Source organism: Vibrio sp. D431a, assembly GCF_030248655.1.
In the GTDB taxonomy this organism is placed as follows: domain Bacteria; phylum Pseudomonadota; class Gammaproteobacteria; order Enterobacterales; family Vibrionaceae; genus Vibrio; species Vibrio alginolyticus.
Window position 1 is genome coordinate 173,015 of sequence record NZ_JAHGAP010000019.1, and the last position, 57,671, is coordinate 230,685.

52 protein-coding genes and 1 pseudogene (2 of these 53 running past the window's edge) are annotated in these 57,671 nt (G+C 44.7%); 31 read left to right on the forward strand and 22 right to left on the reverse strand.

Annotated elements, in window-relative coordinates:
• Positions 1-384, reverse strand: partial view of a hybrid-cluster NAD(P)-dependent oxidoreductase gene (locus KJB35_RS17155; RefSeq protein WP_042521571.1) — the start only. It extends 1,434 nt beyond the left edge of the window; only the first 384 of its 1,818 coding nucleotides appear in the window; it begins with the start codon at positions 382-384; its stop codon lies off the left edge, out of view.
• 267 nt (positions 385-651) lie between these two features.
• Between KJB35_RS17155 and KJB35_RS17160 the strand changes: the two genes are divergently transcribed.
• The gene (locus tag KJB35_RS17160) at positions 652-816 is read left to right on the forward strand and encodes a YqaE/Pmp3 family membrane protein (RefSeq protein ID WP_005375297.1); all 165 of its coding nucleotides are present in this window, start codon (positions 652-654) and stop codon (positions 814-816) included.
• Positions 817-971: 155 nt separating this feature from the next.
• A complete protein-coding gene (gene pyrC / locus KJB35_RS17165) occupies positions 972-2,000 on the forward strand; it encodes a dihydroorotase (protein WP_042521573.1) in 1,029 nt (342 codons plus the stop codon).
• A 95-nt stretch (positions 2,001-2,095) separates the two neighbouring features.
• Here the strand turns inward: pyrC and KJB35_RS17170 are convergent, their stop codons facing one another.
• Positions 2,096-3,001 (reverse strand): DUF808 domain-containing protein, encoded by a 906-nt coding sequence (locus KJB35_RS17170; protein ID WP_005375293.1) that lies wholly within the window; start codon positions 2,999-3,001, stop codon positions 2,096-2,098.
• A 172-nt stretch (positions 3,002-3,173) separates the two neighbouring features.
• Between KJB35_RS17170 and KJB35_RS17175 the strand changes: the two genes are divergently transcribed.
• Positions 3,174-4,091, forward strand: a complete 918-nt coding sequence (locus KJB35_RS17175) for a M14 family metallocarboxypeptidase (protein ID WP_042521574.1) — start codon at positions 3,174-3,176, stop codon at positions 4,089-4,091.
• On the opposite strand, the gene KJB35_RS17180 is transcribed toward KJB35_RS17175, so the two are convergent.
• Positions 4,086-4,874, reverse strand: a complete 789-nt coding sequence (locus tag KJB35_RS17180; protein WP_005385013.1) for a helix-turn-helix domain-containing protein — start codon at positions 4,872-4,874, stop codon at positions 4,086-4,088. The two genes, KJB35_RS17175 and KJB35_RS17180, sit on opposite strands and share 6 nt — an antisense overlap.
• Before the next feature lie 98 nt (positions 4,875-4,972).
• Between KJB35_RS17180 and KJB35_RS17185 the strand changes: the two genes are divergently transcribed.
• The 3 genes from KJB35_RS17185 to KJB35_RS17195 all read left to right on the forward strand — a co-directional run bounded on the left by KJB35_RS17185 (position 4,973) and on the right by KJB35_RS17195 (position 6,926).
• On the forward strand, positions 4,973-5,878 hold the full coding sequence (locus KJB35_RS17185; RefSeq protein ID WP_042521576.1) for a DMT family transporter: 906 nt from the start codon (positions 4,973-4,975) through the stop codon (positions 5,876-5,878).
• 145 nt (positions 5,879-6,023) lie between these two features.
• The gene (locus tag KJB35_RS17190) at positions 6,024-6,509 is read left to right on the forward strand and encodes an acyl-CoA thioesterase (protein ID WP_005375279.1); all 486 of its coding nucleotides are present in this window, start codon (positions 6,024-6,026) and stop codon (positions 6,507-6,509) included.
• A gap of 171 nt (positions 6,510-6,680) precedes the next feature.
• Entirely contained in the window at positions 6,681-6,926 is a 246-nt protein-coding gene (locus tag KJB35_RS17195) for a hypothetical protein (RefSeq protein WP_005375277.1), read from the forward strand.
• A 367-nt stretch (positions 6,927-7,293) separates the two neighbouring features.
• On the opposite strand, the gene malG is transcribed toward KJB35_RS17195, so the two are convergent.
• From malG to malE, 3 genes are all read right to left on the reverse strand, one after another.
• A complete protein-coding gene (gene malG, locus KJB35_RS17200; protein WP_005375275.1) occupies positions 7,294-8,184 on the reverse strand; it encodes a maltose ABC transporter permease MalG in 891 nt (296 codons plus the stop codon).
• 12 nt (positions 8,185-8,196) lie between these two features.
• Complete coding sequence (gene malF / locus KJB35_RS17205) at positions 8,197-9,771, reverse strand: maltose ABC transporter permease MalF (protein WP_191116396.1); 1,575 nt, start codon at positions 9,769-9,771, stop codon at positions 8,197-8,199.
• 79 nt (positions 9,772-9,850) lie between these two features.
• Positions 9,851-11,029 carry a maltose/maltodextrin ABC transporter substrate-binding protein MalE gene (gene malE / locus KJB35_RS17210; RefSeq protein ID WP_005375272.1) on the reverse strand — a complete coding sequence of 393 codons (1,179 nt, stop codon included), beginning with the start codon at positions 11,027-11,029 and terminating at the stop codon, positions 9,851-9,853.
• Between the two features lie 672 nt (positions 11,030-11,701).
• Here malE and malK point away from each other — a divergent pair.
• The 17 genes from malK to KJB35_RS17295 all read left to right on the forward strand — a co-directional run bounded on the left by malK (position 11,702) and on the right by KJB35_RS17295 (position 29,832).
• Positions 11,702-12,820, forward strand: a complete 1,119-nt coding sequence (gene malK, locus KJB35_RS17215) for a maltose/maltodextrin ABC transporter ATP-binding protein MalK (RefSeq protein WP_005375271.1) — start codon at positions 11,702-11,704, stop codon at positions 12,818-12,820.
• A gap of 422 nt (positions 12,821-13,242) precedes the next feature.
• Positions 13,243-14,643: an undecaprenyl-phosphate glucose phosphotransferase gene (locus tag KJB35_RS17220; RefSeq protein WP_213907579.1), complete on the forward strand. Its 1,401-nt coding sequence runs from the start codon at positions 13,243-13,245 to the stop codon at positions 14,641-14,643.
• 10 nt (positions 14,644-14,653) lie between these two features.
• Positions 14,654-15,859, forward strand: a complete 1,206-nt coding sequence (locus KJB35_RS17225) for an outer membrane beta-barrel protein (protein ID WP_017635284.1) — start codon at positions 14,654-14,656, stop codon at positions 15,857-15,859.
• A gap of 12 nt (positions 15,860-15,871) precedes the next feature.
• On the forward strand, positions 15,872-16,405 hold the full coding sequence (locus tag KJB35_RS17230) for a polysaccharide biosynthesis/export family protein (RefSeq protein ID WP_005375265.1): 534 nt from the start codon (positions 15,872-15,874) through the stop codon (positions 16,403-16,405).
• A gap of 15 nt (positions 16,406-16,420) precedes the next feature.
• Positions 16,421-18,601, forward strand: a complete 2,181-nt coding sequence (locus KJB35_RS17235) for a polysaccharide biosynthesis tyrosine autokinase (protein ID WP_005385847.1) — start codon at positions 16,421-16,423, stop codon at positions 18,599-18,601.
• Entirely contained in the window at positions 18,579-19,388 is an 810-nt protein-coding gene (locus KJB35_RS17240; protein WP_005385848.1) for a putative capsular polysaccharide synthesis family protein, read from the forward strand. Before KJB35_RS17235 ends, KJB35_RS17240 begins: the two co-directional genes overlap by 23 nt.
• Positions 19,389-19,390: 2 nt before the next feature.
• Positions 19,391-20,443 carry a glycosyltransferase gene (locus KJB35_RS17245; protein ID WP_005385849.1) on the forward strand — a complete coding sequence of 351 codons (1,053 nt, stop codon included), beginning with the start codon at positions 19,391-19,393 and terminating at the stop codon, positions 20,441-20,443.
• Complete coding sequence (locus tag KJB35_RS17250; RefSeq protein WP_104980115.1) at positions 20,409-21,656, forward strand: O-antigen ligase family protein; 1,248 nt, start codon at positions 20,409-20,411, stop codon at positions 21,654-21,656. Before KJB35_RS17245 ends, KJB35_RS17250 begins: the two co-directional genes overlap by 35 nt.
• A gap of 15 nt (positions 21,657-21,671) precedes the next feature.
• Positions 21,672-22,505, forward strand: a complete 834-nt coding sequence (locus tag KJB35_RS17255) for a putative capsular polysaccharide synthesis family protein (RefSeq protein ID WP_017821256.1) — start codon at positions 21,672-21,674, stop codon at positions 22,503-22,505.
• Positions 22,502-23,533 carry a glycosyltransferase family 4 protein gene (locus KJB35_RS17260; RefSeq protein WP_053307886.1) on the forward strand — a complete coding sequence of 344 codons (1,032 nt, stop codon included), beginning with the start codon at positions 22,502-22,504 and terminating at the stop codon, positions 23,531-23,533. Before KJB35_RS17255 ends, KJB35_RS17260 begins: the two co-directional genes overlap by 4 nt.
• 8 nt (positions 23,534-23,541) lie before the next feature.
• Complete coding sequence (locus KJB35_RS17265; RefSeq protein ID WP_053307887.1) at positions 23,542-24,849, forward strand: oligosaccharide flippase family protein; 1,308 nt, start codon at positions 23,542-23,544, stop codon at positions 24,847-24,849.
• 2 nt (positions 24,850-24,851) lie between these two features.
• On the forward strand, positions 24,852-25,247 hold the full coding sequence (locus KJB35_RS17270) for a VanZ family protein (RefSeq protein ID WP_053307888.1): 396 nt from the start codon (positions 24,852-24,854) through the stop codon (positions 25,245-25,247).
• Positions 25,248-25,314: 67 nt separating this feature from the next.
• Positions 25,315-25,635, forward strand: a complete 321-nt coding sequence (gene yqfB, locus KJB35_RS17275) for a N(4)-acetylcytidine aminohydrolase (protein WP_053307889.1) — start codon at positions 25,315-25,317, stop codon at positions 25,633-25,635.
• Positions 25,636-25,685: 50 nt separating this feature from the next.
• On the forward strand, positions 25,686-26,285 hold the full coding sequence (locus KJB35_RS17280; RefSeq protein ID WP_005385858.1) for a TetR/AcrR family transcriptional regulator: 600 nt from the start codon (positions 25,686-25,688) through the stop codon (positions 26,283-26,285).
• Positions 26,286-26,436: 151 nt separating this feature from the next.
• Positions 26,437-27,471, forward strand: coding sequence for an NADP-dependent oxidoreductase (locus KJB35_RS17285; protein WP_053307890.1), 1,035 nt, complete (start codon positions 26,437-26,439; stop codon positions 27,469-27,471).
• A 14-nt stretch (positions 27,472-27,485) separates the two neighbouring features.
• Positions 27,486-28,103 carry a glutathione S-transferase family protein gene (locus KJB35_RS17290; RefSeq protein WP_005375238.1) on the forward strand — a complete coding sequence of 206 codons (618 nt, stop codon included), beginning with the start codon at positions 27,486-27,488 and terminating at the stop codon, positions 28,101-28,103.
• A gap of 289 nt (positions 28,104-28,392) precedes the next feature.
• Positions 28,393-29,832: a catalase gene (locus KJB35_RS17295; RefSeq protein ID WP_033906756.1), complete on the forward strand. Its 1,440-nt coding sequence runs from the start codon at positions 28,393-28,395 to the stop codon at positions 29,830-29,832.
• A gap of 195 nt (positions 29,833-30,027) precedes the next feature.
• Here KJB35_RS17295 and KJB35_RS17300 read toward each other — a convergent pair whose 3' ends face one another.
• The 4 genes from KJB35_RS17300 to norV all read right to left on the reverse strand — a co-directional run bounded on the left by KJB35_RS17300 (position 30,028) and on the right by norV (position 34,133).
• Positions 30,028-30,906 (reverse strand): NAD(P)-dependent oxidoreductase, encoded by an 879-nt coding sequence (locus tag KJB35_RS17300; protein WP_285358321.1) that lies wholly within the window; start codon positions 30,904-30,906, stop codon positions 30,028-30,030.
• Positions 30,907-31,090: 184 nt separating this feature from the next.
• The gene (locus KJB35_RS17305; protein WP_005375231.1) at positions 31,091-31,429 is read right to left on the reverse strand and encodes a DUF1971 domain-containing protein; all 339 of its coding nucleotides are present in this window, start codon (positions 31,427-31,429) and stop codon (positions 31,091-31,093) included.
• A gap of 42 nt (positions 31,430-31,471) precedes the next feature.
• Positions 31,472-32,620 carry an NADH:flavorubredoxin reductase NorW gene (gene norW, locus KJB35_RS17310; protein WP_172563910.1) on the reverse strand — a complete coding sequence of 383 codons (1,149 nt, stop codon included), beginning with the start codon at positions 32,618-32,620 and terminating at the stop codon, positions 31,472-31,474.
• Positions 32,621-32,630: 10 nt separating this feature from the next.
• Positions 32,631-34,133 carry an anaerobic nitric oxide reductase flavorubredoxin gene (gene norV / locus KJB35_RS17315; RefSeq protein ID WP_172563911.1) on the reverse strand — a complete coding sequence of 501 codons (1,503 nt, stop codon included), beginning with the start codon at positions 34,131-34,133 and terminating at the stop codon, positions 32,631-32,633.
• Between the two features lie 190 nt (positions 34,134-34,323).
• Between norV and norR the strand changes: the two genes are divergently transcribed.
• The 4 genes from norR to azu all read left to right on the forward strand — a co-directional run bounded on the left by norR (position 34,324) and on the right by azu (position 38,480).
• The gene (gene norR, locus KJB35_RS17320) at positions 34,324-35,856 is read left to right on the forward strand and encodes a nitric oxide reductase transcriptional regulator NorR (RefSeq protein WP_138939658.1); all 1,533 of its coding nucleotides are present in this window, start codon (positions 34,324-34,326) and stop codon (positions 35,854-35,856) included.
• A 397-nt stretch (positions 35,857-36,253) separates the two neighbouring features.
• Positions 36,254-36,772, forward strand: a complete 519-nt coding sequence (locus tag KJB35_RS17325; RefSeq protein WP_005375218.1) for a hypothetical protein — start codon at positions 36,254-36,256, stop codon at positions 36,770-36,772.
• Between the two features lie 269 nt (positions 36,773-37,041).
• The gene (locus KJB35_RS17330) at positions 37,042-37,692 is read left to right on the forward strand and encodes an HAD family phosphatase (protein WP_053307895.1); all 651 of its coding nucleotides are present in this window, start codon (positions 37,042-37,044) and stop codon (positions 37,690-37,692) included.
• A 335-nt stretch (positions 37,693-38,027) separates the two neighbouring features.
• Positions 38,028-38,480, forward strand: coding sequence for an azurin (gene azu / locus KJB35_RS17335; protein ID WP_005375211.1), 453 nt, complete (start codon positions 38,028-38,030; stop codon positions 38,478-38,480).
• A 226-nt stretch (positions 38,481-38,706) separates the two neighbouring features.
• Here azu and KJB35_RS17340 read toward each other — a convergent pair whose 3' ends face one another.
• The 6 genes and pseudogenes from KJB35_RS17340 to KJB35_RS17365 form a co-directional block, all read right to left on the reverse strand.
• Positions 38,707-39,057, reverse strand: coding sequence for an ethanolamine utilization protein EutQ (locus KJB35_RS17340; RefSeq protein WP_005375208.1), 351 nt, complete (start codon positions 39,055-39,057; stop codon positions 38,707-38,709).
• Positions 39,054-40,370, reverse strand: coding sequence for an FAD-binding oxidoreductase (locus KJB35_RS17345; RefSeq protein WP_053307896.1), 1,317 nt, complete (start codon positions 40,368-40,370; stop codon positions 39,054-39,056). The genes KJB35_RS17340 and KJB35_RS17345 overlap by 4 nt, the downstream gene beginning before the upstream one ends.
• Before the next feature lie 12 nt (positions 40,371-40,382).
• Entirely contained in the window at positions 40,383-41,666 is a 1,284-nt protein-coding gene (locus tag KJB35_RS17350; protein ID WP_230818686.1) for an NAD(P)/FAD-dependent oxidoreductase, read from the reverse strand.
• Positions 41,655-41,816 (reverse strand): annotated as a pseudogene (locus KJB35_RS17355) (rubredoxin); the annotation flags it as partial. The gene KJB35_RS17350 and the pseudogene KJB35_RS17355, both read right to left, overlap by 12 nt.
• A gap of 142 nt (positions 41,817-41,958) precedes the next feature.
• Positions 41,959-43,395: an aldehyde dehydrogenase family protein gene (locus KJB35_RS17360; protein ID WP_172563912.1), complete on the reverse strand. Its 1,437-nt coding sequence runs from the start codon at positions 43,393-43,395 to the stop codon at positions 41,959-41,961.
• A 1-nt stretch (position 43,396) separates the two neighbouring features.
• Complete coding sequence (locus tag KJB35_RS17365) at positions 43,397-44,584, reverse strand: aromatic ring-hydroxylating dioxygenase subunit alpha (protein WP_053307899.1); 1,188 nt, start codon at positions 44,582-44,584, stop codon at positions 43,397-43,399.
• A gap of 319 nt (positions 44,585-44,903) precedes the next feature.
• Between KJB35_RS17365 and KJB35_RS17370 the strand changes: the two genes are divergently transcribed.
• Complete coding sequence (locus KJB35_RS17370) at positions 44,904-46,640, forward strand: BCCT family transporter (RefSeq protein ID WP_044129598.1); 1,737 nt, start codon at positions 44,904-44,906, stop codon at positions 46,638-46,640.
• A 93-nt stretch (positions 46,641-46,733) separates the two neighbouring features.
• On the opposite strand, the gene gcvA is transcribed toward KJB35_RS17370, so the two are convergent.
• From gcvA to KJB35_RS17400, 6 genes are all read right to left on the reverse strand, one after another.
• Positions 46,734-47,660: a transcriptional regulator GcvA gene (gene gcvA / locus KJB35_RS17375; protein WP_017635307.1), complete on the reverse strand. Its 927-nt coding sequence runs from the start codon at positions 47,658-47,660 to the stop codon at positions 46,734-46,736.
• Between the two features lie 247 nt (positions 47,661-47,907).
• Positions 47,908-49,272, reverse strand: a complete 1,365-nt coding sequence (locus tag KJB35_RS17380) for a TrkH family potassium uptake protein (RefSeq protein ID WP_054730158.1) — start codon at positions 49,270-49,272, stop codon at positions 47,908-47,910.
• Position 49,273: 1 nt separating this feature from the next.
• On the reverse strand, positions 49,274-49,927 hold the full coding sequence (locus KJB35_RS17385) for a TrkA family potassium uptake protein (RefSeq protein ID WP_005375180.1): 654 nt from the start codon (positions 49,925-49,927) through the stop codon (positions 49,274-49,276).
• Between the two features lie 151 nt (positions 49,928-50,078).
• The gene (locus KJB35_RS17390; RefSeq protein WP_053307901.1) at positions 50,079-50,777 is read right to left on the reverse strand and encodes a response regulator transcription factor; all 699 of its coding nucleotides are present in this window, start codon (positions 50,775-50,777) and stop codon (positions 50,079-50,081) included.
• On the reverse strand, positions 50,774-51,808 hold the full coding sequence (locus KJB35_RS17395; RefSeq protein WP_171344188.1) for a DUF4118 domain-containing protein: 1,035 nt from the start codon (positions 51,806-51,808) through the stop codon (positions 50,774-50,776). Before KJB35_RS17395 ends, KJB35_RS17390 begins: the two co-directional genes overlap by 4 nt.
• A 237-nt stretch (positions 51,809-52,045) precedes the next feature.
• The gene (locus KJB35_RS17400; RefSeq protein ID WP_285358308.1) at positions 52,046-53,899 is read right to left on the reverse strand and encodes an ABC transporter ATP-binding protein; all 1,854 of its coding nucleotides are present in this window, start codon (positions 53,897-53,899) and stop codon (positions 52,046-52,048) included.
• A gap of 145 nt (positions 53,900-54,044) precedes the next feature.
• Here KJB35_RS17400 and KJB35_RS17405 point away from each other — a divergent pair, with 145 nt between their 5' ends.
• The 3 genes in view from KJB35_RS17405 to KJB35_RS17415 are tightly spaced (at most 51 nt apart) and all read left to right on the forward strand, a layout consistent with a single transcriptional unit that may run on beyond the window.
• Entirely contained in the window at positions 54,045-56,147 is a 2,103-nt protein-coding gene (locus KJB35_RS17405) for a TonB-dependent siderophore receptor (protein WP_132936302.1), read from the forward strand.
• Positions 56,148-56,198: 51 nt separating this feature from the next.
• Positions 56,199-56,984: an ABC transporter ATP-binding protein gene (locus tag KJB35_RS17410; RefSeq protein WP_017635311.1), complete on the forward strand. Its 786-nt coding sequence runs from the start codon at positions 56,199-56,201 to the stop codon at positions 56,982-56,984.
• Positions 56,975-57,671, forward strand: partial view of an iron-siderophore ABC transporter substrate-binding protein gene (locus KJB35_RS17415; protein WP_213907572.1) — the 5' portion only. The gene runs 233 nt beyond the window's last position; only the first 697 of its 930 coding nucleotides appear in the window; it begins with the start codon at positions 56,975-56,977; the stop codon falls past the right edge of the window. The genes KJB35_RS17410 and KJB35_RS17415 overlap by 10 nt, the downstream gene beginning before the upstream one ends.

The window sequence follows — 57,671 nt, forward strand, 5'->3', positions numbered from 1 at the left end:
TTGCTCACCACTAAACAACAACTCAACGCGCTGCCCCAACACACGACTAAACCAGTCATCTGCATCATCTGTCGTGGTATAGGCAGTAAACGTATCTTTCCAAACCGTTGCAGGTGTCTCCTGCATTTTGAAATCTTGGTAACGGATTTTAAGTGGCTCCATACCCAAACTACTAAACACCACTCCATCGGACAATAAGGCAGACTTAATGGTTACCATTTGCGGATACTTTCGCGCAGTGATCATCGAGCCATCAGCTTTCGCAATCATAAAGCGACGATCGAAGCTCAATCCTTGCTTCTCAACCCATACGGACGACAGCGATAATCCGCCAACTGACTTAACCGGAAAAACATTAATTTGGGATAAAACGGGTTGCGACATAGCCTTCTTCCTACGGGTGTTTTTTATTTGTTGCGGTATTGTATACTCAAATCACATTAAGTTGCAGAGTCTGCTGCCTCTTCATCCATTTCAACTTTCTCGAAACCATATTCTTATAAATTTGGTTTTAGTGACAAGTATTTACTACACTCAATATTCGCGTTTTTTAACACCGTTCTGACCAAATACCGTTTGATAAAGTGTGATACGACACACATAATTCACCCAAGTTATCACTACTCCCATTTATCGATTTGGAGCTTAATTATGGATACAAGAAAACTGGTTCTGATTTTGTTATGTATCTTTCTTCCGCCTGTCGCGGTGTTTATGGAGAAAGGTCTAAATAAAGACTTTTTGATTAATCTAATATTGACGTGTTTCTTCTTTCTACCAGGTACGATCCACGCGCTTTGGTTAACAATGAAGTAACCACTTACACTCTCACTCTTTATAAAATTGAAAAATGGGATGAAATATGAGGGCAATTCCTCTATCATCCTGTCGCCTAAGCGCAAGCGTTTGCTCAAAAGCAAATACGGCGCTTAGGCTCCAATCAGACAACTTTTCAATGGTGGGAGCAATTAATGACAACACTGACTATCACTCGTCCTGACGACTGGCACGTTCACTTACGCGATGGGGAAGTTCTTAAAGACACCGTTCGCGACATCAGCCGCTACAATGGCCGTGCGCTGATTATGCCAAATACCGTCCCACCTGTTACTACAACTGAGCTCGCCCTAGCCTACCGTGACCGAATTCTCAAAGAGCAACATGGCGAACAGTTTAAGCCTTTAATGGCGCTTTACCTTACAGATAACACGACACCAGACGAAATACGTAAGGCTAAAGCAACCGGACACATTGTTGCTGCCAAGCTCTATCCTGCTGGCGCCACAACAAACTCAGATTCCGGTGTGACCAATGCGAAGAACATTTATCACGTTTTAGAAGCGATGGAAGAAGTCGGAATGTTACTTCTGGTTCATGGCGAAGTAACACATCACGATGTTGATATCTTCGACCGAGAAAAAGAATTCCTTGATACCGTCCTCGCTCCTATCGTCAATGATTTCCCTAATCTTAAAATCGTACTAGAACATATCACCACCGCCGACGCAGCAAACTTCGTTAACAACGCCTCAGACAACGTAGCGGCTACCATCACTGCCCACCACCTTCTTTTCAACCGTAACCACATGCTTGTGGGTGGTATTAAACCTCATTTCTACTGTTTGCCAATTCTTAAGCGCGGAACCCACCAGCAAGCGCTGATCGAAGCAGCAACTAGTGGTAGCAAGAAGTTTTTCCTAGGTACAGACTCAGCGCCACATGCGAAAGGGGCAAAAGAATCGGCTTGCGGTTGTGCTGGTTCTTACACTGCACACGCTGCGCTAGAGCTTTATGCAGAAGTCTTCGAAAAAGAAGGCAAGTTGGAAAACTTGGAAGCTTTCGCAAGCTTCAACGGTCCTGATTTTTACGGCATTGCACGTAACACAGATACAGTAACGTTAGAAAAATCCGCTTGGGATGTGCCAGAAACGATGCCATTTGGCAATGATATCGTTGTGCCTATTCGAGCAAATGAACAGATCGAGTGGAAAGTGAAGTAAGTACTTTACTGACATTTCACATATAAAACAGGGTCATGCTTTTTGTAAAAAGAAGTCATGACCCTTGTTATTATCGTCTCATGTTTTAGATGTGATTATTGACCACGAAGCTTTTCAACCATCGTCCATACCGCCACCACAACCAACCCCGCCACAAAGCCGATAATACCGTTCAATAAAATAGGCAAAATGGCTGTAGCAACCGAATGACCACTAAAATTCATAATAATCGGCTCTACAAAGTGATGAATGGCGGGCACGTTGTGCACCACAATTCCCCCACCCACCAAAAACATCGCTGCAGTTCCTACAATGGTTAATAACTTCATCAACTTTGGTGCAAAAGCGACCAAGGCCCCTCCGACTTTCGCCACCCAACCTTTACCGTTTGAGCGACTTTCAAGGTAAAGGCCTAAATCATCTAGCTTCACAATCCCAGCGACTAGTCCATAAACTCCAACCGTCATAATCACTGCAATTAAACTGACAACTAAAATTTGCGTAACAAGACTGGCTCCTGTCACGGTACCTAACGCAATCACGATGATCTCTGCTGAAAGGATAAAGTCTGTTCGAATCGCACCAGAAACTTTACGCTTTTCATACTCTTCTATCGACTCGCCAGTATTAACTAGCTCCTCTTTTTCTTCGTGCGGATGCGGGTGAGGAAACACTTTCTCAAGTACTTTCTCTGCCCCTTCAAAGCAGAGAAATAAGCCGCCAATTAGCAATAATGGCATGATAAGCCATGGAATAATCGCGCTAATAAGTAAAGCTGAAGGAACTAAAATCAATTTATTTTTGAATGAGCCTTTTGCAACCGCCCAAACCACTGGAATCTCTCGCTCAGATGCAACACCAGACACTTGTTGAGCGTTTAACGCTAGATCATCTCCCAACACACCTGCGGTTTTCTTTGCCGCCATTTTTGACATTAAGGCGACATCATCAAGCACCGTGGCAATATCGTCCAGCAGTGTGAGTAAACTTGCTCCAGCCATTTTTGGTCTCTTATATGAAATTGAGTAAGTAACAAAATGTAACACCAATGAATCACTCATCAAAGTGATGATTTTGCAAAGAATACCACCCCAAATGGTGTTTTATATTGCCGTAAAGATAAGACAGGTCTAGTCTTGTGATACCTTTCAGCAGTCAAAAGAAAAAGTATAGATGAAAAGTGGATACATTTACCCGATCGGTACTCCTGGCCAACCTTGGAACGAAGAAGAACGTAAAGCTTGGTTAGCAACGCAAGAAGTAAAACGTAGCTACCAAGATGAAGTCGTCAGTAAAATCGATGCCCTACGCGAGCGTTTTGATGTTGAACAATATGGGGCGCTCTCATACAACGAGGCACGCTTCCCTCTGTTTTGTATCAAAACACGCAATTGGGATTCAACTAAACCTGTTGTGTTGGTCACAGGCGGCGTGCACGGTTACGAAACCAGCGGTGTACATGGCGCATTAAAGTTTGTAGAAACAGAAGCAGAGCGCTATGCAGAGCATTTCAATATTGTCGTTGTACCCTGCGTAAGCCCTTGGGGTTACGAGGTGATCAACCGCTGGAATCCAAACGCGATTGATCCAAACCGCTCTTTCTATAAGGATAGCCCTGCCGAAGAGTCCGCTAACCTCATGAAGCTCGTTGCAACTTTAGGCGATGTGTTAATGCACATTGATTTGCACGAGACGACAGACTCCGATGAAACAGAGTTCCGTCCTGCGCTTGCCGCTCGTGATGGCATTGAGTACATCGAGGGCATGATCCCAGACGGTTTTTACACAGTTGGAGATAGTGAAAACCCTCAGCCTGACTTCCAAAAAGCGGTCATTGAGTCAGTTGCAAAAGTGACTCACATTGCACCAGCAGATGAAAACGGCGAAATCATTGGTTCACCCGTCGTACAGTTTGGCGTTATCAACTACCCAATGGTGAAGCTGGGTCTGTGTGGCGGCGTAACAAATTGCGTTTACGGCACGACAACGGAAGTGTACCCAGACAGCCCAACGGTGACCGACGAAGAGTGCAACGATGCGCAAGTTGCAGCCGTGGTCGGTGGTCTGAATTACGTTCTGGCTCAGTTATAATAAGCGGTTCTTATATTGCTCCGGTGTCATGCCGGAGTATTTCTTGAACATTGCGATAAAAGGGCTAGCTTGGTTATAACCTAACGTCAACGCGACTTCCTTTACGGTCTGCCCTTTACGCAGCAACTCCATAGAATGTAAATATCGCACACGTAAGCGCCACTCAGTAAAGCTCATTCCTAATTCACTCTGGCAATGTCTCGCTAACGTGCGTTCTGTGGTATGCACTTTTGCCGCCCACTCCGCCAAACTGATCTCATCCGTCGGCGATTCTTCTACTGCTTTTAAAATCGGTTCAAGATACTTATTGTCGGTAGTCGGTAAAAAGTGATGTTCGACTTCTTGCTTTGCAAGCTGGTCCAATAACACTTGTACCAAGCGCTTGTCTTCATCAGTTTGCGCCACATTAATGTCTCGCTGACGAAAGTCCTCAATAATAGATGACACGATTGGAGTCACTTTGATCAAGCTCGTTTTGGTAGGAAAATGCGCTGTCAATTCAGGGGCAATGTTCAAAGAACAATATTCGATTGGCTTACGGTTGTAGCTAGTGTGACGAATTCCGGCGGGAACCCAAATAGCAAGATGTGGAGGTGCTAGAAATCTTGTGTCTTCTGCATCCATCTCCAGAATCCCACCGCTGATCAGTTGCACTTGCCCCCAAGGGTGGCTATGAATTCGTGTTTCTGTATTAGAGAGAAACGCTTCGAAATTCATAAATACATCTGATGGCGCACGATCGATTGATAAGGAGGGGTGAAGATTTCTGGCGCTCTTTTTCAAAATTGTCTTCCTATCGCTTACGATGTCTTTTAAGAGATACTTTTTATTATAAAGACCTGCCAGACTAGCGCCATCAATAATTGTGCTATAGGGTTCTCATGATTTATTTACTTCCGTTTTTCACCGTTATGATTTGGGGTGGTAACTCAATTGTGAACAAGATGGCTGCGAGCGCCATTGAACCAAGTGCGATGAGTTTCTACCGTTGGTTTGTCGCAATGGTACTCCTAACGCCATTTTGCCTGCCTGCAATCATCAAACAACGACACATTACTCGACCTTACTTAGCTAAGTTGGCGTTTCTTGCGTTACTTGGTATGGTTCTCAACCAGTCACTTGGATACTATGCCGGTTTAACAACAACGGCCTCTAATATGGCCCTGATCACCTCTTTAGTTCCTTTGATCAGTGTGTTTTTAAGTGTCCCATTGCTCGGTAAATCTATATCAATGTTAAGTATCGTCGGTGGTGTCATTTCGCTCGGCGGCTTAGCATTTATGCTTGGTCACGGTGATATCACTTACTTTTTACATCAAGACTTAACGCAAGGTGACAGCTTAATGCTCGTTGCTGCCATGGTATACGCGGCTTATTGTGTTCTGCTAAAACGCTGGAAAATGCCATTCAGTAGTTTGACTCTGGTTTACATGCAGGGCTTCTTTTCTGTTTTGATGCTCACACCACTTTGGCTCTCTAGTGAGCAACTGTTACCAAGCCAAGACGCGCTACCATTAATCGCTTATGCTGGTATTGCTGCTTCCATTTTCGCGCCGCTGATGTGGGTCAAAGCGATTGATTCAATTGGTGCTGATTCAAGTGCTATGTTCATGAACCTAATGCCTGTGGTTTCCGTCATACTTGCTTCAACACTAATTGGTGAGAAAATTTACACTTACCACATTATTGGTGGGTTGTTAGTCATCTCTGGCGTTATCTTGTCGCAAATAAAAGTAAGACAGAGAAAACCATTGTCCAATTCTGAGATTGCCTCTACCGCCAATTAACATCTACACCCCAAGCCACAGAACTACGCTGTGGCTTGTCACTTCCAGCGTTCGAATAAAAGTTAATATTTTGTTTCATTCGCTATTCCCGAAAATTCATCTTGCTGCTAAATTGGGAAAACAATAACCCATCAAGGAAAGACAGATGAGCAGTGGTCAAAGAGACATTACCCTTCGCTTTTTAGCAGAACCCAGCGACGTAAATTTTGGCGGAAAAGTGCACGGCGGCGCCGTAATGAAATGGATCGACTTGGCAGCATACGCCTGCTCTGCAGCGTGGAGTGGTAAATATTGCATTACCGCATATGCTGGCGGCATTCGGTTTGTTGCGCCGATTCATGTCGGCAACTTAGTCGAAGTTAGCGCGAAAGTCATTTATACCGGACGAAGCTCAATGCACATTGCGATTGACGTGCAAGCTAGTGATCCAAAGCAAATGAAAAACAGACTCACCACTCACTGTATCGTTATAATGGTTGCTGTAGATGAAAACGGAAAACCAACCGATGTACCGAAATGGATTCCAGAGTCAGATGAAGACAAAGCCTTAGAGCAATCCGCTATCCGTCTTATGAACATGCGTAAAGAGATTGGGGAAGAAATGGAAGCACACGTTAAATATCTCAAGTAACTGGCATCCGTTAAGAACGCTATTAAGTACCTCAACGTTACCTAGACCCAGAGTGTGGAGCAACATCATGGTTTTGCCATTTGTTTCACGCTCGCCCTTCTCTGTCATAAATCCTTCACCTAGCTTTGCTTAAATCCATCCATTATTTTAGAGTTGGATAGAGTTTGGATCTTGAGACTAAAAGAAACGACCTTAAGTGAAGAGACGTTGACCAATTTAAAAGCGGTCGAGTACCAGTGGGTGAGAACCATGTACGTCGAGGGGTATAACGAAACAGAAATTAATCATTACATTCAAACTTGCTTTGGCGGTGACGTTACCTTTGCTAATCTATTTCGTCGCGTCGCACTGCAGCAAGAAAGTTTGTACACGCTGCTTCAATACGTTGGATGCGCACCTTCCAGCCGAGAGTTTTAATCTCTTCCTTCCCTACCTCAATTTAGCTTTTTACTAAGCTCTAGTTATTTATGTGAAGTGCTACGCAGGGCATTATTCAAGCCCTGTGTAATCCATTGCAAAGCCGCTAATCTCTATCTACTTATTGCACAATTGCCTTTAACAGGCATAAAAAAACCTGAGTCTAAACTCAGGTTATGGTTACAAAAACTGTTAGTGATTGAATCGTAAGGAACTAAGCTAACAGCCAGCTATGCGTAACGCCAATAAAAGCCAAGATATTACTGATCGGCGGCCAAACCAAAATTGTAATATCCGTGCTAAGTATAAGGGCGACCATGTGGTCGCCCTTTTCTAGTTATTCTTATCAATCTCAGACCACAAGAGATTATCCTTTCACACCACCAGCGGTTAGACCACCAACCAACCAGCGCTGCGCAAGTAAGAATACGGCAGTGATTGGCACTGCTGAAAGTACAGCAGCTGCGGCAAAGTCACCCCACAAGTAGTTTTGTGGATATAGGTATTGCTGCATACCCACTGCAAGTGTGTACGAGTCTACATCAGAAAGCAGTAGTGACGCTACAGGAACTTCACCAATTACCATGATGAACGACAAGATGAAGACTACCGCTAGGATTGGCACAGACAGTGGCAGCAATACCAAACGGAATGCTTGCCATGGTGTAGCACCATCAAGAGCCGCTGCTTCTTCTAGAGACGAGTCAATACTTTCGAAGTAGCCTTTAATGGTCCAAACGTGCAGTGCGATACCGCCTAAGTAAGCGAAGATCAGACCGCCATGCGTGTTCAGACCAAGGAAAGGAATGTACTGACCCAGTTTGTCGAACAACGCGTACAGAGCAACCAGTGCCAACACCGCAGGGAACATCTGGAAGATCATCATCGCTTTAAGAATGGTGTTCTTACCTTTGAACTTCATACGAGCAAACGCGTAAGCCGATGTGGTTGATAGCGCCACGATTAGGATTGCAGAAATACCACCCACTTTTACCGAGTTCCACAACCATGTCATTACTGGGAATGGTGGCGGTGTAACTGTACCGTCTGGATTAGTCACCGAGAAACCTAATGCCAATTTCCAGTGATCAAGTGTTGGGTTGTCTGGGATCAGGCTACCCGTTGCAAAGTTACCTTCACGGAATGAAATCGCGATGATCATCAGTAAAGGGAAAATAATCAGTGCCAAGAATGCCCACATTGCAATATGAGTAGCCCAAACACGATACTTTAATGACTTACCTTGTACCATTGCCATTGTAATTTCTCCTTAGTCCTGAGCTACTTTAGTTACACGTAGGTTGATAAGTGCCAATGCGCCAACCAATAGGAAGATAAGCGTTGCTACCGCACTTGCTAGACCGAAGTCTTGACCGCCAGCACCTTCGAATGCGATTCGGTAGGTGTAACTTACTAGTAGGTCGGTGTAACCCGCAGGCTCTGATGTACCAATCATGTTTGGACCACCGCCAGTCAACAACTGGATAAGTACAAAGTTGTTGAAGTTAAATGCAAAACTCGCGATCAACAATGGTGTTAACGGCTTCAACATCATTGGTAGTGTGATACGTGTAAAGTTCGTGACAAAGTTCGCACCATCAATTGCTGATGCTTCATATAAATCGTCTGGAATCGCTTTTAGTAAGCCCATACACAAAATCATCATGTAAGGGAAACCAAGCCAAGTGTTCACAATTAAGATCATGGTTTTCGCCATGAACGGGTCAGAGAACCAAGCCGGGCTAATGCCGAATAAGCCTTCCAACAACATGTTGATCTCACCAAAGCTTTGGTTAAACAAACCTTTAAAGATCAAGATAGAAATAAACGCCGGAACTGCATAAGGCAGGATTAGCAACAAACGGTAAACTGAGCGACCTTTAAGTGCTTCCCACTGAACCACACTGGCAAGGACAAGACCAATAACAAGCGTAAACAATACGGTTAGCGCAGAGAAAACAATGGTCCAGATAAAGATACTGATAAACGGCTCTTTGATACCATCATCTTTCCAAACACGCTCAAAGTTGTGGGTACCAATGTTCACCACGAAACCTGGTGACACTGTGCTGCCAACAAATTGACCGTTTTCATCGACAGGCTGGTAGTAACCTACTTCCATATTTGGACGTAGCGTTTCTTCAGTCCGGTTGTTGTAAAGCGTTTCACCATCTTCTTGTAATGTGTACAAAGGCACAACTGCAGCAAATTTGCGCAGCCCACTCATACGGATATCATCACCGCTTGGCAAATGTAAATCGACACTGCTCAACGCACTGCGGTTCTTAACAATCGCCTTGATTGATTCTTTTTCACCCGTCACTTCTTCAGTTGGTGAAAGATCAAACTCCGATGCTGAAAGGTTATCAAGCTGAAAAGTCGGGCTTGCAAGTAGCTCACCATCTTTTTCAACCACAAGTTGATGGCCTTGCTCCGTTTTATACAAAGTGAACGGGTAGCTATCACCACTTTGGTAAGTTCGGTCCAAAAGTACGTTCTGAGCGCGATCAAAAGAGAGTTGGTTCTTCGCGCTATAGTTGGTAAACGCCAAACCTATGGTGTACGCCAAAGGAAAAAGAATGAAAAGGATCATCCCTGCTATACCAGGGTAGATGTAACGGTGTGCGTACGTCTTTTTACTACCAAAGATGAACAACGCTAAAGCGGTAAGAATGAGCGTAAGTAGTGCAAACGCAATCTCACCGCGAGAATACATAAGGATTGTTGCGTAGCCATTGATGATGCCGACTGTGCCTAAAAGTGACCATTTCATGAACACTTTTTTGCTGCTCGGAAGGCTGGCTTCTGGTGCTGTCATAGCATTTGTACCTTGAACTGACTGCATAGGGAACCTGCTAGCGAATATAGAATAAATATAGAAAAGTAAGGAGGAGTTGCCTCCTCCTTAAAAAGGTCTTACTTAATTATTTAGTCATTTGTTTTTCTGCATCTGCAAGAGCTGCATCGACAGTTTGACGACCGTCAACTACGTTGATGATTGCGTTCTTAGCCGCACCCCAGAATGCGTTCATTTGAGGGATATTTGGCATGATTTCGCCGTTCATCGCATTATCCATTGTTGCTGCGATACGAGTATCTGAATCTAGCTCACGTTGGAACGAGTTAAGTGCTACCGCACCTAGAGGCTTATCGTTGTTAACCATACGTAGGCCGTCGTTTGTTAGTAGATAGTTCTCAATGAACTCAACTGCTAGGTCTTTGTTTGGAGACGCAGTGCTGATACCAGCCGTTAGAACACCAACGAATGGCTTAGAAGATTGACCTTGGAACTTAGGTAGCGTAGTCACGCCGTAGTTAACGCCAGACTTCTCAATGTTGCCCCAAGACCATGGACCGTTGATCGTCATCGCTGTTTTGCCTTGGTTGAACGCAGACTCAGACACGGAGTAATCCATATCCGCAGAGATTACGCCTTTATCAACTAAGCCTTTTACGAAGCTCATTGCGTCTTTAACGCCTTCTTTCGCGATACCTGCGTCTTTAACATCGTAACCTTCAGAAGTGTATTTAAACGCGTAGCCGCCATCAGCCGCCATTAGTGGCCAAGTGAAGTACGGTTCTTTTAGGTTCCACATGATTGCAGACTTGCCGTCTTTTTTAAGTTTTGCATCTAATGCTGCAACCTCTTCCCAAGACTTTGGTGGGTTTGGAACTAGGTCTTTGTTGTAGATTAGAGATAGAGACTCAACCGCAACTGGATAGCCGATCAATTTGCCGTCGTAACGTACTGCATCCCAAGCGAAATCAACGATACCTTCTTGAATATTCTTAGAAGGTTTAATTTCTGCTAGCAGGCCAGCTTCTGCGTAACCACCGAAACGGTCGTGAGCCCAGAATACGATATCAGGACCGTCGCCAGTCGCTGCAGTTTGAGGGAATTTGTCTTGAAGGCCATCTGGGTGAGCCACAGTCACTTTAATGCCGGTGTCTTCTTCAAATTTCTTACCAACTTCAGCAAGGCCGTTGTAGCCTTTATCACCGTTGATCCAGATAGTAAGTTGTCCTTCTTCGATGGCAGCATTAGCACCAAAAGAACCCAAAGCAACAAGAGTACCTAGTGCTACAGCGCTTAACTTTTTCATGTTCGTATCCTTTTTATATTTTTGATGTAGGGCTAGTCCATTGAGGTTCAGCCGTATTTCGACATATATCATCTGAAATAATCCAATATGTCTCATCCTCCTAATCCCTACGCCCTTACAATTATGACGTATTTTCGTGATCTAAATCGCCAAGGGTAAGAGACTCAAATCACAAAATGGATAGTTCCTGTGATCGGTTTCAACTTTAGGTGGTGCAATAATGTGATTTCCGACCAACTGCTTTCTTCCTCCTCCTTTTTTACTCCTCCCTTTCTACTCCCCCTACAATTATTTCTATTAGGAGGATGTCGCACTACGCACAATCTTAGAAACTGCAGTCATCCAAGAGTGGATGGTAAGAACCCTTTCCCAGCAGTGCCTACGTATTAGGAAAAAGATTTGCTGGTTTTGCATTGCCAGACGAGTGGAATGTCATTATTAGTGTTGTTTGTGGTAATTATTTCACGGGGGAGACAATACGAATAATGTGGGGGAGAGAAACTCGTACTTGGCTATGATGGGTAGCACTTCTATTCAGGACATTTTATTGAAGTGCTACCCTACTTTTCTTACCAACCGCAAGAACTTACCGATTCCTACTGTTACTGCTCGCTAGATAATTCATATAATGATGAGCGGTGAATAATAAAAAATTGATCGAGGACGAGCTACATGGCGAGTGTCACGTTAAAAAATGTTTGTAAAGCGTATGGCGACGTACTGATTTCTAAGAACGTAGACCTAACAATCAACGAAGGTGAATTTGTTGTTTTTGTAGGTCCATCAGGTTGTGGTAAATCTACCCTTTTACGTTGTATTGCCGGTCTTGAAGACATTACTTCAGGTGATTTGTATATTGGTGACCAGCGCATGAATGACGTCGAACCATCCAAACGTGGTGTTGGTATGGTATTCCAGTCTTACGCTCTTTACCCGCACCTTAACTTATATGACAACATGTCATTTGGCTTGAAACTAGCAAAAGCAGACAAAGCAGAAATCGACAAGCGTGTTGAACAAGCAGCAGAAATCCTACAACTAGGCCACTTGCTTGAGCGCCAACCAAAAGCACTTTCTGGTGGACAGCGTCAACGTGTGGCGATTGGCCGAACATTGGTATCGCAGCCAAATGTATTCCTTCTAGACGAGCCACTATCAAACTTGGATGCGGCACTGCGTGTAAACATGCGTGCACAAATTACTAAGCTACAACGCCAACTTGGTTGTACCATGATCTACGTAACGCACGATCAGGTAGAAGCGATGACAATGGCAGATAAAATCGTTGTACTAGACGGCGGTTATGTATCGCAAGTTGGTAAGCCGCTTGAGCTTTACCATTACCCACAAAACCGCTTTGTAGCTGGCTTTATCGGTTCTCCGAAAATGAACTTCATGAGCGTATTCATTGATGAAGTAGAAGCAGAGCGCGTCAAAGTTCAACTATCTAACGGCGTATCTTTCTGGATTCCGGTGGATGGTACAACAGTTAACCGCGGCGACCGAATGTCTTTAGGCATTCGCCCTGAGCACCTATTATCCGCTTCTGAAGCTGATGCAAGTATTCACGGTGAAGTGATGATTGTTGAGAAGCTAGGTAACGAAACTCAAGTATACCTAAACCTAGAAGGTGCGGACGCCGACGTTATTTTCCGTCAGCCTGACACGCTTGCAGTCGACACTGGCGATAAAATCGAGATCGGTATTCCAGCTCATCGTTGTCACCTGTTCCACAGTGATGGTCGCGCATGCCGCCGCCTATACAAAGAAAACGGCGTAGAAGTCGAATAATTCATTCGTCCTTACTCAAAAAAATCCCTCTCAAGTGAGAGGGATTTTTTTATCTTAATAAATATCAGCAATTCGATACTAAATCATTAATCGTGAACGAATCAAATCACCCGTTTCTTCTACCCTCACATAAACCATTGTCTTTGTACTGATACTTCATTTTTAATACTTTTCCTCATTCCTCATAAGTAAGTACCAGCTTTTTCCTAACCCGCCAAACTTAGCCAAAGGGCTAAATATCATTCTTATTTCCACTTACCTCAACAAAGCAAATTTTTACACTTATCAACGAAATTACACGTGACAAAAAACTCAGCAGCATTCCACAGAATGCTCTGTGCACTAACTACTAATAACGCTCACGACACGGCAATTGGGGAAGACACCCAAGGGCGGTAGCGTGTCAGAAGGGAAACTGAGTCATGAAACAAAAAGGACTTATCCGCTCTCATGAGATGGAGTTCGCTTTTTTATATCGCATCTCAGATCTTGCTGTCATCGTCTCTTTTATGCTGCTTTTAGTGTTCAAAGACATGAATACTGCGATGGGGAAAGATTACGTCATATTGGCTTTCGTTGGAGGCATCTCTTTTCTATTTATGGCAGAAAGCGGCAATCTGTATCGCTCTTGGCGAACCAGTTCGTTTAAAGAGCAGATGTTTATTGTCTGTGTTTCTTGGGCGGTGACTTCTGCACTTATCTTTATTGTGCTGTATTTTTCTGAAGTCCATACCTTATTTGATAACACAATTTTAGTGCTGTGGTTTGCGATTACGCCCGCTCTGCTCTTAGCATGGCGAGTAACATTCCGTACCGGATTAGCCTATTTGAGAAAAAAAGGATTCAACACTCGCACTGCGATCATCATCGGCCAAACTCCTCACGGCATTACCCTAGCTAACGAAATTCAAAACCACACAGAACACGGCGTGCTTTTTGATGGCTTTTACGACGAACGATCTTCCGACAGATTGCCAAATTCTAATTATCCTATTAAAGGAGCTGTTGACCACGCCCTTGAGCGAGCTAAAAAAGGGGAAGTAGATTACGTCTATATCGCGATGCCAATGCACGCAAAAGAGCGCATTGCGTCACTTCTTAACCAATTCTCAGATACCACCGCAAATACGTATCTGATTCCCGACTTCTTCACTTATAACCTTTTACATTCTCGTTGGGCGCAGATCGGCCAAGTTCAAACACTAAGTGTCTTTGATACACCTTTTGCTGGAATTTCTTCTTGGGTAAAACGGTTTGAAGACATCTTGTTTTCGAGCATTATTTTGGTCTTAATCGCCCCTATTCTATTCGTCATTGCGATTGGCATTAAGGCAACGTCTAAAGGCCCTGTCATCTTTAAACAACATCGGTACGGTCTTGATGGACGCAAGATTGAAGTCTGGAAGTTCCGTTCAATGACAACCATGGATCAAGGTTCCAACGTGAAACAGGCGACAAAGAACGATCCTCGTATTACGCCTTTTGGCGGATTTCTACGTCGCACCTCTTTGGACGAACTACCTCAATTTATCAATGTACTGCAAGGGACCATGTCTATTGTCGGCCCACGCCCTCATGCCGTGGCACACAATGAAGAATACCGTCAGATCGTGGATCGCTACATGCTACGTCACAAAGTAAAACCAGGCATTACTGGCTGGGCACAGATTAATGGTTATCGCGGCGAAACCGACACCTTAGAAAAAATGGAAAAGAGAGTCGAGTTTGATTTGGATTACATCCACCATTGGTCGGTTTGGATGGACATCAAAATCATCTTTATGACCGTTTTCAAAGGCTTCACTGGTGCTAACGCTTACTAAGGTTGAGATTATGAAGAAACTGACAATGGCAATAGCATTGAGTCTGTTTTCTACTGACTTGCTCGCAGAACCGATGGCTTACCAAACCGAGTCTGGTATAGAGTTGATTCCCCTCGTAAAAACTTTCTACGAGGGAGATGACAACATCAATAAAGCGGAAAAATCCGGCAATGTGGAATCGGTCAATATTTGGGGTATAGAACCAAGCTTACTAGCACGTATAGAACGGAATCGCTATCGCGCAGATATTTTATATAAGTTAAAAGCTGGCTTTTCATCTGACGATCGCAACGACTTCGACGACCACACTTTTCAGTTTTCCAACTTTTTCGAATTTAATCATCGTCATCGTTTAGTGGTTGATTACCGTTTTCGCGCCCAGCATGAAGTTCGAGGAGAAGATATTACCGAAGGTAATGGTAGCGCAATCGACTCACCAATAGAGTTCAACCGTAACGATGTAAAAACCAATTATGTCTTTGGATCTAACGGTGCCAAAGGCAGACTCGAATTCGGTTTAGGCTATAGTGATAAAACCTATCAAAACTATCGTGACGGCTTGCCTGGGCGCCCAAACGCTAAAACTAAATACAACGATTTTCGAGCTCCCAATGCACATTTGGAGTTCTATTTAAGAGCGACGCCAAGAACCTATTGGTTAGTCGGAACAAACCAAATCGTAACCGAGTATCAGCATCGAAATTCTGCGCAACCATCGAAAGATAACAACACCAGTTTCTATTACACCGGTGCCGAATGGGAAGTCACAGGAAAAACCAAAGGCATCGCTCGACTCGGTTATCAAATCAAAGATTTTGACAGCGCTCAACGAGAGACATTTAAAGGCTTTAGTTGGGATATCGGCTTTGAATGGTTGCCTCAAGAACAAACTCTAGTCAGCGTGAAAACCACTCAAGCGGCGGTTAACCCCGATCAAGATGGCGATTACAACCTACAAACTCGTTACCGACTGAACCTGAAGCACGATTGGAATAGTTACCTTGCAACTCGCTTAGGTGCTGTTTATCAACAAGATGATTACACGGGAATCTCCAGAAACGACGATCGGTACACTCTATCTTTTGGTATCGATTATCAGATCAAACGTTGGATACAGCTGCAAGCCGATTGGCAATACCAAGATAAAAACTCTAGCCGATCGGATTATAGCTTCGAACAAAATATTTGGACTTTAAGCGCACAGTTTTCTCTGTAAAAAGGATTATTAATGAAGGCATTCATCAAATTCATGAGTGTAGCGTTGTTGCTATTTAGCACTTTGGTCAACGCTGACTCAAACGAGGAAGATTACTTACTCGATACTGGCGATACCATTTCCGTGCAGGTCTATGGTGAAGAAGATCTTACGATTAAAAATATTCTAATAACGTCAGATGGCTACTTTGATTACCCCTACCTTGGCCGAATTAAAGCAATCAAAAAAACACCAAAACAACTCAAGTACGAAATAGAAACGGGCTTAAAAGGCGATTATCTCATCAATCCAAAAGTGATGGTCACCATCAATAACTTTCGTCTGTTTTACGTTAATGGAGAAGTCAGGAAACCTGGTGGATTTGAGTACCGTCCAGGGTTAACCATAGAGAAGGCCATCGCTCTAGCAGGTGGCTTGACCGACAGAGCCTCACGCAAAGGCATTAACCTCACCAAGCATAAAACAGGTCAAACGATGGAGGGGGTCAGTATGCACCGCAACGTTGAACCTGGTGACATTGTATTTATTGACCAGAGCTTCTTTTAAGTGACAGGGAATCAAATGAACGGGACTCATCCAAATAATCTCCAGATGAACAAAGTAGAACTGATTCGTTTTGGCCATCACTTCAAAGCGATTAAAAAGAATTGGCTAAGCATCGCAGCATTCACGCTTCTGTTCTCATTAACTTGTACTTGGTATATCTACTCCAAAGCATCGATATACCAAGCTACAGCTACGCTACTCATCCAAGAGGAGCAAAAAAGCGCCCTTTCAATCGAGGAAGTATATGGCGTCGACACGACAAAAAAAGAGTACTTTCAAACGCAAATCGCCATTTTAAAATCGAATCATATTGCAGATAAGGTCATTAGAGAGCTGAACCTCACCCAATTACCTGAATTCACAAGCTCAGGGGGGTTAAATAAAAAAATCGACCAAATAAAGTCGATTCCTTTTGTTCAAGACCTACTGAATGTGGCACCAAGCCCAAAAGAAACCGCCCAGTTTTCAGAGTCCTATTATCAGGCACTTCAAGCTTTCAGAAGTAAACTCGATATTGAGCCAGTACGTAACACCCAATTAGTCAGAATTCGCTTTCGTTCTACCGATCCTAAGCTTGCGACGACAATCGCCAACGCGGTCGGCCAAGCCTACATTGACGCAAATTTTGAAGCCAAACTGGTCGTTACACAAAATGCGGCTACTTGGTTGACAAATAACTCTCAAAAATTGGAGGAGCGATTGCGTAACTCGGAGCAAGCGCTGCAAGAATTCTTGTTAAAAGAAGGGTTGATCGATATAAACGGTATTGATGAAATTTACGCAAATGAGCTAGAAGAACTCACTCGCAAGCTGAATATCGCTGTTAATAAGCGTATTGAAGCGCAGACGTTAATCCAACTGTTACGACGTAAATCTTCGCAAAGTTTAGACAGCTTGTTGTCAATTGATGAATTCGCTAATCAAGCGCAAATCCGCGATCTAAAATTGTCGGAAGCACAGGCAGCCAAAAATCTCTCTGAACTGGCACAGCGCTACGGACCTAAACATGATCGAATGATTCAGGCGAAAGCACAGCTTGCTGAAATTCAATCAAGAACCCAGCAACTCATCCGTGACATTTCCTTCAGTAAGCAACAAGACCTTCTTGCTGCAAAAGCGCAAGAGGACATGCTTCGAGCAGAACTCGATAACAAAAAGTCAGACTTCCAATCGTTAGGGTCACAAAAAGCGCGTTACGAACAGTTAAAACGCGAGGTTGAATCTAATAAGGCACTCTATGAAGCGTTCTTAAATCGTGAGAAAGAGACCAACGCCACCAGCGACTACAAGAATGTCACTGCTCGCTTTACTGATAAAGCCATCATTCCTCTATTCCCGGTGGCACCACAACGAATCAAACTGGTACTGATTGCCACCTTTTTTGGCTTTGCCATTGCTTGCGCTCTAGTCATCATCTTAGAAACGATGCGAGAAGTTATCCGAAGCACAGCCGATGTGCAGGAAAAACTTGGTGTTACGTGTTTAGGTGTGATTCCTATGGTCAAAAAACGCAATTTGCGTAAAAACGGCGTCAGTTATACCGCGTATTTAGATGATGAAGAAAAGCTATTTAGTGAAGCTTGCCGCTCCGTCAGAACCTCGCTTCTGCTCAGATTAACCAACACGAAGCAAAAGATATTGCCCTTTACCTCTGCTATTCCAGAAGAAGGAAAAACATCAACCAGTATCAATATGGCGGTGTCGTTTTCAAAAATGGAAAAGGTATTGATCATCGACTGCGATTTACGTCGACCTTCCATAGCAAAGCGATTCGGTATTGCTGAATCAAGCCCTGGCTTAACGCATATCCTGACGATGGATACGCCAATCAAAGATTGTGTTACACATATAAAAGAAGCCAACTTAGATGTATTATCGGCCGGCCTAATTCCGCCAAACCCACAGGAATTATTGGCTTCTGATCGCTTTAAAAAGTTGCTCGAACATTTTCAAAATAAGTATGACCGGATCATTATCGATACACCGCCCCTACTGTCAGTGAGTGACGCACTTATTCTTGGTCAGTATGCCAATGGTCTGATTACCGTCATTCGCTCAGAATCGACAAAATCATCACTGGTTAACCTTGCGTTATCTAAACAAATACAACACTCAGTTCCATCTCTTGGCGTCTTAATCACACAAGCCAAGGCCAAGGAAGGAGAGACGCTTTATGTCCAGAAATACGCCTACTAACGTAAACCTATCTTGGTACCAAACGTTGAAAAGCCAAGAACAGCCGGTATTGATCTATCAAATGGGCAAAGTAGGTTCGAGTGCATTAGAGCATTCCATTCCTGACTCGATTCACTTGCACGACCTTATGACCGTCGATGCGCAAAAACAAATATCCCCCGTTAGAGCGCAATTGCATAAGCCTCAGATCAATGCGTTAAAGCGACGACTAAAGCGTATAACGATGAGCCATATGTTAAAGCGCAAAAAAAAAGTTCGAATTATCTCGCTGGTGCGTGAACCGATCGGACGAAATGTCTCAATGTTCTTTCAAGCACTTCCTTTTTGGATGGCGGACAAATATCTAAAGGATGACAGCGCAATACGTACCGAACGACCGCAATTACTCCAAGAAGCATTTGATAAGCACATGAATCATCAATATGCGCTGCAGTGGTTTGACAACGAGATCAAACAACTAACAGGGATTGATGTGTTTAACGAGTCTTTTAATCACGAAGTAGGCTATCAAACATACCATAACAATAACTTCTCACTGTTGGTCATTCGAAGTGACAAGCTAACGAAGGCTAACTCCGCAGTTGAAGACTTTTTAGGTTACCCCGTGGATGTTGTTTATGAAAATCAATCAGACAACAAATGGTACTCGCCACTAATGAAAGAATTCAAAACGCAATTTCAACCTACACCCGAGTACGTTGAAGAAATGCTGAATTCTAAATTGACGAAGCACTTTTTCTCAAATGCAGAAATCACCGACCTTAAACAGCAATATCTGACCAATTAATCATGAAAACCAAGATTCTACATATTATTAATGATCTTTCTCAGAACGGCGGTGCTCAGAAGTTCTTAGTCGACCTTGTTTTAGAACATAAGCCTGAATACGAAATCAAAATTTTGGTCTTGTGTGATGAAAATGATTACTTACCAATGCTATCCGCCCAAGGGATAGAGTGTTTTAACTGGCGCACATTGTCATTGAGTGAGAAATTCTCTTTGCTGCGTTGGCCGGATGTCGTTCACGGGCACCTCTACCCTTCCATTTACCTAGCGCTATTGGCAGTAGGTAAAAAACGAATCCAGACTGAGCACTGTTCTTATAACCGTCGACGTGACTATCCGCTGTTTAAGTTCATGGAATACGTCTTGTATTGGGGCCACGACTTGACGGTCAGTATTAGTGAAAAAGTACAAGATGAACTGGTGAAGTTCATGCCTCGCTACCAACACAAATATCACGTGGTGCACAATGGCGTTGATTTAAAAAGGTTTTCTATGACGCCAAGATGCGCCAGCCACCTAATCGACAAACCAGTTATCAAGATTGGAATGGTGGGCCGACTTCACCAACATAAAGATCATGAAACGCTTATCCAAGCACTTATCCATTTACCAAGACGATACGAACTCCACCTTGCGGGAGATGGAGAAAAAAAATCGTCACTGCAAGCATTGGCAACAAAAATCAACGTCGCGCAACGTGTTCACTTTCATGGCGTAGTTTCTGACGTTCCAGCCTTTTTGAACGACATGGATATTTACGTGCAATCGTCGCACGTCGAAGGCTTTGGTTTGGCGGCGGTTGAGGCGATGGCAGCAGGCTTACCCGTACTATCGTCGGACGTACCTGGTTTGGATGACGTCACCGGACGTGCCGAATATTTATTTCAAGTTGGTAACGTCACTGAACTGAGCCAAAAAGTTCTCCAGCTGTGTGAAAGTGTTGAGCGGTATGACGCTGCAAGTCAATACTCAGTCAATAGGGCCTCTCTCTACACCATCGATAAATTTCGTGAAGGTTACTATGGAATCTACCAGCAGCTTTGCGCCAACAAATAGTTCCGCGCCATCGAGCCATCGCGCCTCATTGCTTGCAGCATGCCTATTAGCATTGTTCTTTATTCCTATGAAGTTTCGTGCTGGAGGAATAGCGCTAGCCCCATCTGACATCGCAAGCCTTTTGTCCATTGGTTTTACTGCATTAGTGGTATTGGAAGGAAAAGCTGAAAAACTCATGCATCCCTGTATGGGGTTCCTCGTATTGTTCACTGGGTATGTGTTCATAAATGGTCTGCTAAATCGCGTCCCTTTAATGCCGCTAGTTATAGAAACTGTGCAATGGTTAGCGATTTTGTGCCTACTGAGCCTGATGTACGCCTATGGCGTGTTTGATGACGAACGGGTAATGGTTTATTTCACGTATCTGTTGTTTTTCATCTGTACGCTCGTTGCCTTATGGCACTTTGCTCAGGGCTATCAAAGCGGGTTTAAGTTACTCGGGGTAAGTAAATACGGGTTCGGTGTACTGTGCTCGCTACTGTACCTTTATCGAGATAAAATTCGCGCTTTCCACCTTTTGATGCTCGTAGCTTTAGTATTACTGGTGTTGTCACAAGAAAGAAAAGCGCTACTTGGTTTTTGTCTGCTTTTCTTCTTTGACCAACTGCTCGTAAAAAACTTAATGAGAAAATCGCTCAGCGAAACGTACACGTGGACGATTTTATTAGCCTTAAGCTTCACTGTGTTTACTGCCGTCACAACCACACTCTACGTTGGGTTTGAAACGCTAGCAGACACATTGGAAATAACCCAAGAAGACGTCTTATTTGCCAACCAAAGTGAAGCACGCTGGGTATCGAATCTTCATAGAAAACTTTTACTTGCCAATGGGCTAGATATTTTACTTCAACACCCAGTGTTAGGTGTCGGCGCGAAAATGTTACCCAACTTTATGATCAGTTACTTTAATTATGATGAGCTGGCGATCTACACCCACAACTTTGTGTTAGATACCGCAATTGAATACGGATTGCTTGGTATCGGTCTGCTGTTTGGTGGTTATTTTCTTTTTATTCGCTTTTGCTTCCGTAGTCTTAATGAAAACAGAAAAAGCCTATTACTTGCGATATACGCCCTCATCATGGTGTTTTTCGTTGCGGTAAACACCACCATAATTTTAATACTCTTATTACCCGTCATGATCAGCATGAGCAACGACTCAAGGGCCATTGCTCATACTTTTCCGGTAAACCATCACCACGAATATGAATAATCAAGGATAGGATAGATGAAGTATTCAATCTCTCGACAATTTGAAAAGAACCGAGAACTCCAAGCTGATAATTTTGTTTTAGTTTACCAAATGGGCAAAGTTGGCTCCTCATCAATTGAGCACACGCTAGGGGAGAAAAATATCCCGAGCTATCACATCCACACCTTTGATGATCACGAAGAATTTCACATGTATCACAATAAAAAAGACGTGAGTAAATTCTTCGACTTCCGAAACCGCGCACTCTATCGCTTAGTGCTCAAGCAGCGAAAACGTATCTTACAAAAACGCGAGCAGATTAAAATCGTTACGCTGGTCCGCGATCCAATCGCAACTGTCTTTTCTCGTTTCTTTCAAGACCTCCATTTGCAATTTATCGAAGGCAAAAAGAATGATGCAATTCACCGAGATATGGAAGTCACGTATCAGCACCTCGAGCATTGCTTTGATAACTATATCAATCTCAACTATTTTGCGGACTGGTTCGACAACGAGTTAAAGCGTAATTTCAATATCGATGTGATGCGCCAAGAGCTGGACAACACTCAACCTTTCTTCACATTCCAGAACGCTCAGGCCAACGTCATGCTAATCAAATGCGAACAGCTCAGTTCTCTTGATAAAGAAATCGGTGAGTTTCTTGAGTTGCAAGACTTCGTGCTGAAAAACAGCAACGAAGCGAAAAACAAGTGGTACTCCAATATCCACCAACACTTTAAGAATCACTACGACTTCTCAAAACTGTTCTATATGTACGATCTTCCCTTGTATCGCCACGTTTATTCAGAGCAAGAGCGTGATGCTTTTAAACACAAATGGATGCAAACACCAGGGACAAAATCATCATGAAGAAAGTACTCCATGTTACAGAAGCATTTGGAGGTGGCGTTCAAACCGCCCTCTATAGTTATGTTCACTCATCCAGAGACGAGCCTTATCAGCATTTCTTGCTAGCCAGAGCCCGAGAAAACGACTTGACCAATGAGAACAACCACCACATTTTCGTACAGACAAAGTGGGTAGAAGGCGGCTTGCTTCAATTTATTCGCGATGCAAACCACAAGATTGCATCACTTGGCCCCGACGTCGTGCATTTGCACTCGAGTAAAGCAGGATTTCTCGGCCGATTTCTAAAGCTTGGCAAGGCACGCTTGGTTTACACACCGCACTGTTATGCCTTCGAACGTGAAGATATCTCAGAGCTTGCACGCCAGATCTATAAAGCACTAGAGAAAGTAAAACTGAGCAAAATTGATGTGGTTGCAGGCTGTAGCCAACGAGAGTGTGACCTAGCCATTAGCATTGGTGCGAAACGTGCCGAACTGCTCAACAACTACGTGTCTTATCAAAGTGAAGATCGTATAGAGCGAAACAAGCAAGAAGCGCTGAAGCTCGTTGTACTTGGTCGTGTCGCGCCCCAAAAAGATCCTCAGTTTCTTATCAGCACATTGCAGTTCCTTAATCGGTATGCGCTTAACCGCCCGATAGAGATCACATGGATAGGTGGCGGTGACCACGTACTCGAACAGAAATTACGCACTGAAAATGTGGATGTAACGGGCATGCTGCCTCGCGATGAGGTAGTTGAAAAGCTCAAGGGTTCAGACCTTTATCTACATACTGCAGCATGGGAAGGGATGCCGTTAACCATTCTAGAAGCATCCAAGTTACATCTTCCTATGGTTATTCGGACCATCGGCGCAACCAAAGATCTCAACTACCCGTTTTTAGCGCTCACACCTGAAGAAATGGCCAAGCAGATCGCGCATTGTGTCAATCATTATGAAGAGATCGATTTTCGCCAATATACAGCAGAATTAAACGATGCCTTCAGTGAAGAAAAACAGCGCCTCGCACTCAATAAACTTTACGGTTAAATGCCCCTATGTTTCACACTGTTCAACAAAAATTACTGTTGATGCCCAGCGGTAAAAAAAGCTTGTTATCTACTGGATTAAAAACCGCAATCACGCGTGTGTTGAGTGCGCTATTTGCTTTTTTACTGACTCTGATTGTATCGAAGACCAGTGACGCTTCGACGGCCGGTCAATTTTTCTTTTTATTCAACCTAGTCTCGCTACTCGCCGTCGTTTCTCAGCTAGGTTTTGATGTCTCGTTAGTTCGTTACAATGCGATCGCTTTTAATAACAAAGAGAAGCTTGAACAAAGCCAAAACTATAAAACCGCACTTTATCGAAGTATGGCATTTTGCTTGCTCGTCATAGGCGTTTTGTTGGCAGGGTTTAATCTGTTTCCAGAGCAGCTAAACCAGACTCAATCACCAATGTATGCGATTATTTTATGCTTGCTTTGCATACCTTTCTTGGTGCTTGCGCAAACCAACAGTCGGGTGCTTCAAGCATGTAGAAAAGTCGTATCATCTCTGTTTGCGTTGCAGCTTGGGGTAAGCATGTTGATGGTCATTTTTGTCTTTGCCCTAGACTATATCGGTCAGCAAAATATCAACAATCTAATGACCGCACTGCTTTTAGCGAGCATAGGTGTCGCGGTCATATCTAGTGCCAATTGGCTTGGCTCAGATCAATATCAAACATCGGCTTTCGTACCAAACAAAAAAATGGTCTCTTCTGCCAAGCAAGTCTGGGTTGGCAGTATCTTCACGAATGTTCTTCAATGGGGAAGCCTTGTTATTGCGGGCTTTTTTATCTCAACAGCGGAACTCGGTTTGTTAGCCGCAGCCCAACGCACATCACTACTGATTGGCTTTGTGCTGATTACCATTAACTTTGTGGTCGCCCCGATGTTTGCCTCTCTCTACAAAGAGCGTCAAATGCTCAAACTGCAGAATCTGAGCCGCTTGGCGTGCCGAGCCAATGTTGGTTTAGCGATTGTACCCGTAATTATTTGCACCCTCTTCCCCGAGTTTGTAATGCAGTTTTTTGGTGAGGAGTTTCTCGCCGCGGCGCCACTATTAGTCGTCCTTTCTCTGGGGCAGTTAGTCAATGTTGCGACTGGTTCAGTAGGGTTTTTATTATTAATGAGCGGTCATGAGAGAACCATGAAATACATTACAATTTCCTCCGGTACGGTGTCCATCTGCCTACTTGTTACGCTTTGCCAAATGTTTGGGGTGATTGGTGCAGCGTGGGCAATGGCAATTGGCATGGCTATCCAGAATTTAGCTGCACTGTACTTTGTAAAACGTTACTTAGGCTTCTTTCCAATAGGTTAATTATGGCTTTAATACTGGCACGCACGAGTTTTTTTTTAGTCCTGATGCTAACCGCTTCACTCTCTTTGTGGAAAAGCTCTGACCTACACCATACTGCTTACCTGCAAATGGAAACCTACTTAGGCGGATCGAGTACGCTTCACTTTACTTTCAGTTTATTGATCGGCTTTTTATCGGTTTTCACGTTCCCTTCTCTGGTGAGCTCGAATAAAACCGACATTTTTGGGATTCGTCTTTTGCTACTGCTGTTGGCTATCGTTTCAATGGAAGAAATAAGCCAACTTTTTATTCCAAATCGATCATTTAGTTTTGATGATCTCAGCACCAACTGGATAGGTGTTATCTCAGGTTACTTTAGTGCCAAGTTAATTCGCTTCATCCGCACTCGGTCGTTCTAGTAATACAGGAATCTCTGGGGGATTTGGGTATATAATTACGCCAAACAACCAGACTAACGAGTACATCATGCCATCTCATCCAACCAAGATTACTTTTTTTGAATTCTTAACCCCGTTGATCACGTCAGGCAAAAAGACGATAACGATTCGAGATGAATCAGAAAGCCATTACGTTCCCAATACAGAAGTCGAAGTTTTTACCTTAGAAACGGATCGTAAAGTCTGCGATATCAAGATACGTTCTGTAGAACCACTTCACTTTGAAGGTATTAATGAGTTTCATGCAGAACAAGAAGCCATCGAACTACCAAAACTCAAGCAGTTAATTCGAGAAATCTACCCAAATACCGACACGCTCTTTGTTATTGAGTATGAGCTGATTAAATAACCCACAACAAATACTAGACGACTGGTCTAATTCATTCTATAGTACACTTCATGAACGCAAAGACGAATGACACACGCCAACATATTCTCGACGTCGGATACGAGTTGATCGTAAACCGAGGGTTCACGAGTGTTGGTCTTTCAGAGCTATTAAAAAAGGCCGCAGTGCCAAAAGGCTCGTTTTATCATTACTTCAAATCCAAAGAACAATTTGGTGAAGCGATGATTCAAGACTACTTTACTAAGTATTTTGAGCGTTTAAACGCACGCTTTACCAATACTGAACTGAGTGGCTACCAACGCCTAATGAGCTATTTCGAAGAAATGGTCAAAGTAGAAGACGACGTGTGTAATGCGAACAAATGTTTATTGGTTAAGTTAAGTGCAGAAGTCTCCGATCTCTCTGAGTCAATGCGCTTGGCATTACGCCAAGGAGCAGACAAAACCATTCAAGCGATAGCGGATTGCATTGACATCGGCATTCAAGATGGCTCAATCCCCAATGGTGACAGTGCGTTATTAGCAAGGCAGATATACTACCTTTGGAATGGCGCTAGCTTGCTGAACAAACTTTATCAAGATCAGGCAGCATTGACGCAAAGTCTGACCTATACTCAACACTTACTGCAGAATACGCGCACTTGTCCATAACGGGCGGCGTGGAAGCAGAATGAACACCCTACACACGTTTCACTGTCAGAAAAAGCGTCAGTGTTAACACAGTAAACCTTCCCGCTTTAAATAAGCGGGATATTTTGAAATAAATACTAGACGACCGGTCTAATCAACAAGTGAGATAGATATGACTAACGCAACAAATCGCAGAATAGTACTCGCGTCACGTCCCCATGGTGCACCGACACAAGAAAACTTTCGTTTAGAAGAGGTAACGAAACCGACTCCGAAAGAGGGTGAAATGCTATTGAGAACGGTTTATTTATCTCTAGATCCATACATGCGTGGTCGCATGAGTGATGCCGAATCATACGCTGACCCTGTTGCAATTGATGACGTAATGGTCGGTGGTACAGTTTGTCAGGTAGAAACATCAAACCACCCAGATTACGAAGCAGGTGAATGGGTTCTTGCCTACACTGTTGGCTGGCAAGACTACGCTATCTCAACTGGTGAGATGGTCATTAAACTTGGTAAAGAACCGCAAAATCCTTCTTACGCGCTAGGCGTTGCAGGTATGCCAGGATTTACCGCGTACATGGGTTTACTCGACATTGGTCAGCCAAAACCAGGGGAAACCATCGTGGTAGCAGCTGCTACGGGGCCTGTAGGCGCAACAGTTGGTCAAATTGGTAAAATCAAAGGTTGCCGAGTTGTTGGTATAGCAGGCGGAGAAGAAAAATGCCGTTACGCTAAAGAGGTGCTTGGTTTCGATGAGTGTATTGATCACAAAGCTGAAGACTTTGCAGAACAACTGAAAAATACCTGTGACAAAGGTATCGATGTTTACTTCGAAAACGTAGGTGGCAAAGTATTCGAGGCTGTAATGCCACTTCTGAATACAAATGCGCGTATCCCACTTTGTGGTTTGATTTCTCAGTACAACGCGACAGAGCTGCCTGAAGGTACCGACCATCTTCCATTACTAATGGGTAAGCTCCTGACCAAACGAATCAAGGTGCAAGGCTTCATCATTTTTGATGATTACGGACATCGTTACGGTGAATTTGCGCAAGATATTAATCAATGGTTGGCAGAAGGAAAGATCCAATACCGCGAACATCTAGTACAAGGACTGGATAATGCGCCAAAAGCATTCATCGGTCTGTTGGAAGGTAAGAATTTCGGCAAGCTTGTAGTACAGATTAACGACCCATTATAAAAAGGGATATGTAAATGATTAAACTTCACCACCTCAATCAGTCTCGTTCAAAGCGCATCATTTGGTTACTTGAAGAGCTAGATGTAAATTACGAAATTGTACCCTATGTCCGTGATTCCGTGACCTTCATGGCACCGCCAGAACTAAAAAGTGTTCACCCATTAGGAAAGTCACCTGTTCTTGAAGATAACGGCGAGATTATCATTGAGTCAGGTGCAATGACCGAATATTTGATTGAGAAATACAGTGACGGAGCCTTTGCTCCTGAGCGCGGTACAAAAGCACACACAGAATATTTGCAATGGATGCACTTTGCAGAAAGCTCCGCAATTTTACCTATGCTGCTAAAAATCTTCGTAAGCAAAGAGCCAAATGAAACTCAGTTTTTATCAGGCTATGCCGACAAGGAAGCAATGAATGTACTAGGCTACTTCGAGCAATCCTTAGAAGGCAAAACTTACCTAGTAGAAGAGCGTCTGACTGGCGCAGACATCATGATGTCTTTCATTGTCGAATTGGTTCAAAAGTTTGGTTTAGTTAATCACTTCCCTAATATTGAACGTTATGGGAAACAGCTCGCGACACACCCAGCATTTGCAAAAGCTGAACAACTTGAAGTGAAGTACTCTTAATTACTTCCCCCTTTCGCCCCTTTGATGACACGTAAAACTTCATTTAAGGGGCGATATTACTAGCATCGCAGACACGCTAACTGGATAGCGCTCCCCCCTGTCAATCGTATTCGAGAACGTCGATTGTTATGTCAATCAAGCTAATGTAGTAAATTTCTGATTCTCATATAGTTTCGACCATAGTCACCATCTATTGAATTGATAAGCAATATCAGTTTTCTCCTCCAGCTTTTCCGTAATAACCTCCTCTACAGTTTCTAAGGTATTGAGCCCTGGAGGGGGAAGAAAAATGACAAACAAGAAATTGACTACAGCAGCAGGTTGCCCTGTCGCACATAACCAAAACGTTATGACTGCAGGTCCTCGTGGCCCTCAACTATTACAAGACGTTTGGTTCCTTGAAAAATTGGCACACTTTGACCGCGAAGTGATCCCTGAGCGTCGTATGCACGCAAAAGGTTCTGGTGCTTACGGTACGTTCACAGTAACGCACGACATCACAAAATACACTCGCGCTAAAATCTTCTCTGACATCGGCAAAAAAACAGAACTATTTGCTCGCTTCACTACCGTAGCTGGTGAGCGCGGTGCAGCAGACGCAGAACGCGACATCCGTGGTTTCGCACTAAAATTCTACACTGAAGAAGGTAACTGGGACTTGGTTGGTAACAACACACCAGTATTCTTCCTACGTGACCCACTAAAATTCCCAGACCTAAACCACGCTGTAAAACGCGACCCTCGCACTAACATGCGTAGCTCTACCAACAACTGGGATTTCTGGACATCACTACCAGAAGCATTCCACCAAGTGACTATCGTAATGAGTGACCGTGGTATCCCAGCCTCTTACCGTCATATGCATGGTTTTGGTAGCCACACATTCAGCTTTATCAACGCAGAAAACGAGCGTTACTGGGTGAAATTCCACTTCAAAACTCAACAAGGCATCAAGAACCTGACTGACCAAGAAGCAGAAGCGATCGTAGGTAAAGACCGCGAAAGCCATCACCGTGACCTTTACGAAGCGATTGAGCGTCAAGACTTCCCTAAATGGAAGATGTACGTACAGATCATGCCTGAGCTAGAAGCGGATGAAGTCAACTTCAACCCATTCGACCTAACACGTGTATGGTCTCAAAAAGACTACCCACTGATCCCAGTTGGTGAGTTCGAACTGAACCGTAACCCAGAAAACTTCTACGCAGAAGTTGAGCAATCAGCGTTCAACCCAGCAGCAGTAGTACCTGGTATCGGCTTCTCTCCAGATAAGATGCTACAAGGTCGTCTGTTCGCTTACGGCGATGCTCAGCGTTACCGTCTAGGTGTGAACCATCATCAAATCCCAGTGAACGCGCCTCGTTGCCCTGTTCACAGCTACCACCGCGATGGTGCAATGCGCGTTGATGGCAACTTTGGCTCAACACTAGGCTACGAGCCAAACTACAAACAAGAATGGGCAGAGCAACCAGATTACTCTGAGCCACCTCTACGCATCAACGGCAACGCTGATCACTACGACCACCGTGTAGACGAAGACTACTTCAGCCAAGCGGGTGACCTATTCCGTCTGATGAGCGAAGAGCAACGTCAAACTCTGCTCGATAACACAGCTCGCGCAATGGACGGTGTACCAGAGTTCATCCAACAGCGCCACGTTCAACACGCATACCAAGCGGACGAAGCGTACGGCAAAGGTCTTGAAATTGCACTAGGCTTAAACAAGTAAGCGAACGCTGCAATCATTACACTGTGTGATTTAAAGACGAAAAAAAGGAGGTGCTCTACAGCACCTCCTGATTTCAAATCACTAATCCTTAATCACAAGTCACAAACCATGCTCAAGGAGATTCATTATGATTAACTTAGATTTCTTTAAGCTCTTTGATACCAAAGAACTGTTTATCTATTACTGATTCATCAACTACTGATTTTTAGCTACCGCTTTGATCAGTACTGATGTATCCATGCGACCTAAACCATCACGTTGAAGGTCTGCGTATTGCTCATCCACTTTCTTAGTCAGTGGAAGTTCTAGACCCACTCGCTCAGCTTCTTGCAGACAGAAACCTAAGTCTTTGCGCATCCAATCAATAGCGAAGCCAAAATCGAACTTGTCTTCAGCCATCGTATTTGCGCGGTTTTCCATCTGCCAAGAACCTGCAGCGCCATGCTTAAGCGTTTCTACAACTTGAGCGATGTCCAAGCCTGATTTTTGTGCCAGCAACAAAGCTTCACTCAGCCCTTGTAAAACGCCACCAATACAGATTTGGTTTACCATCTTACAGCGTTGACCCTGACCGTTTTCACCCAGTAGCGTCATCTGCTTCGCGTACACATCCATCGCTGGAGACACACGGTCAAAAATGCTTTGTTCACCACCACACATGATGGTTAGAACACCATTTTCTGCGCCTGCTTGACCACCAGAAACTGGCGCATCAATGAAGTGATTACCATACTTAGCACACGCTTCAGCCAGCTCAACCGCTAGGTCTGCAGAAGTGGTCGTGTGATCGACTAACACTGCATCCGCTTTCAAACCGACCAGAATGCCTTCTTCATCGTAAACAACGCTACGAACGTCATCATCATTACCCACGCAGGTAAAAACGATGTCACAGCCTTCTGCCGCTTCACGTGGTGTTTCACAAGCTACGCCTTGGTATTCTTCAGCCCATTTGTCGGCTTTCGCTTTTGTGCGGTTGTATACTTTGGTTTCAAAGCCCGCTTTACTTAGGTAACCAGCCATTGGGTATCCCATCACTCCCAGACCAATAAATGCTACTCGTTGTTTTTCCATTGCACGCTTCCCTTAGTTCACCTGACTGAAATGTTTCGTAACATGCTACTAAAGAATTGAAATCATTACTCGTGATTTCTCTTTCCACGGTCTCGATGATCCAGTATTTCAGTTCGTTTATTGCGCCTTCTACACCCCTTTACTTGACGATTAGCATAACAGTCAAAGCACTTAAAAAGGTTTACTACTGCTTAGCATGGAACATCGCTTGCCCACTCTTGTCCTTGTTCGACCAGAAATTGATGTTGAACTGAGCATCATCGCTCATCTCAATGCGGTGCCAGTACTGCGGTGGACTTGTAGCAAACTGGCCTGCATTAATCACCACCACTACTTCTGCTTCTGTGGCATTTTCATCAGCAAAGCCGTAGTAAGTCACTTGCCCTTCCATGACGCAAAGCTGTCCAAACACTCCCTCAGCGGTATTGTGATGAGTCAGTAGCGCTGGTGGCACATTGTCTTTAGTGAAGAAAGGCGTTGAACGTTGAACAGTCCAGTCTTTAGGAATTCGTAGATGCGACATAATAATACCCTCTCTAATTACAATTCTTTTCGTTTAAATCGGTTAAGCCTGACCGGCTTGAGACAACTCTCGAAGCAATGGAAATGCTTGCGTAACTTGTTCTCCCGTCACGACGAAGCCCATGAGTCGGCTATTTTCATCTTCTGCTTTCGCGGCAATGCCAGTTTGAGAAATCTGCACGCTCCAGTTCGTCACCGAACTAAAATCGCCTGCCAATTGAATTGGGTAGCTCGGCGTTTTGACCTTTACCATCATGGGCGGTAGTTTCAACTCTGCTTCTTGCCCCAGTAGTTGTTTGCCCAAAGCATTGGCACTTAGCACGATCGGTTGGAGGTACGGCATCATTCGACCTTGGATCTCAGCGCAATCGCCTAATGCAAATACATTGGCTGCTGATGTCTGTAATCGAGCATCCACCTCGATGCCTTTATTGATACTCAACCCACAAGCCTTCGCTAACCAAGTGTTAGCACGTAAACCCGCCGCTGAAATCACTACATCAGCTTCGATTGCCTTACCTTTGCTCAAGCTTGCCACCAGCGAATCATCCGAGTGATTGATCGCGACAACTCCAGTCTCCAAGGCAAGTTGAATACCTTGCTGCTTAAGTTGATTTTCAAGCGGCAATGCGACGAATTCAGGAATCAAGTTAGCGAGCAAACGGGGATTTGGCTCAACCACCGTAACTGCTTTACCACTGGTTGCGAGATCCATGGCGATCTCGACGCCGATCAAACCACCACCCATTACTAGAATTCGTTTCGCACGGCTAATTTGCTCTTCCGCTAATTGATATTCTTGTAGCGAGTTTAGCGTTATCACCTCAGGTGCTGCATCGCCAGATATTGGTGGCACAAAGGCTTTCGCGCCTGTCGCAAGCACCAGTTTGGAGTAAGGATAGGTTTGGCCGTTGGCGACCACTTGCTGAGCTTGCACGTCGACATGCTCAATCATGGTATGGGCGAACAGTTCGATGTTGTGTTCCTGTGCGAACGCCTCACCACTTTTAACTACCAAGTCTTGGGCGGTTTGCTTGTTGCTGAATACATGACTCAAATCAGGCTTGTTGTATTCCGCGCCATCATCAGCAGTAAACACTTGCAGCGGAATATGTGCGTCCATTCGACGCACTGTTTTCACCAATTGGTAAGCCGCAAAGCCGCTACCAATAATCACAATAGGTGCTTGCATATTCGCCCCCTTACCCGTTGTATTCGACAAAGACGTCTTTACCCAAGTGACATTCTGGGCACAAGAAGTAATCTGGCACTTCAGACCATGCCGTACCCGGTTCAACGCCTTGATTAGGCTCACCTTTAGCTGGGTCGTATACCCAATTACAAACTGTACACACCATGCATTGACAATCTGCGGGATGCGCCTCGGTAGTAGGGTTACTAGGAGCAGCATCTTTCACAGCTTGTGTTGTCGCTGGCGCAGCGGGTTGTGATTGAACTTGTGGTGCAGACGCAGCAATCGCCGGAGAAGTAACAGAACTTTTCAGGTAATGTCTTGCCCACAATTTCGCGATGTTCTGACCATGTTCGCGACATTCACGCATCGCTTTACCATCTGGTCGCCATTTAGTTTTCAAACTCACCGCGGTTTCAAAACCTGCATCAGTCAATCGAGCATGGATACGATCCACCGCGCCACCATTCCACCCGTAGCTACCGAATGCAGCGGCCTTTTTCGCTTTAAAGCGCAGACCGGTAATTTCTTCTAGCATGCCAGCGATCTTCGGCATCATGACGTTATTCATGGTAGACGAACCAACCAAGATGCCTTTTGAGCGGAATACATTGGCGAGAATTTCATTCTTATCATGCTTAGAGACATTAAAGACTTTGACTGCTACACCAGGATCGACATCGTGAATGCCTTGCGCGATTGCATCGGCCATCATTCGAGTGTTGTTTGACATAGAATCGTAGAAAATCGTAATGCGATCTTCTTGATAATTGTCTGCCCACGCCAAGTATTGCTCGATGATTTGAACTGGATTATCGCGCCATACAATACCGTGTGACGTTGCGATCATGTCGACAGGCAAATTAAAGCTCAGCACCTCTTTGATTTTAGCGGTTACCAAGCTGCTGAATGGCGTTAGGATGTTTGAGTAGTAACGCAAACACTGTTCCATCAACTCATTTTGATCCACTTCATCATTGAACAGGCGTTCATCGCAGTAGTGCTGACCAAATGCGTCATTGCTGAATAACACTGCATCGTCAGTTAGGTAAGTCATCATGCTGTCTGGCCAATGCAGCATCGGCGCTTCCACGAACACCAATTGCTTACCGTTGCCAATATCAATGCTGTCGCCTGTTTTTACGGTTTTGAAGTTCCACTCAGGATGGTGGTGATGACCAACGATGGAATCAATCGCCGCTTCTGTACAGTAAATTGGCGTGTTCGGAATCTTCTCCATTAATGCCGACAATGCGCCTGAGTGATCTTCCTCTGCATGGTTTACCACGATAAAGTCGATAGACTTAAGATCGATTTCCATTTCTAAATTTTGGATGAATTGTTGACTGAATCGATGATCGACCGTATCAATCAATACGGTTTTCTCTTCACGAATTAGATAACTGTTGTAGCTGGTACCTTTTGTCATTTTGTATTCTGTACCGTGGAAATCTTGGACTTCCCAATCGCGTTGACCTACCCAGTGGATGTTGTTTTTTACGTGAATTGTCATAATTACTACCTTGAATGACGGGATAAACAAAAATAATTTCTTCTTGTATTGCACTGGGCATGCCAACTTTTAATTGCCATATATTTCAATATCTTAATTGAAATCCAACTTTAACAAGTGTCATTTAGACACAGTTGAAAATTGTCATTAAGACACTACAATAGTCATATTGACACAATCGGTATTGGCTATGACTTCTTTAATCGCGCAATGGCTACACATCACGCAAGACCTTAACTCGGCCCTCACTCAACAGGCTCGCTTCGATACGTTGTTAACCACGATTCGAGAGGTATTGAAGTGTGACTCTTCTGCCCTTCTTTTGTATGAAGACCAACACTTTAAACCTTTAGCGATCAATGGATTGGCGAAAGAAGTGCTTGGACGCCGTTTCTCCATTGAGCAGCACCCAAGATTAGAAGCCATTGCCCGAGCAGGCGATATCGTGCGCTTTCCCTCTGACAGCGACTTACCTGATCCATACGATGGCTTGATTCCAAACCACGATGACAAACTGCATGTCCATTCCTGCATTGGTTTACCTTTGCTGATCGACGATCAACTGATTGGTGCCATTACGATTGACGCCTTCGACCCCAACCAATTTGATGGGCTGCGCAACCAAGAGTTACGTTTTGTCAGCGCGTTGGCAGCAGGTGGCTTGCACACTGCACTTCTGCTAGAGCAACTAGAAACTCAAGCGAGCCTGCCACGTGACTCTTACGCTGAGAAACGCACGTTGAGTAACGAAATCATTGGCAACTCTCAGGGCATGAGGAATCTTCAAGAGCAGATTGATGCCGTCGCCGATACGGAATTGTCTGTGTTGGTCATGGGAGAAACAGGCGTAGGTAAAGAGTTGGTTGCCAGCGCTATTCACCATCGTTCTAGCCGATCGAACAATACTTTGGTTTACCTCAACTGTGCGGCGCTGCCAGAATCAGTCGCGGAAAGCGAGTTGTTCGGCCATATCAAAGGCGCATTCACAGGCGCAATCAGCAATCGTAAGGGTAAGTTTGAACAAGCCGATGGCGGCACACTGTTTTTAGATGAAGTCGGCGAACTGTCGTTAGAACTGCAAGCTAAGTTACTTCGAGCTCTACAATACGGCGACATTCAACGTGTGGGTGATGACCGCCATATTCGAGTCAATACACGCATTGTCGCCGCCACCAACCGTATATTGCATGAAGAAGTGACTGCTGGTCGCTTCCGAGCCGACTTATATCACCGCCTAAGCGTCTTCCCGCTTCATGTTCCACCTCTTCGTGAACGTGAAGACGATGTGGTGTTACTCGCAGGCTTTTTTGCCGAACGTTTAAGAAGCAAATTGGGATTGAACAGCATTCGTTTGTCCCCCACTTTGGTGCAGGCACTCAAAGACTATTCATGGCCAGGCAACGTGCGAGAGCTTGAACATGTCATTAAACGTGCTGGTGTTTTGGCAAAAGCGCGTACCCACGCCATGGACATTGAGTTAGTTGAGCAAGATTTTGACATCCGAACGCCGAATCAGAACATCAAGAACGTTGAAGAAACGGAACAAAAATCTCGGCTTGAGCTACCAGAAGGCGGATTAAAGCCTGCCACAGACGCCTTCCAAAAAGCGATGATTGTTCGAGTTCTGGAAGAGAACCAAGGTAACTGGGCAGCAACGGCACGTCAGCTTGAATTAGATAACGGCAATTTGCACCGATTAGCAAAACGGCTAGGGATAAAATAGACACTAACGAATATCACCTAATATGGCATATTCATCGCCAAATAAAGAGCCGATGCCCAACCGCTCACTCAGCCCACTATAAGTAGTGAGCTGAGTGCTCAGATAGAATAGCCACCTAAGTTTGACGGTATTTTCTTCTAAATTTTATTGTCTTGAACCACCTCACAGATTTAATAACCCTTAACAATAAACACAATAATAGTTAAGGTATTTTTATGAGCCAGATCTAATAAAATTAAATATATAGTATTTATTTTAAGAATCTAAACTTTCAAAGTTCATCATAATAAATACAACCTCTATGTATACACTTTACCTTCAAAAAACATCAAAATATAATCCCTTCGATAAAAACACTTAAATGAATTTAACTGTATAAAAGTGAGGAGAATAAAATATGGGATATGGGGCGACAGTATATTCATTAGATACTGAAAAGGTTTTTAACGTACTAAAGAATGAGCGTAATCCAGAGCTAGAAAAAGCCATCATGGAAAGGTGTCAAGACTCCTTTAAAGTGATTAATGAAATGCTGGAAAGTAGTGGCGAAAGCATCCGAGCTGAAGAGCTTCTTATGCAGATGCTGTCTGAAGAGATAAAATACAGTCACTTGGGTTACGCCTATGCTTACTTGCTTGAAGCTATATGTAAGATCACTGGTTATTACTTATCCAATAACTCTTGGTATCCTTGCGATGTAAACGATTTCTGCGATATTCCATTCACTAATACCGATTATCCCATAAAATTCCCATTCCCTGACGATTTCCCTGTTGTTTTTATGATAAAAAATCAAGATATTCACCAAGATAACGTTGACTTCGGAGGCTTATCAGAGCAACAAATATCTGAAGTCAAGAGCTGGTACACTCATGCAGTCGTAAACAATCGTGACTTGGTATTATTTTATTATTAATTTTAACTATTAATAAATTATCCAATAGTTAAAATAACAATAGAATATTAATAAAACTCTAGCTTATATTAAGATAGAGTTTTATCTATTTAACTGAAATTTTTATAATTTTAAAAATATTATATTTCACACCTAATTTATAGACTCTGTGTATAGTGTGTTCAGAGGCAATGTGAACTCATAGGATCAAAATCAAGTTCTAATTTTTAGAAGAAAAACCGATCTGCTTGTGTCAAAATGCGCCATCCCAACCAAAAAGTCTTAATGTAATGAACTACCAAGCTGCTATTTTTGATATGGATGGTTTGCTCCTTGATACTGAGCGCGTCTGTATGCATATTTTCCAAGAAGCATGTGAAGCCCAGAACCTACCCTTCTATAAAGATGTTTACCTTTCAATCATTGGTCGCAATGCAGCGGGCATTGAAGTGATTTTTCGTAAAGCTTATGGGGATGATCTTGACCGCTTACACCAAGAGTGGCGCGACCGTTACGACGCTGTGGTTAAGCACCAAGCGATACCGGTAAAAGAAGGGGTGATTGAGCTGCTTGAGTGGTTGAAAGGCCAAGGGTTGCCAATTGCAGTCGCCACTTCTACAGCAAAAGAAGTGGCACAGAAGAAGTTGGAGTTAGCGGGCCTAAGCAAGTATTTCGACAACTTAACGACAGGCTGTGAAGTGTCACACGGCAAACCTGATCCAGAGATCTACCTGCTTGCAGCAAGTCGTCTAAGCGTAGATCCAACCAAATGTCTCGCCTTTGAAGATTCAAATAATGGCGTACGTGCTGCGGTAGCAGCGAACATGATCACTTATCAAATTCCTGATTTGGTTGAGCCTTGTGACGAAATAAAGCAATTAGGCCATACTGTCGCACCTTCACTGCATGATGTGTTGCATGCGTTAAAACAAACTCGCTAGGTCTACTTGTCGTCTGTTCTCTAGAAGCTCAGCAATTTAGCTGAGCTTCTTTCTTGAAACCTCTCCAATACCGTAAAACCAAACAATTCTGCCACCCGTTTAGAGAGATTATTTTCACCTTAACTCTGGCTAATCACGACTTTTGATTTAACTCACGCAATCGCATGAAATAAGGCATTTGAGTGATCAAATAGCGGAACTGACCAGTACAAGCTTGCAACAAAACGTCAATATACCGATTGAAGCACGTTTTTGGAGTGAAAATTGGCTGATAATGAGAACTATTGGATAAGATCAATCCAAGTCAGCCTAAAATACAAAATGGAGAGTGTTATATGTCTTTACGTTTATTAGCAACAACCTTCGCATTAGTAGGAATGAGCTTTGGTGCCCAAGCCAGTGCCGAGTGTGAAGTGTCATTAGATGCTAACGATATGATGCAGTTTTCTACTAAAACATTGAGCGTACCAGCCACTTGTAAAGAGGTAAAACTGACGCTTAATCACACAGGTAAGATGCCAGCGCAATCGATGGGTCACAACGTGGTCATCTCTGACACAGCCAACCTACAAGCAGTCGGTACTGATGGCATGGCAGCTGGAGCAGAAAATAACTACGTAAAACCAAATGATGATCGCGTCTACGCTCACACAAAAGTAATTGGTGGCGGTGAAAGCACCAGCATTACGTTCAGTACTGAGAAAATGAAAGCCGGCGGTGACTATTCATTCTTCTGTTCATTCCCGGGTCACTGGGCAATCATGCAGGGTAAATTTGAGCTAAAATAAAAGATTTAGCCAAGCCAAAAGAAGACTCATTATAGGGAAGCCAAGGCTTCCCTTTTTGATAGATAAAATAGCAATTGAGAAAGGTCTAACACGTCTGGAAACGTGACCAAGAAACATAGCAAGTAAGAAACCCTTGCTCCATTGAGATTAAGTTCTTTTACGAAAACTCATGGGTAAAAATCGGATTTTTGTTTTGCCTTTCCGAGACACTACTAAATGATAAAAGTCATTCAATACCATGTAACTCTTTCCAGTTTCCTGGATGAACCACATAGCCGAACAGAGCATGCCCACCATAAACCAATTCAGTTCCTTCCGGTATCCACAGCATCTGACCTGGGTGCACAAAATGTGTTTCACCATTTGCGGTCAGCTCGAAACAGCCTTCAATCACGAAAATAACTTCATCATAAAGCACTGTCCAAGCCACTTTAGCGCCTTCCCATTTAGCAAAGCCTACGCCAATGTTTGGTGAAATTTCTGGGCTTAACGCCCTGGCAACATACGCCATTCCCGGCGTATCACCACGAACATTGAAATCTAGACTTTTACTATCAACAAGTTTGACTTGCTTCATAATTCACTCCGGCTTTGCCATTTTGCTAATTGGATACGCGTTTTTACTCCCAAACCTAAAAAAGGCTCTGGCGGATTCAAACAAGGCATTCCTGTCACTTGCTGTATGTCATCCAATGATTTAGATGTCGCACCAACGACATAGTCAGCTAACAGTGTTCCAGAAATGGTTCCCCACGCAGCACCAACACCATTGTCACAAGCGCTGGCATAAACACCTTCATCTAATTGACCGAAAAAGTTAGTAAAGTTACGAGAGATGGCATACACCCCACCCCATGTGTGAGTAAATGGTACGTCGGCCAGCTCGGGATAACGCGCCAGAAAGACCTGACGATGATAGTCGCGAATTTGTTCTCTGACTTTATCGTTCATGCTTGAGCCATATTTCGGCACGTGTTTGTAAGTATTGCGGATCAAAATACGTCGATCGGCGGTCATACGTAACGTCGTTCCCGCATGATCAGCTGGAGTTAGGCCCCAATTCAACTCTCCTCCGTATCGCTGCATTTCTGCGTCAGTCAATGGACGCGTCCAGCTTGCAAACGTCATCACTGGAAGTAGTCTGTTTTTAAGATAACCAAACTCCCGAGTAAAAATGCTGGTCCCAAGCAGCAGTTCAGGGGTTTCAACAGAGCCACTATCTCCATGTAATACCCAGCAACCGTTTTCTTTACTGAGCTTGCGGATTGGCGAGTTCTCTAACACCTCGACGTTCTCTGGAAGGCTTTCCCCTAGCCCACGCACCAAAGCAGCAGGTTGCATTAAATAACCACCTGGCGTGTAAATTGCGCGGCTGTAGTAGTTGGTTCCCAAGACTTTCGCCAGCTCACTGCCATTAACATGGAAGTATGGTTCGCCAAGGTCTTTCATTAGGTGCTCAAAGTGATCGAGATACGCTTCACCGCGCGCCCCTACGGCTCCTTGATATTTGCCCTTTGCTGACCACTGACAAGAAATACTGTGCTTCGACACTAAAGTGTTTAGCTGAGCAATCGCAGAACGGTTGAGCGACAATAACTTTTGCTTGTGCTCAGGGTCGGGATGCTCAAGTGAAAACTTATGAGGCAAATCGATAACAAAGCCCGAATTTCTTCCTGAAGCCCCTTGGCCGATACGTTGCGCATCAATCAGTATAATTCGTGCATTAGGCATAAGTTCAGCTAAACGTCTTGCCATAGCTAGGCCTGCGAAACCGGCACCTAACACGGCATAGTCAGCACTTTGTTTACCTTTTAACGCCGATTTTTCTGGAATACTTGGCAACGCATGATACCAACCACACGTCACGTCATCATTGGGTAAATGAATCATCTTTTTTCTCCGCTACGCTGCTGACAGTTTCAATGACAATTGATCTAGCCAAGGGCCGCGTAATGACTGTACTTTTCTTCCTAGCAACGCAAAACCGAGCATTGCTCCTTCTGGTGAATAAAACGCAGCGGTCAATTCATCTGCTTGGTTCTCGATGTACCATTGTCCCTGTTCTTCAGCGGCTACCGGGAAAATCGTGAGTGGAAGAATCGGCGTTTTTACAATCACTGGAGTTGGTGTTAACGAGATAGAGGCGACATCGCCTAGCAAGCTTTTCGCTACAGAAGGGATCATTTGATTAATCGGCGCAATATAGGGCTGCCACCCGTGATCAGTTTCAACACAATCACCTAGCGAGTAAATATTCTCATCACTCGTCTGGCCGAATTGATTCACTTTAATGCCGCGGCCCACTTCGAGCCCTGCTTGCTCAGCCAGAGAAACATTTGGCTTGAGTCCAACCGCGCTCAGCACTAGATCTGCTTCAATCTGCTTGCCACTGTTTAGATGTAAAACCGCACTGGATGCGGACCTTGGCTCGATTCTGGTGATACTGTCTTGTAGAGCCCATTGCACGCCTCGATCGGCAAGTGCGCTTTGTAATGATTCACCCAACTGTTGCGGGATCAAACGCTCCATTGGCCATTGACCCAACCCGATAACTGTTACTTCATAACCGCTTTCGATCAGATCATTTGCGAACTCACAGCCAATTAAGCCATCACCTAGGATCGCGATGCGCTTTTTGTCTTGCAGCTCCGCTCTGAAACGGCGGTAATCAACTAAGTCGTTCACACTCATAACCCAAGAGCGATCGCCCTCAATTGGGATTTCAATCGGTGATGCACCTGTTGCCAGTACCAAGCGGCTGTAGGCGTATTTACCGATGGAGGTATGTAACGTTGAATTGGCACGATCGATCTGTTCAATACGGGTATGCGGGTAAACTCGGATGTTGAGACGGCTTTCCCACTCCAACGCGCTCTCACTTTGTAGCGCGTCGCCGTCTTTATTCATGACCAGTGCATTAGACAAGGCAGGCTTGCTGTACAGTGCGCCATCATCAGCGGTAAAGACAGTGATCGGAACCGTTTCAGATTGTGCTCTAAGTGCCGCTGCCAACTGGTAACCACTGTGGCCACTGCCGATGATAACGATAGGGTCAGCTGAAAATATAGGTTGAGTGACTTCAGATGGAAGTGGCTGAGCCGTATTTGGCTGAACAGATGCTTCTACCGACACCGAAGACACCACTGCAACCTCTTCTAGTGGCACATCGTCGGTGATTTCGATCATTTCAAAATCGGCCTTACCCACTAAACAGTCAGGACATAACCAGTCATCCGGTACATCTTCCCATGCTGTTCCTGGTGCAATGCCATCGGATGGCCAACCTTGTGCTTCATCATAGATTAAGCCGCAAATAATACAGAGCCACTTTCTCATCACTTATACTCCAACTACCTTGTTCAGAATTTCCGTGTTTACAAACCGCTGTCAGATTTGTTGTGATTCCATCAACCTCGCCCTAGCTTGTGGTCTGAAATCCAAGCCGGTACGAGGTGATGAAAATACAGTTACACGGTAGCTATACGTTGCTGTCTTGCTGCAAACGAATGGCAATATTGCGTGTCTGGACGTAGCTATAAATCGCTTCTTGTCCTTTTTCTCGCCCAAACCCGGACAAGCCCACGCCACCAAATGGTGTTTCGATGCCACCAGCAAACCATTCATTGATGAACACTTGTCCACCACGCAGTTGCTGTGCCACACGCAATGTTTGGTTTAGGCTTTCACCAAAGACACCAGCAACCAGGCCAAAATCGGTGCCATTCGCGATTTCAACGGCCTCTTGCTCGGTTTCAAACGGCGTAATTACCAGTACAGGACCAAACACTTCTTCTTGAGCAATACGCATATCTGGTGAGGCTTCAATCACCGTCGGTGCCACAAAGTAACCCGACAAATCAGGGGCGTAGCCACCCGTTAGGATGTTCGCGCCGTCGGCTTTTGCTTGTTCTATCATTTCAAGCACGCGCGCTTGTTGATCAGCCGATACCAACGGTGTGATGTCCGGCTGGCTTTCGCCTTGGCCAATGGTTAGGCTTTTTGCCATTTCCACAACCGCCGCTTTTACTTCTTCATAACGCTCTTTTTGAATCAGCAAACGAGACATTGCCGAACAAACTTGACCAGCGTTAAAGAAAATACCGACTTGAACGCTTTGTAAAAGCGTTTCGAGACTCACATCTTTCAGTGCGATAGCGGCCGATTTACCACCCAGCTCCATCACCGATGGAGTAGCGCGTTGCGCTGAATCTTTCAGTATGCGTTGGCCGGTCGGCACAGAACCTGTAAAGACAATTTGATCAACATCTTGATGCTGCACCAAGTGGCTGCCAACTACGGAGCCTTTGCCACATAGCAAGTTAATCGTGCCTTTTGGGAAGCCCGCTTTTTCAATCGCTTTAATCAACAACGTCATAGCGAGTGGGGAAATCTCTGGCGATTTGATCACCACTGCGTTACCAGCAGCTAATGCAGGTGCTAATGAGCGTGCACAAATAGAAACTGGGAAATTCCACGGCACAATCTGCACTGACACACCAAACGGCACATATTGGGTGAAATCGACATAATCTTTACCCAACGGAATTGACGTGCCTTCCAGCTTGTCGGCCATGCCAGCGTAGTATTCGAAGTAACGTGCCGATTCTAAAAACTCATCTTTGGCATCTTGCAAAGATTTCCCATTTTCACGGCAGGCAACTAACCCACCTTCATCAACCATTTCACGAATAGCCGCGGCGGCTTTTAACATCCACTCGGTTCTGACGGCTGGACGAACGTCCGAAAGAAGGCCTTGATTGACTACTCGACGTGCCGCTGCCATTGCGCGATCGGCATCGATGATAGTGGCTTCTGCAATCGTCGCATACGCTTCGGCTGTACCAGGGTTCATGACGGTCAGCGCTTGCTCTGAATCGCACCACTCACCATCAATATAATTAAGGTAATGCATCATATTACTGCTCCAGTGCCGCTTTCACTTGCTTTGCCAACCAGGTTTGAAAGAAATGCGTCGGAACATCCATTTCTGGTGAGAACACGCCACCACCAAAGCCAGGTGAGTAACGACCTTCCTGCATACCTTCGACCGCTCCAATATCTTCGCCGAATACGACTCGCCATGACTCAACGGTAGCAGTACGGCACGCAGCGAACTCATCTTTCGTTGCTTCATCACCCACATAGAAAACACGTAGGTGCTCAACACTCTTATTCGCAGTGATTGGTTCAATCATCATTGCAAAGGCATGATCGGCTTGAATACCAAGCAACACGTTTGGAAAGAGTGCAACATATTCTGCATGACGCAGTTTATCTTCTGGCCAGCTTGGAAATTTAGGTAAGTGTGTACCTGCAGTATCAGAGAGGTTGTATGCGAGACTACCTTGGCCAGCGAAACGCTCTGCAAACATGATGTTGTAGTGATCCTCTAGGCGAGAATAACTGTTCAAACTCGGATGCACCCAAGGTAAGTGGTAAGCTTCACAGTAGTTTTCTACGGCAAGCTTCCAGTTACTTTTCACTTCTATCTCTAAGTTGCCACCCATGTTCACGCGGCGAAGAAGCCCTAATCCTTCTTCACCTAAGAATTGCTGCCAACGTTGCTCTAGCGGCGCGATATGCTCTTCAAAGCTTTCAGCATTGCCCGATAAGTTGACGAATACCATGTCCATCCAAACGGCTGAACGAAGTGGCTTAAGGCCATGTTTTTCACACTTAAATCGGTCATCTTTGTGTTTTGCGATACCACCAATGTGTGGTGTGCCTTTTAGATTGCCGTCAAGATCGTACGTCCATGAATGGTAAGGACAGCGAATCATGCCTTGAACTTCGCCTGCCTCATGCACCAGCTTCATACCACGATGACTACATACGTTGTGGAAAACTTGGACTTCACCTTGGCGATTTCTCATCATGAGTAGTGGAAGATTCATGAAATCAAGTGGCATCACATAACCATTTTTAAGCAGGTCTGATGCAAAACCAATACATACCCAAGTGTTACCAAACACCTGATCACGCTCAAAAGTAAAATACTCTTCGCTGGTGTAGGCCTGATTCGGCATTCCTGTTGCTTCACTGATTGGGTTCAGTACATTATCAACAAGTTCAACAGGAATAATGGTTTGGTTGACATTGCTCATATTCTTATCTCCGAGAGTCGAGTTGCATCCAGTGCGTACAACATCGTGTTGTGTTAGTGGAGATGATTTTGATTAACAACCCGGCAACAAACAAACGACTTTTTCGCCGGGCTTGGATGAGTTTTTGTCATTCATGCATTGATCTCGAACAAAAAAATAACCTTTTAATTAACAATGATCTTCTTGTCATGATTAATACTCATTAACCGATGAGTATTAATCAGTTGAAACACAAAAGCCCTCTCTCTACTCTCTTTCAAAAATTAACAATAACGCAACAAACAATAACGCTAAAACAAACGCACTGTGAGGGATGCCTATGAGAGCAACATCTGGGATATTGAAAGGACTCAATCCGACTGTGACTATCGCATCAAAGATCGTCGTTATCGGTTTTGTACTTTTCTGCGCCATTCTCGCCAACCAAGCGGGCCAATACTTCGAAACGATTTCCGGCATTTTGCTGCAGAATATGAAGTGGTTTTACATCGGACTTGTTTCACTCGTTGTCGGTTTTCTTCTTTACCTTATGGTTAGTCGATATGGACATATTCGTTTGAGTAAAGATGACGAAAAACCAGAGTTTAGTTATTTGTCTTGGGTATCCATGCTTTTTTCCGGAGGCATGGGGATAGGCTTAATTTTCTGGTCGGTCGCCGAACCGATGTGGCATTACGCTGACAACCCATTTACTCAAGGCCTGACCAATGAAGCCGCAACAACATCAATGAAACTGACATTCTTTCACTGGGGTCTACATCCTTGGTCTGTCTTTATCATTGTTGCACTCGCATTAGCTTACTTTTCCTACCGTAAAGATCTGCCTTTTACCCTACGCTCTATCTTGTACCCTTTGATTGGCGATCGTATTTATGGGCCTATCGGGCACACGGTTGATATCCTAACAGTCGCGGTGACTGCTTTCGGTATCTCTCAAACCTTGGGGATGGGAGTTATCCAAATAAACTCTGGTTTGAATCAAGCCTTTGGTCTAGACATTAGTTTGGGGATTCAACTCTTTATTATCGTTTCCCTTTGTACTTGTGCGGTTGCGTCGGTGCTATCTGGTGTAGGAAAAGGTATTCGCCGTTTATCAGAATGGAACATGCTGCTTTCACTCGCACTCGTGCTAGTCGTACTTTACATTGGTCCAACTCGCTATATCTTAAATACGCTACTCGAAAGTACGGGGCTTTATGCACAAAACATTGTCGGTATGAGCTTATGGAGCGATGCACAGAATGACTCTGGCTGGCAAAACTGGTGGACGGCTTATTACTGGCCTTGGTGGATGACTTGGGCGCCTTTCGTTGGCATGTTTGTAGCTCGTATCTCTAAAGGACGCACAATACGTGAACTTATCGGTGGCGCATTAATCGTACCTACGCTAATCACGTTTTTATGGATTTCAGTATTTGGTGGTGCAGCGTTGAAGGTAGAGCAAGACGCTCGTGTTGCTCATCAAGAGCAAGTCACTGCGGCACAAGAAGCCAAACAAACACCACCTGCGGATTTTTCTGGCGGCCCGATTCTTGAAGCGACTAAAGCCGATACGACACGCGCTTTGTTTACGCTATTCGACAATCTAGATACAGGTATGTTTGGTAAACTACTTAGCGTGCTTGCGTGTCTATTACTCGGTACTTATTTCATTACCTCCGCAGACTCGGGTACCTTGGTTCTATGTACCCTCGATGCCGCTGGGCACAGTGAGCCTCCTACCTCTATACGCGTATTGTGGGGGATCATGATCGCAGCCATTGCGGGAGTACTTCTATACGCAGGAGGGTTAAAAGCAATGCAAACGGCCTCCATTATTGCCGGTTTCCCTATCGCCATTTTTATCGCAGTGATGAGCTTAACGCTGTTTCATAGTATTCGACGCGAACCTAAGCCATGGGCAATGCTTCCTGAGCATGTTCACCCAGAGCAAGAGAAACTTGATGGTCCTGTTGAACCGCTTGTTGAAAGCAAAACAGTGGTTTCCGAGCCTATCGCTTCAACATCCTCACTAAAAGATGATTCCACACTCAATCAGGGACCAGTACTAAGTTAGTGCGTCGTTTCATCAATCAATTAAAACAAAGCGGGAACTGGTACTCCCGCTTTTTAACATGACCAAACTCTGTTATTTTCTCTGCTTATTGATTTAGGCTAAACCTCGATCACCCACCTCATCTGGCAACTGTTGCAAAAGCCACTCTCTAAAACGCTTGACGCTTGCTGGGATTAAACCTCTATTTTTAGGTTCAAGCATAGAGAAATTGGAAGGTGTTGAAAGCACGTGTTCGACTGGCCTAACTAAAGCACCGCTTTGTAAATAGTCGTCCACTAATGACCCCCAGGCTAACGCGATTCCCTGACCATTAATTGCCGCTTGTAACAGCATTGGATAGTTATTGATGTTCATGCGATTACGAGGCGAAATATTTGGCAATCCTACACTCGCAAACCACTGCTCCCAATTCACCCAATCTCTTTGAGACTCTTCCAGATAGAGTAACGTTTTATTGAAGATTTCTTCTGGCTTACTAGGCTGGCCGATTTTCTCTAGATAAAGCGGGCTACACACAGGGAATACTTCTTCTGAAAATAGCGTTGTCACGTCCATTTCCGCAGGTGGAGTGCGACAATAAAACAAGGCGATATCGCAATCTAATCGGCGTAAGTCCAACACATTATCTGAGGCCAATATCCTTATATCGATGTCATCATGTTCATTTTGAAATTGAGCAACCTTAGGCAACAACCACAAGGCTGCCATTGCATTTGTCGTCGCAACCGTGATCTTTTGTTCGCCCTGCCACTTCTTCACTTCACCCGTGATTTGAGCAATATCGAGCAAAGATTGGCTGACAGCTTGATAATATTGAAGACCTGTAGGCGTTAAATTAATGCTTCGATTGGCTCGCGTGAACATAGCCTTGCCTAAGTATTCTTCTAATTGTCTAATTTGGCGACTGATAGCACCTTGGGTCACGTTTAGCTCGTCAGCGGCTAATGTAAAACTCAAGTGCCGCGCCGACGCTTCAAACGCAACGAGGCTATTTAAAGGTGGGAGGGGTTTGATTTTCATGTATCTTCCAGTAAGGCAGTATTGTAATTATTTTTATTCCCGGCAATCTTATGTTGCACGTGGATAATGCCATTCTGGACAACACCTCAAAAACGACAATTTATAAATGATAAAAAATAGAGATGAATCATAAATTGTTGTGAGACAGACTGCCGTATACAGTTTCGTGGCTACAACGAGCACAAAAAGAGGAGCAGTTACTCCTCTTTTGTCTAGCCTTTTGCTCACTTTGTACGAGTTAGCCCATTTACCCTATTGCCAGTTTAGTACTCGCGTAACGCGCTTTTTTCTTTCTTGGACTGGCTAAGAAGTACGCTAATGTAAGAGGCCCTAATCGTCCCATAAACATCATGAAGATGATCACTAACTCACCCGGTTCGGACAAACTGCCCGTTAAGCCTCGCGATAACCCAACCGTACCCAGTGCCGAGACCGCTTCGAACATAATGTCTAACATAGACGCTTTCTCTGTCAGTAACAGCGTGAATATGGCAAACCAAGTCACCCCCACCGAGATCAGAGTCAGCGCCAATGCCTTGCTGATGGTCTCTTTGGGAATCTCGCGTTGAAAGGCATAGGTTGCTTCATCGCGACGCAAATAGCTGTAAGTTGCCAAGACCAATACCATAAATGTCACAACTTTAATGCCACTTGCCGTACTCAATGATCCACCGCCGATAAACATCAACACCAGAATGATCGCCATTGTGGCATCTTCCAACTGATCGATAGCTAAAGTGTTGAAACCTGCCGTTCTTGGCGTCACCGCTTGAAACCACGATGCCCACCATTTCCCTGCTTCGCTCAAAGGGCCAAGCGTGTTGGGGTTCTCATATTCAATCAGGTAAATGGCGATAAGTGCCACCACGTTAATGATCACCGTGCCTAAGATCATCATTCGACTGTAAACGGTGAGTCGGTGCCAACGGCGATTGCGTTTTAAGTCAATCCAAACCGAGAAGCCTAAACCACCAATAATGAACAAACTGGTAATGGTGAAGTTAACGATCGGGTCGTCCACGTAAGGCATTAAGCTATCGGCACTCAACGCAAAACCTGCATTGTTAAACGCACTGATGGTGTAGAAGAAACCATGGAACAAACTGGTTTTCCAGCCCAGCTCTTCACTCCAATAAACGCTCAAAATAGTGAAACCAATAAGTTCAACGAGCAGAGCGAACATCAATACAGATTTAGCAGTGGCAATGAGTGTCGATGAGTCAGTCTGGTTGAACGCCTCTCTCGCGACGGCTCGCTCCAAAAAGCCAATTTTTCCGCCCAGAGCCAGCAAGGTCACGATGGCAAACGTCATCAAACCTAAGCCACCACATTGAATCAGGAAAGCAATAACCACTTGCCCAAAAGGCGTAAACGCCGTGCCCGTGTCCACCACAACTAATCCCGTCACCGTAATGGCCGATGTTGCTGTAAACAGGCTTTGAATCCAAGTGATGGGCTCTGTGGTGGCAATCGGCAGTTTGAGTAAGACCGTGCCGAGCATGATCAAGCACGCAAAGCTGAGGCTAAGTATTAATGGCGGTGCGCCCAACAATTTTTTGCCCGCTTTGGGTTTTCGCTCGATTGGGATAACAGAGGGATGCCACAAAACCATGTTACACCAACCTTGGAGCGACGTATTTCAGCTCAGCGCGACTACCGCAAAGCAACAGCGTGTCGAACTCATTAAGCACAAACTCATCATTGATATTGGTGTAGACGGCTTCTTCGCGCTTCACCAAGATAGGCTGAATGTTGTAACTGCCTCGGCTGATCAACTTAGAAAGCGGCGTATCGTGCAGATTGGATTTAACGTGGATTTCCACCACATACAAACCATGCCCCATTTCCAAATAGTTGTTCACCATCGGATAGTTGAGTGCCTGCGCGACTCTTACGCCCATCTCCTCTTCCGGATGAATAATGCGTTGTACACCAAGCTTAGACACGATGGTGTGGTGTGCTTTGGTGCTCGCTTTGACCCAAATAGATTTCACACCCAGATTTTTCAGCGCCAGCGTACACAACAAACTGGCTTGCATGTCTTCGCCAATCGCCACCAACACCACATCACTGTTCGCTAACGCTAACTCTCTGAGTGCACCTTCGTCTGTTGCGTCACATATGACCGCTTGCGTTAACTCTTCGACGTATTTCTCGACGATTTTCGGGTCGCTATCCACCCCCGTTACGGTGTGTCCAAGATGAATAAGTTCTAAGCTAGCGGCAACGCCAAATCGCCCTAAACCAATTACTGTAAAGTGAGCCATATCAATCCCTAACTGTGTTTTATGTATAGAAAATGCTAATGCGCTAAGGGCTAGGCTGATTTTCCGTCACGAAAAATAGGCAACACGAATCCTGTTCGAGTGCCGATAACCAGCACTAAACCTTGGCATTAACGTTGATTAAATTTGGAATTTAGTGGTGCTTGGACGTCTCAAGCACTAAACGATAACCCAGCCCCGGCTCGGTTTTTAATAGCCGCTGTTCGTCAGCACTATCGTTCAGTTTTTTGCGTAGTTGACTCACTAACACGCGTAAGTAGTGAGTGTCTTCGACATGACTTTTTCCCCAAATCACCGCTAGCAAATGAGTTTGCTCAATGAGTTTTCCCGGCTTGAGAATCAACTGTTCAATGAAAGAAAATTCTTTCTTGGTGAGTGGAATTTCCCTCTGATCCAACCAAAATTGGTGGGTGCTTTTGATGATTTTGACTCGGCCAGCCACCAGCTCATCAGCGATGGATTTCTCATCCACCAAATCTCGAACCAGCACTTTGATGCGCGCGATGAGCTCTTTTACGCCAAAAGGCTTGCTTAAGTAATCATTCGCGCCCGCTTCTAAAAGGCGGATTTTTTCCTCTTCTTGATCGCGAGCTGTCAGCACTAGCACTGGCGTTTTATACGTCTGACGAAGCGTCGTGAGAAACTCCGTCCCATCGCCGTCGGGCAAGCCTAAATCTAGCAGAATGACGTGCGGCGAATGTGCTTCGAAACACGCTTTGGCTTCTGCAATGGTACTCGCGCCAATGTAATCAAACCCTTCAGCAGACAGCGAAATTCGAATAAAGGTATGAATGCGAGGCTCATCGTCCACGACTAAAACTTTGTAACTCACGCCTGCTCTGCTCCTTGATTGAGTGGAAGTAGAATGCGGATCAGCGTCCCTTCTGATACTGGCATAGATTGAATCTCTCCTTGGTGTGCGATGATGATGCCTTTGGCAACCGCGAGTCCCATTCCGGTGCCTGAATCGGCCGATTTGTTGTTCGCGCCGGAATAGAAAAGGTTGAATATTTTTTCCGCATCTTCAGCTTTGATGCCAATCCCCATGTCCCGAACATCAATCACGCACGACAAACCCTGCTTAGAAAGTGAAACCTCAACAGATTCATTCTCTGGTGAAAATCGCATGGCATTATCCAGCACATTAAAAATCGCTTGTTCGATGAGCGAACGACTTACTGATAAATAACCAACGGAATCATCCATATTCATGGACACTTTCTCGGTGTAATTCGGCAAACGAGAAACCGCATCCCGCACAATATCTGCAATCAGCTCATCTTTTTTGGTAATTTTTAATGTGCCGTGCTGGAGCTTAGTCGCCTGTAAGAGGTTCTCGATATATTGATGCAAGCGATGGCTTTCTGAAGTCGCACTGTCGAGCAATTCTTTACGCTCTAAGTCATCGAGCTTGGGCATGTACTCGTTGAGTGTGGTCAGTGTTCCAATAATGGTTGCTAGCGGCGTGCGTAGGTCATGGGACACCGATAGCAGGATGCTGTTTTGCAGCTTGGTTTGTTTTAACTCTCCCTGCTGCCGACGATAAAGATCCGCAAAGGTGCTGGTGATAAAAGCCACCACCATAAACACGACTAAATTAAAAATGTCTTCCGGACGAAACATCTGCAAAGAGTAACGAGGCGTCGTGAAAAAGAAGTTGAAGCTCAACGCTTCGACCACCGCCGCCGCATAAGCGAATCGCGAGTTGCATTGAAACGCCACTACCACGACCGCTAACTGTAAAATCAGCAGGACTGCGGCTGTAGAGCCAAACAGTTGGTCTAACAGCCATGAGACGACAACCGCACCAACAATCACGGTAGTAGAAAAGAGAAAGGTGTTATCTCGCCATTGAACAAACATAAAATACATCAACCAAAATTCGATGTAGAAAACTTTAGCAAAAGCCCATTCGGAGTTCGCGTAAAAAAAGCGTAAAAAATTCAATAACGATAGTGAGTTATAAACATAATCATCATTAAGTTGGCCTAACTCAATGAATAATCACAAGTTAACGTTGCCCATTAACGCCTACTTACTCGGTATAAACGACAGACACAAAAAAGAGGAGCATTTGCTCCTCTTTCGTGTAGCGTCATATTAGATGACTTGCAGTTGAGCATCACCTTGCTCAGACAAAAATCCGCCGGTTTGATGCTTCCACAACTGAGCGTAAACACCACCCAATTGCAGCAGCTCGTAATGCGAGCCTTGCTCAATGATTTTGCCGTCATCCATTACAATCAAACGATCCATCGCGGCAATCGTTGATAAACGGTGAGCAATCGCAATCACTGTTTTTCCTTCCATCAGAACTTCAAGGTTTTCTTGAATTGCCGATTCTACTTCTGAATCAAGTGCAGACGTTGCTTCATCCATGATCAAAATTGGCGCGTTTTTCAGCAGAACGCGAGCAATCGCCACACGTTGACGCTGACCACCAGACAGCTTCACACCGCGTTCACCCACTTCAACGTCATAGCCAACGTTACCTTGCTCGTCTCGTAGAGATTGAATGAAATCATGAGCATGTGCTTTCTCAGCAGCTGCGATAACGGCATCCATTGAAGCATCTGGATCACCGTAAAGAATGTTCTCTTTAATTGAACGATGCAGCAAAGAGGTGTCTTGCGTGATCATACCGATGTGTTGGCGAAGCGACTCTTGTTCAACTTGAGAAATGTCCTGTCCATCAATACAAATCTTACCGCTATTTACGTCGTAAAAACGCAGCAACAAGTTGACCAACGTGGATTTACCTGCCCCAGAACGACCGACAATGCCGACTTTTTCGCCCGGTTTGATAGTCAGGTTCAAGTTCTCAAATACCGCCTTCTCGTCACTGTAGTTAAAACCTACGTGATCAAAGCAGATCTCACCTTGGGAGATTTGCAAAGGCTTAGCATTTGGTACGTCTTTCACTTCAACATCGTTTGAAATCGTATTGATGCCGTCCACTACCGTGCCAATGTTTTCAAACAGCGCGCTAACTTCCCACATGATCCACTTCGACATACCTTGTACGCGCAATGCAATACTGATGGCAATCGCAATAGCACCAATTGTTACAGCGTGATCTAGCCATAGATAAACCGAAATGGCACTAATAGACATCAGCAGCAAATAGTTGATGGCATCCACACTAAACAGTAAACAAGCCACCATGCGCATTTGGCGGTAAACCGTCACCAAAAATTGCTTCATGCTACTTTCTGCGTATTCCAACTCTCGTTGCGAGTGCGCGAATAGCTTTACGGTAGATATGTTGGTGTAAGAATCGACAATGCGCCCAGTCATTACAGAACGAGCATCCGCTTGCTCTGTCGCTACTTGTTTCATTTTAGGGATAAAGTAGAACTGGATAACCGCGTACATTCCTATCCAAATCACAATAGGCAACATTAGCAAACCATCGGCTTCGCCCATCATCCAGAGCATCGAAAGAAAATAAACGCTGATATAAACCAGTACATCCACCAGCTTCATGACCGTTTCTCGTACCGCTAACGCACTTTGCATCACTTTGGTCGCAACTCGGCCTGCAAAGTCACGCTGGAAAAATCCAACCGCTTGTTTTAGCAAGTAACGGTGAATCAACCAACGGATAGACATCGGGTAGTTACCCAATAACGTTTGGTGCATCACCATTGAGTGGACAAAACCGAGAGCTGGCATCACAACCGCCACTAAGAACAGCATCATTAGCATGCGATCACCCTGGTCTTGCCAGAATGTTGCGCGTTCTTGATTAGAGAGAATATCGACGAGCTCGCCCATATAACGCAACAGCGTCACCTCAGTAATGGCAATAAGCGCACTGAACACAGCCATAACGAGTAAAGGGGCTTCAAAGCCACGAGTGTAAAAACGACAAAAGCCAAATAGCGTCTTCGGTGGCTTTTCGGTTTCCATCTGGGGAAAGGGTTGGGTCAGTTTTTCAAACCAATTGAACATAACAATGACTTTAGGTACCGCGAATGAATTTGCGAACGTTTTACTATCTTTTGATACAAAAGTCAGTAAAATACCGAAACAAAAGCTCAAATGATAATAATTACAATTAAGCTTAGCGTTAATCATAATTATCGGGAATAGATTTATGCAAAAGAATAACTCACTGACCATCGCGATCCGCAACGCGTTGGTTTGTGCTTTAGCACCTACAGCAGTGGTTGCATTCACAGCACAAGCTCAAGAAGACGTCGTACAAGATGACGTGATTGCCATGGAGACCATAACGGTCACCGCGCAAGCACTTAAAGTAGAAACCCCGGCAGCAGAAACGCCGCGCAGCGTATCTATCATTTCTGAAGATGAACTTCGTGTTCGTGCACCGAAAAAGCTAGATGAAGCATTACGCTACACGTCTGGTGTAACCGCTCAGCCTTATGGCGCAGACAACGACACTGATTGGTTCAAAGTTCGTGGATTTGATGCAGCGACTTACCTAAACGGCAACCGCCTATTCCGCGATGGTTACTACACATGGTTGGTCGAACCTTACGGCCTAGAAAGTGTAGAAGTCGTTAAAGGTCCATCGGCTATTCTGTTTGGTGAATCGGCACCAGGCGGTATCGTGAATGCTGTTCAGAAAAAACCAACGTTTACGCCTCAAGGCGAAGTAAAAGTCGAAGTTGGCAACAACCAACACCAATCCGTAGGTTTTGACATTGCTGACGAAGCAAACGACGCAGGCACTGTGCGCTATCGTTTGGTTGGCTTGATGACAAGCCAAGATGGTGAACTGGACGGCACAAATAACGAGCGTTTCTACCTAGCGCCAAGTGTCGAGTTCGACATTTCTGACCGTACAATGCTGACCGTTTTGGCAACTTACCTTCATGATGACGGTGTACCAACTAACCCATTCTTCCCGGCAGCAGGTACTCTGATTGGTTCTAACTTTGGCAAAATCGATCCTTCGACTAACCTTGGTCAGCCAAACTACGATAAATACGAACGCACGCAGTTTTCTCTAGGTTACTTACTAGAGCACGACATCAATGACACGTGGTCACTCTCGCAAAACCTCAACTACGGTTCGAATGAGTTGTACTTGCGCAGCTCTTACGCGTTCTCAAACAACGATCCAGCGAAAGAAGAGTTAACGCAAGGCATCGTATTCCGTGACGGAAAAAACCAGAGCATCACGTTCGATAACAATGCTGTCGGTAACTGGATGACAGACAACGCAGAGCACACAGTGCTTATCGGTATGGATCTGCAATTCCACAAAACCGATGGCGACGAGCAGGACAACTACGCATTTGGCACCATCAATCCGTGGAACCCTGTTTACGGTAACTTCACCCCTCTTGATCCTGCCAACAACGTGAAACGTGAGATTGAGAAATCTCAAGCAAGTCTCTATTCACAATACCAATTGAAACTGCATGAACAGTGGATTGGTAACATCGGTGCTCGTTACGACTGGGTGAAAACAGAAAACTCTGGCAAAGGCGCTACCGTTGATCAAAGTGAATCTCGTGATGATGGTCAGCTCTCTCTAAGTGCGGGTGTGATGTACCTTGCAAACAATGGCCTGTCACCTTACGCAAACTACTCTCAGTCGTTTGAAGTGATCAGCACTATTGATGCGGCAACCAATGAACTTTACAAACCGCTGGAAGGCGAGCAAGTAGAAGTGGGTGTGAAGTATGAGCCAAGCTTTATGGATGGCTTTATCAACCTTGCATGGTTCGACATCACGCAAAAGAATGCATTGGTCACAAACCCATCAACATGGATTGCGACACAAACAGGTGAAGTGACATCTCAAGGTGTTGAGCTAGAAAGCACGGCGCAGCTAACCGACGATCTAAAACTGATGGCAAGCTACACCTACACTAAAGCGAAAACAGATGAGAGCTTTGGCCAAGGTAAAAAACAAGCCGCACTTATTCCTGAGCACCAAGCTTCTGCATGGGTAGACTACAGCGCCTACAGCCTGATTCCAGGCCTCAATATCGGTACTGGTGTGCGCTACGTAGGTGAGTCAAAAGATAACCCTAAGAGCTCGAACCTAACGGTTCCTTCAGTCACTCTTTGGGATGCGTCAGTCACTTACGACATCACTTCACAGTGGCAAGCACAGCTAAACGTGAACAACATCCTAGATAAAGAGTTTGTTTCAGGTTGCGATTACTGGTGTTACTACGGCCAGTCTCGCTCTGTTATGCTAAACGCAAACTACCGCTGGTAATTGTACTTCTACTCCCCTCTATTGAGGGGAGTTTTCTCCTAAGAGCCATCCATGTTTCAACTGTCTAATATTGAGATCGTGCGAGGTGGACGTCAGATCCTCGGCATCGAACAACTTAACATCCCAACAAATGAGCTAACGGTCGTTTTAGGCCATAACGGTTCAGGTAAGTCGACACTGGTGAACCTGCTTTCTGGTCAAATGCCACCAGATAAAGGCACGGTAACACTAAACGATACTTCCCTTTCATCACTCAAAACCAAAGAGTTGGCAAAACAGATCGCCTATTTGCCACAAAAGCTGCCCTCTTCGGCTGGTTTAACGGTAGAAGAGCTAGTGCGCTTAGGTCGCTTTCCGTGGCGTGGGGCACTTGGTCGTTGGAAAGCTGAAGACAAACAGATCATCACGCAGGCTATGGAACGAACAGGGGTTACACCTTTTGCTCAAGCTTTGGCGGATGACTTATCGGGCGGCGAGCGCCAACGCGCTTGGGTGTCTATGCTACTGGCTCAACAATCGCCAATTTTAATTCTCGATGAGCCAACCTCGGCGCTCGATGTTCACCATCAGTTTCAACTAATGGCGCTGCTGGCAGAACTGAATCGAACCGAGAACGTAGGCATTATCGTGATCCTGCACGATCTGAACTTAGCCCTGCGCTACGCCACCCACATTGTTGCGCTCAAAAAAGGTAAAATTGCCTTTGAAGGCAACGCCGACATGTTGTTAGACGAGGCACGCCTTTCTAAACTATATGAGTCACCAATTAAGCTGATTGAGCACCCAAGCCCGGCTAACACATTAGCGAGCCAAAAGGTGGCTGTTGTATGCGCATAATGGCTCGTTTACTTACTGTGGTTACACAATCTGCTTTTCTCCTCGTATTTTTTATGACCAATGCACATGCAGTCATCACCGTTACCGATGAATATGGTGAGCATAGTTTTGAGCAAGCGCCTCAACGCGTTGTAGCCTTAAACTGGGACATCTTAGAACAAGTCTTGGCGCTAAACGTAGAACCAATCGCAGCCCCAAATTTACCAGGCTACCGCCAATGGGTCGTCAATCCAACTGCACCAGAGTCAATTGAAGATATTGGAACCCGAGCAGAGCCCAACTTAGAAAAAATAGCCAGTTTGAAACCAGATGTCATCCTTGCTGCGTCTCCACAGCAAGACTTGATTCCGTTACTCAAACAAATTGCTCCGGTAATCTATTTACCTAATTTTTCTGAAAATGAGGCCGCAGCTGAAACGGCCATTCGTCACTTTCGTACGCTCGGCAAGCTATTCAATAAAGAGGCACTTGCTGAACAGAAATTGGCAGAATTAGATGCTTCATTTGCGCAGATGCGCCAGCGAATTCGCCACTATTACTCTGCTCCACTCAGCATTCTTGTGATGCGATTTTCAACCCCGAATACTGTATTACTTGCAACCGAAAACTCTACCACTGACTACGTGGTTAGAAAACTGGGATTACAGGCTCCAATTAAAGAGGACCCACGTGCGTGGGGAGTAAAGC

What these genes read in the sequence shown, in the direction of transcription:
- KJB35_RS17160 (WP_005375297.1), top strand. Translation starts at nt 652, where the DNA reads ATGGATACAAGAAAACTGGTTCTGATTTTGTTATGTATCTTTCTTCCG.
- pyrC (WP_042521573.1), top strand. Translation starts at nt 972, where the DNA reads ATGACAACACTGACTATCACTCGTCCTGACGACTGGCACGTTCACTTA.
- KJB35_RS17170 (WP_005375293.1), bottom strand. Translation starts at nt 3,001, where the DNA reads ATGGCTGGAGCAAGTTTACTCACACTGCTGGACGATATTGCCACGGTG.
- KJB35_RS17175 (WP_042521574.1), top strand. Translation starts at nt 3,174, where the DNA reads ATGAAAAGTGGATACATTTACCCGATCGGTACTCCTGGCCAACCTTGG.
- KJB35_RS17185 (WP_042521576.1), top strand. Translation starts at nt 4,973, where the DNA reads ATGATTTATTTACTTCCGTTTTTCACCGTTATGATTTGGGGTGGTAAC.
- KJB35_RS17190 (WP_005375279.1), top strand. Translation starts at nt 6,024, where the DNA reads ATGAGCAGTGGTCAAAGAGACATTACCCTTCGCTTTTTAGCAGAACCC.
- malG (WP_005375275.1), bottom strand. Translation starts at nt 8,184, where the DNA reads ATGGCAATGGTACAAGGTAAGTCATTAAAGTATCGTGTTTGGGCTACT.
- malF (WP_191116396.1), bottom strand. Translation starts at nt 9,771, where the DNA reads ATGCAGTCAGTTCAAGGTACAAATGCTATGACAGCACCAGAAGCCAGC.
- malE (WP_005375272.1), bottom strand. Translation starts at nt 11,029, where the DNA reads ATGAAAAAGTTAAGCGCTGTAGCACTAGGTACTCTTGTTGCTTTGGGT.
- malK (WP_005375271.1), top strand. Translation starts at nt 11,702, where the DNA reads ATGGCGAGTGTCACGTTAAAAAATGTTTGTAAAGCGTATGGCGACGTA.
- KJB35_RS17220 (WP_213907579.1), top strand. Translation starts at nt 13,243, where the DNA reads ATGAAACAAAAAGGACTTATCCGCTCTCATGAGATGGAGTTCGCTTTT.
- KJB35_RS17225 (WP_017635284.1), top strand. Translation starts at nt 14,654, where the DNA reads ATGAAGAAACTGACAATGGCAATAGCATTGAGTCTGTTTTCTACTGAC.
- KJB35_RS17230 (WP_005375265.1), top strand. Translation starts at nt 15,872, where the DNA reads ATGAAGGCATTCATCAAATTCATGAGTGTAGCGTTGTTGCTATTTAGC.
- KJB35_RS17235 (WP_005385847.1), top strand. Translation starts at nt 16,421, where the DNA reads ATGAACGGGACTCATCCAAATAATCTCCAGATGAACAAAGTAGAACTG.
- KJB35_RS17240 (WP_005385848.1), top strand. Translation starts at nt 18,579, where the DNA reads ATGTCCAGAAATACGCCTACTAACGTAAACCTATCTTGGTACCAAACG.
- KJB35_RS17245 (WP_005385849.1), top strand. Translation starts at nt 19,391, where the DNA reads ATGAAAACCAAGATTCTACATATTATTAATGATCTTTCTCAGAACGGC.
- KJB35_RS17250 (WP_104980115.1), top strand. Translation starts at nt 20,409, where the DNA reads ATGGAATCTACCAGCAGCTTTGCGCCAACAAATAGTTCCGCGCCATCG.
- KJB35_RS17255 (WP_017821256.1), top strand. Translation starts at nt 21,672, where the DNA reads ATGAAGTATTCAATCTCTCGACAATTTGAAAAGAACCGAGAACTCCAA.
- KJB35_RS17260 (WP_053307886.1), top strand. Translation starts at nt 22,502, where the DNA reads ATGAAGAAAGTACTCCATGTTACAGAAGCATTTGGAGGTGGCGTTCAA.
- KJB35_RS17265 (WP_053307887.1), top strand. Translation starts at nt 23,542, where the DNA reads ATGTTTCACACTGTTCAACAAAAATTACTGTTGATGCCCAGCGGTAAA.
- KJB35_RS17270 (WP_053307888.1), top strand. Translation starts at nt 24,852, where the DNA reads ATGGCTTTAATACTGGCACGCACGAGTTTTTTTTTAGTCCTGATGCTA.
- yqfB (WP_053307889.1), top strand. Translation starts at nt 25,315, where the DNA reads ATGCCATCTCATCCAACCAAGATTACTTTTTTTGAATTCTTAACCCCG.
- KJB35_RS17280 (WP_005385858.1), top strand. Translation starts at nt 25,686, where the DNA reads ATGAACGCAAAGACGAATGACACACGCCAACATATTCTCGACGTCGGA.
- KJB35_RS17285 (WP_053307890.1), top strand. Translation starts at nt 26,437, where the DNA reads ATGACTAACGCAACAAATCGCAGAATAGTACTCGCGTCACGTCCCCAT.
- KJB35_RS17290 (WP_005375238.1), top strand. Translation starts at nt 27,486, where the DNA reads ATGATTAAACTTCACCACCTCAATCAGTCTCGTTCAAAGCGCATCATT.
- KJB35_RS17295 (WP_033906756.1), top strand. Translation starts at nt 28,393, where the DNA reads ATGACAAACAAGAAATTGACTACAGCAGCAGGTTGCCCTGTCGCACAT.
- KJB35_RS17300 (WP_285358321.1), bottom strand. Translation starts at nt 30,906, where the DNA reads ATGGAAAAACAACGAGTAGCATTTATTGGTCTGGGAGTGATGGGATAC.
- KJB35_RS17305 (WP_005375231.1), bottom strand. Translation starts at nt 31,429, where the DNA reads ATGTCGCATCTACGAATTCCTAAAGACTGGACTGTTCAACGTTCAACG.
- norW (WP_172563910.1), bottom strand. Translation starts at nt 32,620, where the DNA reads ATGCAAGCACCTATTGTGATTATTGGTAGCGGCTTTGCGGCTTACCAA.
- norV (WP_172563911.1), bottom strand. Translation starts at nt 34,133, where the DNA reads ATGACAATTCACGTAAAAAACAACATCCACTGGGTAGGTCAACGCGAT.
- norR (WP_138939658.1), top strand. Translation starts at nt 34,324, where the DNA reads ATGACTTCTTTAATCGCGCAATGGCTACACATCACGCAAGACCTTAAC.
- KJB35_RS17325 (WP_005375218.1), top strand. Translation starts at nt 36,254, where the DNA reads ATGGGATATGGGGCGACAGTATATTCATTAGATACTGAAAAGGTTTTT.
- KJB35_RS17330 (WP_053307895.1), top strand. Translation starts at nt 37,042, where the DNA reads ATGAACTACCAAGCTGCTATTTTTGATATGGATGGTTTGCTCCTTGAT.
- azu (WP_005375211.1), top strand. Translation starts at nt 38,028, where the DNA reads ATGTCTTTACGTTTATTAGCAACAACCTTCGCATTAGTAGGAATGAGC.
- KJB35_RS17340 (WP_005375208.1), bottom strand. Translation starts at nt 39,057, where the DNA reads ATGAAGCAAGTCAAACTTGTTGATAGTAAAAGTCTAGATTTCAATGTT.
- KJB35_RS17345 (WP_053307896.1), bottom strand. Translation starts at nt 40,370, where the DNA reads ATGATTCATTTACCCAATGATGACGTGACGTGTGGTTGGTATCATGCG.
- KJB35_RS17350 (WP_230818686.1), bottom strand. Translation starts at nt 41,666, where the DNA reads ATGATCGAAATCACCGACGATGTGCCACTAGAAGAGGTTGCAGTGGTG.
- KJB35_RS17360 (WP_172563912.1), bottom strand. Translation starts at nt 43,395, where the DNA reads ATGATGCATTACCTTAATTATATTGATGGTGAGTGGTGCGATTCAGAG.
- KJB35_RS17365 (WP_053307899.1), bottom strand. Translation starts at nt 44,584, where the DNA reads ATGAGCAATGTCAACCAAACCATTATTCCTGTTGAACTTGTTGATAAT.
- KJB35_RS17370 (WP_044129598.1), top strand. Translation starts at nt 44,904, where the DNA reads ATGAGAGCAACATCTGGGATATTGAAAGGACTCAATCCGACTGTGACT.
- gcvA (WP_017635307.1), bottom strand. Translation starts at nt 47,660, where the DNA reads ATGAAAATCAAACCCCTCCCACCTTTAAATAGCCTCGTTGCGTTTGAA.
- KJB35_RS17380 (WP_054730158.1), bottom strand. Translation starts at nt 49,272, where the DNA reads ATGGTTTTGTGGCATCCCTCTGTTATCCCAATCGAGCGAAAACCCAAA.
- KJB35_RS17385 (WP_005375180.1), bottom strand. Translation starts at nt 49,927, where the DNA reads ATGGCTCACTTTACAGTAATTGGTTTAGGGCGATTTGGCGTTGCCGCT.
- KJB35_RS17395 (WP_171344188.1), bottom strand. Translation starts at nt 51,808, where the DNA reads ATGTTTGTTCAATGGCGAGATAACACCTTTCTCTTTTCTACTACCGTG.
- KJB35_RS17400 (WP_285358308.1), bottom strand. Translation starts at nt 53,899, where the DNA reads ATGTTCAATTGGTTTGAAAAACTGACCCAACCCTTTCCCCAGATGGAA.
- KJB35_RS17405 (WP_132936302.1), top strand. Translation starts at nt 54,045, where the DNA reads ATGCAAAAGAATAACTCACTGACCATCGCGATCCGCAACGCGTTGGTT.
- KJB35_RS17410 (WP_017635311.1), top strand. Translation starts at nt 56,199, where the DNA reads ATGTTTCAACTGTCTAATATTGAGATCGTGCGAGGTGGACGTCAGATC.